39 protein-coding genes (2 of these 39 only partly in view) are annotated in these 57,671 nt (G+C 71.8%); 22 read left to right on the top strand and 17 right to left on the bottom strand.

Annotated elements, in window-relative coordinates; all coding sequences use genetic code 11:
- A protein-coding gene (locus tag ACFPM7_RS15705; protein WP_378248351.1) for a Gfo/Idh/MocA family protein crosses the window boundary here: on the bottom strand, nt 1-135 show its 5' end (the start). Its footprint begins 843 nt before the window's first position; the window shows 135 of its 978 coding nt (coding positions 1-135); its start codon is at nt 133-135; the stop codon falls past the left edge of the window.
- Nucleotides 136-253: 118 nt separating this feature from the next.
- Here ACFPM7_RS15705 and ACFPM7_RS15700 point away from each other — a divergent pair, with 118 nt between their 5' ends.
- Nucleotides 254-892: an alkylmercury lyase family protein gene (locus ACFPM7_RS15700; protein ID WP_378248350.1), complete on the top strand. Its 639-nt coding sequence runs from the start codon at nt 254-256 to the stop codon at nt 890-892.
- On the opposite strand, the gene wecB is transcribed toward ACFPM7_RS15700, so the two are convergent.
- From wecB to ACFPM7_RS15680, 4 genes are read right to left on the bottom strand one after another with little or no spacing between them, the layout of a single operon-like run.
- Nucleotides 773-1,999 carry a non-hydrolyzing UDP-N-acetylglucosamine 2-epimerase gene (gene wecB / locus ACFPM7_RS15695; protein ID WP_378248349.1) on the bottom strand — a complete coding sequence of 409 codons (1,227 nt, stop codon included), beginning with the start codon at nt 1,997-1,999 and terminating at the stop codon, nt 773-775. The two genes, ACFPM7_RS15700 and wecB, sit on opposite strands and share 120 nt — an antisense overlap.
- A complete protein-coding gene (locus ACFPM7_RS15690) occupies nt 1,999-3,228 on the bottom strand; it encodes a CapA family protein (protein ID WP_378248348.1) in 1,230 nt (409 codons plus the stop codon). The genes wecB and ACFPM7_RS15690 overlap by 1 nt, the downstream gene beginning before the upstream one ends.
- A 37-nt stretch (nt 3,229-3,265) precedes the next feature.
- Nucleotides 3,266-4,624: an ankyrin repeat domain-containing protein gene (locus ACFPM7_RS15685; protein WP_378248347.1), complete on the bottom strand. Its 1,359-nt coding sequence runs from the start codon at nt 4,622-4,624 to the stop codon at nt 3,266-3,268.
- Nucleotides 4,625-4,633: 9 nt separating this feature from the next.
- Nucleotides 4,634-6,235 carry a VOC family protein gene (locus ACFPM7_RS15680; RefSeq protein ID WP_378248346.1) on the bottom strand — a complete coding sequence of 534 codons (1,602 nt, stop codon included), beginning with the start codon at nt 6,233-6,235 and terminating at the stop codon, nt 4,634-4,636.
- A gap of 201 nt (nt 6,236-6,436) precedes the next feature.
- On the opposite strand from ACFPM7_RS15680, the gene ACFPM7_RS15675 reads away from it, so the two are divergent.
- Entirely contained in the window at nt 6,437-9,295 is a 2,859-nt protein-coding gene (locus ACFPM7_RS15675) for a condensation domain-containing protein (RefSeq protein WP_378248345.1), read from the top strand.
- On the opposite strand, the gene ACFPM7_RS15670 is transcribed toward ACFPM7_RS15675, so the two are convergent.
- Genes ACFPM7_RS15670 through ACFPM7_RS15660 form a run of 3 tightly spaced genes read right to left on the bottom strand, consistent with a single transcriptional unit; the run spans nt 9,220 to nt 11,896 of the window.
- Nucleotides 9,220-10,329: a glycosyltransferase family 9 protein gene (locus ACFPM7_RS15670; RefSeq protein WP_378248344.1), complete on the bottom strand. Its 1,110-nt coding sequence runs from the start codon at nt 10,327-10,329 to the stop codon at nt 9,220-9,222. The two genes, ACFPM7_RS15675 and ACFPM7_RS15670, sit on opposite strands and share 76 nt — an antisense overlap.
- Nucleotides 10,326-11,150: a class I SAM-dependent methyltransferase gene (locus ACFPM7_RS15665; protein WP_378248343.1), complete on the bottom strand. Its 825-nt coding sequence runs from the start codon at nt 11,148-11,150 to the stop codon at nt 10,326-10,328. Before ACFPM7_RS15665 ends, ACFPM7_RS15670 begins: the two co-directional genes overlap by 4 nt.
- On the bottom strand, nt 11,147-11,896 hold the full coding sequence (locus ACFPM7_RS15660) for a glycosyltransferase family 32 protein (protein WP_378248342.1): 750 nt from the start codon (nt 11,894-11,896) through the stop codon (nt 11,147-11,149). Before ACFPM7_RS15660 ends, ACFPM7_RS15665 begins: the two co-directional genes overlap by 4 nt.
- A 128-nt stretch (nt 11,897-12,024) precedes the next feature.
- Between ACFPM7_RS15660 and ACFPM7_RS15655 the strand changes: the two genes are divergently transcribed.
- A complete protein-coding gene (locus ACFPM7_RS15655) occupies nt 12,025-12,438 on the top strand; it encodes a DUF5990 family protein (protein ID WP_378248341.1) in 414 nt (137 codons plus the stop codon).
- 13 nt (nt 12,439-12,451) lie between these two features.
- Complete coding sequence (locus ACFPM7_RS15650) at nt 12,452-12,706, top strand: phosphopantetheine-binding protein (protein WP_378248340.1); 255 nt, start codon at nt 12,452-12,454, stop codon at nt 12,704-12,706.
- Nucleotides 12,707-12,719: 13 nt separating this feature from the next.
- Here ACFPM7_RS15650 and ACFPM7_RS15645 read toward each other — a convergent pair whose 3' ends face one another.
- Together ACFPM7_RS15645 and ACFPM7_RS15640 are read right to left on the bottom strand one after the other, a co-directional pair.
- Nucleotides 12,720-13,922: a lipase family protein gene (locus tag ACFPM7_RS15645; RefSeq protein WP_378248339.1), complete on the bottom strand. Its 1,203-nt coding sequence runs from the start codon at nt 13,920-13,922 to the stop codon at nt 12,720-12,722.
- Nucleotides 13,912-15,219, bottom strand: a complete 1,308-nt coding sequence (locus tag ACFPM7_RS15640) for a GNAT family N-acetyltransferase (RefSeq protein WP_378248338.1) — start codon at nt 15,217-15,219, stop codon at nt 13,912-13,914. Before ACFPM7_RS15640 ends, ACFPM7_RS15645 begins: the two co-directional genes overlap by 11 nt.
- Before the next feature lie 185 nt (nt 15,220-15,404).
- Here ACFPM7_RS15640 and ACFPM7_RS15635 point away from each other — a divergent pair, with 185 nt between their 5' ends.
- A complete protein-coding gene (locus ACFPM7_RS15635) occupies nt 15,405-16,043 on the top strand; it encodes an aspartyl/asparaginyl beta-hydroxylase domain-containing protein (protein WP_378248337.1) in 639 nt (212 codons plus the stop codon).
- On the opposite strand, the gene ACFPM7_RS15630 is transcribed toward ACFPM7_RS15635, so the two are convergent.
- Nucleotides 16,040-16,414 carry an ArsR/SmtB family transcription factor gene (locus ACFPM7_RS15630; protein WP_378248336.1) on the bottom strand — a complete coding sequence of 125 codons (375 nt, stop codon included), beginning with the start codon at nt 16,412-16,414 and terminating at the stop codon, nt 16,040-16,042. The two genes, ACFPM7_RS15635 and ACFPM7_RS15630, sit on opposite strands and share 4 nt — an antisense overlap.
- A gap of 336 nt (nt 16,415-16,750) precedes the next feature.
- Between ACFPM7_RS15630 and ACFPM7_RS15625 the strand changes: the two genes are divergently transcribed.
- The 6 genes from ACFPM7_RS15625 to ACFPM7_RS15600 all read left to right on the top strand — a co-directional run bounded on the left by ACFPM7_RS15625 (nt 16,751) and on the right by ACFPM7_RS15600 (nt 29,379).
- On the top strand, nt 16,751-16,912 hold the full coding sequence (locus tag ACFPM7_RS15625) for a hypothetical protein (protein ID WP_378248335.1): 162 nt from the start codon (nt 16,751-16,753) through the stop codon (nt 16,910-16,912).
- A 7-nt stretch (nt 16,913-16,919) separates the two neighbouring features.
- Complete coding sequence (locus tag ACFPM7_RS15620) at nt 16,920-19,196, top strand: peptidase domain-containing ABC transporter (RefSeq protein WP_378248334.1); 2,277 nt, start codon at nt 16,920-16,922, stop codon at nt 19,194-19,196.
- A gap of 5 nt (nt 19,197-19,201) precedes the next feature.
- Nucleotides 19,202-19,330 (top strand): hypothetical protein, encoded by a 129-nt coding sequence (locus tag ACFPM7_RS15615; protein WP_378248333.1) that lies wholly within the window; start codon nt 19,202-19,204, stop codon nt 19,328-19,330.
- A 141-nt stretch (nt 19,331-19,471) separates the two neighbouring features.
- Nucleotides 19,472-22,621 carry a non-ribosomal peptide synthetase gene (locus tag ACFPM7_RS15610; RefSeq protein WP_378248332.1) on the top strand — a complete coding sequence of 1,050 codons (3,150 nt, stop codon included), beginning with the start codon at nt 19,472-19,474 and terminating at the stop codon, nt 22,619-22,621.
- Complete coding sequence (locus tag ACFPM7_RS15605) at nt 22,618-28,083, top strand: type I polyketide synthase (RefSeq protein WP_378248331.1); 5,466 nt, start codon at nt 22,618-22,620, stop codon at nt 28,081-28,083. The genes ACFPM7_RS15610 and ACFPM7_RS15605 overlap by 4 nt, the downstream gene beginning before the upstream one ends.
- Before the next feature lie 114 nt (nt 28,084-28,197).
- Nucleotides 28,198-29,379 (top strand): DegT/DnrJ/EryC1/StrS aminotransferase family protein, encoded by a 1,182-nt coding sequence (locus tag ACFPM7_RS15600; RefSeq protein ID WP_378248330.1) that lies wholly within the window; start codon nt 28,198-28,200, stop codon nt 29,377-29,379.
- 1 nt (nt 29,380) lies between these two features.
- Here ACFPM7_RS15600 and ACFPM7_RS15595 read toward each other — a convergent pair whose 3' ends face one another.
- Nucleotides 29,381-31,006 (bottom strand): carbamoyltransferase C-terminal domain-containing protein, encoded by a 1,626-nt coding sequence (locus ACFPM7_RS15595; protein WP_378248329.1) that lies wholly within the window; start codon nt 31,004-31,006, stop codon nt 29,381-29,383.
- 98 nt (nt 31,007-31,104) lie between these two features.
- Nucleotides 31,105-32,754 carry a hypothetical protein gene (locus ACFPM7_RS15590; protein WP_378248328.1) on the bottom strand — a complete coding sequence of 550 codons (1,650 nt, stop codon included), beginning with the start codon at nt 32,752-32,754 and terminating at the stop codon, nt 31,105-31,107.
- A gap of 164 nt (nt 32,755-32,918) precedes the next feature.
- Here ACFPM7_RS15590 and ACFPM7_RS15585 point away from each other — a divergent pair, with 164 nt between their 5' ends.
- From ACFPM7_RS15585 to ACFPM7_RS15575, 3 genes are read left to right on the top strand one after another with little or no spacing between them, the layout of a single operon-like run.
- Nucleotides 32,919-35,504 (top strand): AMP-binding protein, encoded by a 2,586-nt coding sequence (locus tag ACFPM7_RS15585; RefSeq protein ID WP_378248327.1) that lies wholly within the window; start codon nt 32,919-32,921, stop codon nt 35,502-35,504.
- Nucleotides 35,501-36,529: a TauD/TfdA family dioxygenase gene (locus ACFPM7_RS15580; protein WP_378248326.1), complete on the top strand. Its 1,029-nt coding sequence runs from the start codon at nt 35,501-35,503 to the stop codon at nt 36,527-36,529. The genes ACFPM7_RS15585 and ACFPM7_RS15580 overlap by 4 nt, the downstream gene beginning before the upstream one ends.
- Nucleotides 36,526-37,839 (top strand): condensation domain-containing protein, encoded by a 1,314-nt coding sequence (locus tag ACFPM7_RS15575; protein ID WP_378248325.1) that lies wholly within the window; start codon nt 36,526-36,528, stop codon nt 37,837-37,839. Before ACFPM7_RS15580 ends, ACFPM7_RS15575 begins: the two co-directional genes overlap by 4 nt.
- A gap of 12 nt (nt 37,840-37,851) precedes the next feature.
- Here ACFPM7_RS15575 and ACFPM7_RS15570 read toward each other — a convergent pair whose 3' ends face one another.
- Together ACFPM7_RS15570 and ACFPM7_RS15565 are read right to left on the bottom strand one after the other, a co-directional pair.
- The gene (locus ACFPM7_RS15570) at nt 37,852-38,781 is read right to left on the bottom strand and encodes an aspartyl/asparaginyl beta-hydroxylase domain-containing protein (RefSeq protein WP_378248324.1); all 930 of its coding nucleotides are present in this window, start codon (nt 38,779-38,781) and stop codon (nt 37,852-37,854) included.
- Nucleotides 38,781-39,911, bottom strand: a complete 1,131-nt coding sequence (locus tag ACFPM7_RS15565; protein ID WP_378248323.1) for a DegT/DnrJ/EryC1/StrS family aminotransferase — start codon at nt 39,909-39,911, stop codon at nt 38,781-38,783. The genes ACFPM7_RS15570 and ACFPM7_RS15565 overlap by 1 nt, the downstream gene beginning before the upstream one ends.
- A gap of 72 nt (nt 39,912-39,983) precedes the next feature.
- Here ACFPM7_RS15565 and ACFPM7_RS15560 point away from each other — a divergent pair, with 72 nt between their 5' ends.
- The 3 genes from ACFPM7_RS15560 to ACFPM7_RS15550 are packed head-to-tail and all read left to right on the top strand — an operon-like array spanning nt 39,984 to nt 43,278.
- Complete coding sequence (locus ACFPM7_RS15560) at nt 39,984-41,462, top strand: PfkB family carbohydrate kinase (protein WP_378248322.1); 1,479 nt, start codon at nt 39,984-39,986, stop codon at nt 41,460-41,462.
- A 6-nt stretch (nt 41,463-41,468) separates the two neighbouring features.
- Nucleotides 41,469-41,747, top strand: a complete 279-nt coding sequence (locus ACFPM7_RS15555) for an acyl carrier protein (RefSeq protein WP_378248321.1) — start codon at nt 41,469-41,471, stop codon at nt 41,745-41,747.
- Nucleotides 41,748-41,790: 43 nt separating this feature from the next.
- Complete coding sequence (locus ACFPM7_RS15550; RefSeq protein ID WP_465251839.1) at nt 41,791-43,278, top strand: CUAEP/CCAEP-tail radical SAM (seleno)protein; 1,488 nt, start codon at nt 41,791-41,793, stop codon at nt 43,276-43,278.
- 73 nt (nt 43,279-43,351) lie between these two features.
- Here ACFPM7_RS15550 and ACFPM7_RS15545 read toward each other — a convergent pair whose 3' ends face one another.
- Both ACFPM7_RS15545 and ACFPM7_RS15540 read right to left on the bottom strand, forming a co-directional pair.
- Nucleotides 43,352-43,909, bottom strand: coding sequence for an ankyrin repeat domain-containing protein (locus ACFPM7_RS15545; RefSeq protein ID WP_378248320.1), 558 nt, complete (start codon nt 43,907-43,909; stop codon nt 43,352-43,354).
- Nucleotides 43,906-45,435, bottom strand: a complete 1,530-nt coding sequence (locus ACFPM7_RS15540) for a VOC family protein (protein ID WP_378248319.1) — start codon at nt 45,433-45,435, stop codon at nt 43,906-43,908. Before ACFPM7_RS15540 ends, ACFPM7_RS15545 begins: the two co-directional genes overlap by 4 nt.
- Nucleotides 45,436-45,521: 86 nt before the next feature.
- Here ACFPM7_RS15540 and ACFPM7_RS15535 point away from each other — a divergent pair, with 86 nt between their 5' ends.
- The 5 genes from ACFPM7_RS15535 to ACFPM7_RS15515 form a co-directional block, all read left to right on the top strand.
- Complete coding sequence (locus ACFPM7_RS15535; protein ID WP_378248318.1) at nt 45,522-48,656, top strand: amino acid adenylation domain-containing protein; 3,135 nt, start codon at nt 45,522-45,524, stop codon at nt 48,654-48,656.
- 44 nt (nt 48,657-48,700) lie between these two features.
- Nucleotides 48,701-49,957, top strand: coding sequence for an NAD(P)-binding domain-containing protein (locus tag ACFPM7_RS15530; protein ID WP_378248317.1), 1,257 nt, complete (start codon nt 48,701-48,703; stop codon nt 49,955-49,957).
- Nucleotides 49,958-49,996: 39 nt separating this feature from the next.
- A complete protein-coding gene (locus ACFPM7_RS15525) occupies nt 49,997-50,368 on the top strand; it encodes an ArsR/SmtB family transcription factor (RefSeq protein WP_378248316.1) in 372 nt (123 codons plus the stop codon).
- Between the two features lie 123 nt (nt 50,369-50,491).
- Complete coding sequence (locus ACFPM7_RS15520; protein WP_378248315.1) at nt 50,492-56,626, top strand: amino acid adenylation domain-containing protein; 6,135 nt, start codon at nt 50,492-50,494, stop codon at nt 56,624-56,626.
- A protein-coding gene (locus tag ACFPM7_RS15515) for an amino acid adenylation domain-containing protein (protein ID WP_378248314.1) crosses the window boundary here: on the top strand, nt 56,623-57,671 show its 5' end (the start). It continues 7,015 nt past the right edge of the window; 1,049 of the gene's 8,064 nt are visible here — the first part of the coding sequence; the start codon lies at nt 56,623-56,625; the stop codon falls past the right edge of the window. The genes ACFPM7_RS15520 and ACFPM7_RS15515 overlap by 4 nt, the downstream gene beginning before the upstream one ends.

The raw sequence follows: 57,671 nt of genomic DNA, 5'->3' as shown, positions 1-57,671 counted from the left end.
CGTCCCGGGGTCGGGTGTCTCGGCTCGCCCGGGGATGAGGTCGTACAGCAGGACCTCGTCCACCGCGTCGAGGGAGGCGAGATGGCGTGCGTGCATGGAGCCGATGCGTCCGACTCCCGCGACACCGATGCGCATGTGGTCTCCGTTCGTTCGCTTGTCCTCGGAACCACCGCTGGCAGCGGTAGTCCGGCGTCTTCAATGCTTGTTGAGCCGCAGAAGCGGGTCGTACGCTTCAGGCGAGCAGGGGAGGGGTATGGAGCACAGCGCCGAAGTGCTGGCCATGGGCGGCACGTCCGACCGGCAGGCCCGCTTGTCCGCCCCTGAGCGGAGGCTGCACCAGCGGGTTCTGCGGAGGTTCCTCGAAACGGGGATTCCGCCGACGGCGGCCTGGTTCGGCGAGGCCGCCCTGGCGTGTGGCCTGGACGGAGCAGCCGCCGCGGAGACCCTCGCACAGGCGGACCTGGTGCACTTCGCGGGTGAGCGGGTTTCGGTGTCCTACCCGTTCTCGGGAGTGCCCACCAGCCACGTCGTGAAGATCGACGGCTGCCGCGCCGTGCACGCGATGTGCGCGGTCGACGCCCTGGGCATGGTGCCGATGGTGGGAGCGGCGGGTCAGATCGACTCCGTCGACGCCCATACCGGGGAACCGGTGCGGGTGACCTGTGCGGATGGCCGCTGGACGTTCCTCCCGGACGCGGCCGTGATGCTGGTGGCCGCGACGGGCAGCGGCACCAGTTCGAGCTGCACGTGCCCGTACATCAACTTCCATGTGTCAAAGGCCTCCGCCGACGCGTTCCTCGCCGTCAATCCGAACCTCACCGGCGCCGTCCTCGGCCAAGTCGAGGCCGTCGCCCTCGGCGAACGGCTCTTCGGGCCGCTGCTGCGGGCCTGAGCGCTCCAGTGAACGCAGGATCGCCGCGACCACACGAGGCGCCGCGCGGCCGTCCCCGAACGGATTGCCGGGCGGCAGAACGGGCCGCTCGGCGAGCAGGCGCCGCCCTGCGGCCGTGATGGCTGTCGACTCGGTGCCGACGAGCCAGGCGCGTCCCGCTTCGACGGCTTCGGGACGTTCCGTGCGGTCGCGGAGAACCAGGACCGGCACCCTGAAGGAAGGCGCCTCCTCCTGCAGTCCGCCGGAGTCTGTCAGCACCAGCGCGCTCACCCGCAGTGCGCGCAGCAGGTCCGGGTAGTTGAGCGGCTCGGTCAGCGTCACCCGTTCCCGACCGCTCAGCTCGACGCGGGCCTGCGCGGCGACCGACGGGTTGGGGTGGGTCGGCAGGAGCACATGGACATCGGGGTGCTCAGCGGTCAAGGCCGCGATGGACTGGAAGATCCGCTTCAAGGGCTCTCCCCAGTTCTCGCGGCGATGGGCGGTGACCAGCATCAGGCGATGACCGAGTGCCGCGATCGTCCGTTCCGCGGCCGCGAGTTCAGGGTCACTCGCGGGGAGGTCACGCGCCGTCAGGTGGGCGACGGCGTCGACGACAGTGTTGCCGGTGACGGCGATGTCGCCACCCGGGACACCTTCTGCGCCCAGGGCGTCAGCCGCCCTCGCCGTGGGCGCCAGGTGCAGGGTGGCCAAGCGGGCGATGATCCTGCGGTTGGCCTCCTCGGGAAACGGGGACCGCATCGATCCACTGCGGAGCCCGGCTTCGAGGTGGACGAGGGGAACGCCGCGCCAGTGCGAAGCGAGGGCACCTGCCAGTGCCGTCGTCGTGTCCCCTTGGACGAGGACGGCGGCCGGACGACGTCGGGCGATCAGGGCGTCCAGGCCGGGAAGCATGCCCGCCACCAAGTCGGCCTGCCCGCCGACGCGGTGCAGCGACAACGACTCTGCCGGGCGCAGGTCAAAGGCGGCCAAGGCGTCGAGGGCGGTCCGGCCGTGTTGCCCGCTGTGGACGACCACAGCCCGGATGGCGGGTGGCGACGCCAGCACGACAGGAGCCACCTTGACCGCCTCGGCCCGGGTGCCGACGAGGACCAGGACCTCGGGCGTCATCAGCTCGGCCGCGGCGACGGTATGGGAACGCGCAGGTGATCGGTGATGACGGCGGCGTCGGCGCGGTCGGTCATCCCAGCGAGGGTGTCGAGGCGGTAGTGGTCGCAGCGTTGACCGGGGGAGAGGACCAGGGGGATCACCTCGACATCGTGCACTCGAAGGTGGTCTCCGGCGCAGACGACCCCGACGCGCACCGCCACGCTCAACCGCGTGTGCGGGGTGAGGACGGGCGTGATCAGGTTGCCCGCGGAGTAGACGATCACCCCGGCGCCGTGGTTCGCGCGCCGCTTGCGCACCTCGACGGGCTGGATGACGTGCGGGTGGTGACCCCAGACGATGTCGGCGCCTGCGTCGACAAGCCGACGGGCCAACCCGATCTGTCGTTCGGTCGGGTACCACTCGAACTCCAGCCCCCAGTGCAGGCTCACCACCACGAGACCGCTTCCCGCCGACCGCGCCTCCCGGATCGCGGCTTCCAGGCGGTCGCCCGCGGCGCCGACGTCGCGCTCGTTCAGACCCGCGACGTTGACCATCGCCCGGTCCTGCGCTGGTCCGTGCAGCCCGTTCGTCCCGAAGGTGAACGGCACGACCCCGACCCGGTGCCTCCCCACCGCGGCGACCACGAAGTCCGCGGCGTGGTCGGCTGTCGTCCACGTACCGGCCGCGGTCACCCCGCGCCGACGCAAGGTTTCGACAGTTCGCCGGACCCCCTCGACGCCGAGATCCCACGCGTGGTTGTTGGCGGTGGCCATCACCAGGGAGCCCTCGCTTGCCCGCAGGTACTCCAGGTGCACGGCGAGTTCGGCGTCGGTCATGGCCAGCCGCGGTGCGCCGCCGAGCAACCCGCCACCGTCACCGGCGGCCGCCGCGTCGCCCACCGGTCCTTCCAGGTTCGCGAACAGCGCGTCGGCGCCCAGGGCGCTGGTGACCTCCGGGGCCAGTTCCACCTTCGGCATGGTCTCGCAGAACGGGCGCAAGGGCATGATGTCGCCGAGGAACACCATGGTCGCGGTGGCGTGTTCGGCGCTCCCGCCGACGGGGTGGCGGCCGACGGACAGCGCGTCCGCCAAAAGCCTGCGCGCCCCGCGTCTTCCAGTCAGCGGGTTCTCGCGCTTGTAGGCCCAGAACGCCTGGTCCAGCAAGCCCATTGTCGCGGAGTCGCCGGTGTAGCCGCCGAGCAAGCGCCAGGCGCCGAGCCGGAACGCGGCGAAGACGGGCGGTCGTCCCACGCGCACGTACCAGGGTTCGCAGTTGGCCATGCGGGCGCTAACCGGCGCTCGTCAGCTGGTCCAGGATCTGTCGTGAGTCCGGGTGGGCGTCGGCGTGGTGCTTGGCCCACTGCAGTGGCGTCGACCCGTGCTGTCCATCCCTGATGGACAGATCGGCGCCGCGGTCCAGCAGCAGGCCCACGGTGTCCTTGTGGCCGGCGCTCACCGCGAAGTGCAGGGCGGTCAGGCCGGGGGCGGGGCGGGCGTCGATGTCGGCGCCGTGGTCGAGCAGCCACCGCACGGCGTCTGTCGCGCCGACATGGGCGGCGTAGACGAACGCCTCGCCCAGCACGGAGGCGTCGTCGTCCTCGGGGGGCGGGCCGATCGTCCACCCGACGTCGGCGGGTTCGGGTCGGGATCGCCGGGAGTCGGTGGTGAGAGCGCCGTCCTCCCAGAAGTCCTCCAGCAGGTCGACGCGGTTGCTGCCCGCCGCGACCCACAGCGACAACGGGACGACCTGCTCCTGGGCGAGGCGCGTGGCGGCCTGCGCCTGGCCGTGGTGGATGGCCGCCTCCAGCGGGGTGATGCCCCACTCGACGGTGTTGGTGACATCGGCCCCGGCGTCGAGAAGGGTCGAGAGCATGTCCATCCGGTTGAACCCGGCGGCGAGGTTGACCGCGCGGTCCAGATCGGCGCCCGCGGCGATGAGCTCCCGCACGACGGCCATGTCGCCTGCGAAGAAGCCCAGCCCGTGCGGCTGCACGGCGGTCTCCAGCACGGTGCCGCCGTCGGCGTCGCGGTGGGTCACCAGATCGGGGTACTTGGCCAGGAGTTCGCGGACGGCGAAGGCGTCGGCGGCTTCCATCTTCATGACGAGGTCCCCGCGGTAGCCGGTCTCCTCGCACCAGCGGGCGCGATCCGCGCTGCGGGCCTTGAGCCGCTCGACGGTTTCGGTCATCTCGCGCCAGGTCAGGCAGCCGCCTTCGCGGGCGACGACTACCCGCGCGTCGTGCTCAGTGGCCTTCGCGGCCAACGCCGCAGTGTCCGCCTCGTCCGCCAGGCGGGGGACGTGTCCGCGGAAGCGCCGGGCGGCTCCCTCGTCGCCGTTCCTCAGTTCCGCGAGGTAGCTGCGGGCTCGCTCCTCGTAGAGCGCCAGGTCGGTCCCGAGCCGGGACACCGGACGGGGTTTGGGCTGCTCGGCGGCGGCGTTCAGCAGCGCGGACCACCCCTCGTACCCGAACTCCTGGGCGATCACTGTGCGGGCGTGGTCAAGGTCGAAGCCCTCGGCGGGGGTACCCGCCCGGGCGAGCGCGGTGGCGTCCCCGGAGCGGGCGCCGTCGGCCAGGTCCTCGGCTTCGCGGCTGAGCGCTTCGGCGGTGGGGGGATCGGGGAGGTCGAAGTGCCGAACGCGCTGCATGGGGTCCTCCTAGGACGTTCTGTCGGTGGCCGGAGTGGAGCCCGCGTGGTCAAGAGGCCGTGGTGGCCGTCGTCCTGAGTCGAGCACCCGTTCGGCGCCGGTTTCGCTCAGTCCTCGGCTGTCGATCAGGTGTCGGCGGAACCGGGGCCTGGCCTGGTCCGTTGTCATACCGAGGGCTGCCAGGTCGTCCCCGATGGTATTCCTCTTCGCGGGGTACTGCGCGGGCGTGGCGGTCGGCGAGTTCGCGAGGAAGTTGTCCAGGATCACCATCTCGGCCGACAGGTACAGGGACAGGATGCCCGGGTTCTCCGAGAAGCGGCTGTAGTAGCTGATGCCGCAGAGGTGGAACAGCTCGTCGGAGACATCCTCGGGCCAGTGGGCGTGATCGGTGCTCTCGGCGTCGTAGGGCAATGTGCATCGGCGCGCGAGCGGCCGCAGCGATGCGATCGGGTAGCCCAGGGAGCGCGCGAGCAGTTGGAAGAGGATGAGCGTGTCGTAGAAGTTCCCGCTGACGAATGCGGGCCTGCCGCCGTGGTCCGGGACGACGCGGGAGAGCAGTGCTCGTGCGCGCCGGGTGGGGACGCGGTTGCGACCGAGTTGGGGCAGGGGGCGGGCGTGGCCGTCCCAGTCGTGGGTCCCGGGGTCCGCGGGCACCCCGGCCTCCCGTACGGCCTGGATCGCCGCGCGGTTGACGAACAGCAGGTGGGTGCCCGCGGTGGGGAAGCCGAAGTCGGTGGTCATCGACCAGCCGCAGTTCATCGACGCCGTCGGTGAGACGTCGGCCAGTTCGGCGAACACCTCTGGGTTGAGCACGAAGCAGTCGATGTCGATCCAGCCGAAGCTGTGTTCGTTGACCTCGAACAGCAGCTGCCAAGCGGCGATGTCGTCGGTGCGCTCGTCGATGTGGTGGAAGGGCCGGTCCAGGTTCTCGGCGATCCAGGCGCGCTCGGCGTCGTCGAGCGCCGAGCCGATCAGGACGAGGTTGATCTCCGGCGGCACGTGCGATTCCGCGGCGGCGGCCCAGTGCAGCAACCCGCCGGTGAAGAACATGTAGAAGACTTCGCTTTTGGTGGTGAGGCGGTCGTAGAAGGCGCGGAACGCGCGTTCACGAGGGCGGGCGCGGAGGGCCGCGGCCGTCTCGTGCGCGGCGGCACGCGCTCGTACGAGGCCGTCCGCGAGCACACCGCCGATCGCGCCGCGCAGGCCGGTGCGCCCGTCACAGCCGGGCTCGGCGAGCCCTACCGCCGCGCTTTCCCCGACGCACACCAGGTTGCCCGCGCAGTCGACGAACTCGAAGAAGCGGGCCCCGAACGCGGGGACCAGGTCGCCGGGGGGCCGCCTGCCGTCGTCAGCCAGCCGTGCGTGCAGGGCGTCGATGTCGCCGACGAGGAACGCGGCTGCCCAGGGACCCTGCAACGGGACCTCCGGGGGTGCTCGGTCGGCGCGGTTGGGCTGCCCCGTTCGCTCCTGCAGCAGCAGCGTCACCCCGTAGCCGCGCACGAGCGCCACCCGTCCGCCTGGTGTGTCCAGCGTGACCTGCGGTTCGAGGCCGACGACGTCCCGGTAGTAGTCGACGGCCTCGTCGAGGTCGTGGACCACGAGACAGGGCACTCCGGTTGCCGGCTCCACGCGACCGAGGCCTTCCCATCCGTTGAACCGAATACGACGCCGTCCCGGAGACTGCCACCGATGGGTGCGGCGGGCAATACCCGGATCGGGGCCCGCTCCACCGTGCCCAACCTCGACCCCGGAGAACGCGGCGGAACTCGCTTATGATCCCGATGCCCTGACCGAACCCTCCCGGGAGCCGCGATGTCGGACCTGACCCCGCTCTCGTCGGATCAGGAACGGCTGTGGCTTCGCAGGTACCTCTTCCCGGAATGGGGCAACGAGAGCCCGGCCGTGGTGTGGTTGGGTCCGATGGCCCCCGCGGCGGTGCGGGCCGCGTGTTCGGCGCTCGTGCGCAGGCACCCCGCGCTGCGCACCGTGTACCCGAGAACCGACGGCGTCCCCGCCCAGCGCGTCCTGCCCGCGACGCGGTTCGCCGTTTCGCTGATCGATCTTTCCGGTCTCGCGGAGCCGCGACGCCGGGCGGCGTTGGGCCGCGTTGTCGCCGCCGAGGCCCAGCGGCCGTTCGACCTCGACAACGGTCCGGTGCTGCGGGTCGAACTCGTGCGGCTGTCCGAGCGGGAGCACGTGCTGGTGTCCGGGGTGCACCACATCGCCGTGGACCCTTGGTCGATCATGCTGCTCGGAGAGGACCTGATGGCCCTCGCCGGGACGGCGTCGACCGGGCAGCCCGATCGGCTGGCACCGGTGTCCACCACCTACCTCGACTACGTCGCCTGGCTACAGCGACGCCGCACAGGGCCAGCGGCCGAGGCCGACCAGCGGTTCTGGGCGCGGCGGCTCGCGGGTGTCACCGCCGTCGAGCTACCGCTGGACCGTCCGAGACCGGCACGGCTCACCACAGAGGTGCTGGTGCATGCCGTCGACCTGCCCGCGGAGGTCAGCGACCTGCTGCGGGAAACGGCGCGCGCCGCGGGGGTGACCACCTTCGTGGCATTGTTGGCGTGCTTCACCGCGCTGGTCCGGCGCTGGAGCGGAGCTGAAGAGTTCGTGGTGATGACCGTGCCGTCGGGACGTGTCCGAACCGAGTTCGGGGCCGTCGTCGGCTTGTTCACCGGCGACGTCGCGGTGTGCTGCGACGCTTCCGGCGATCCGACCGTCGGCGAACTCCTCACCCGGGTCCGCGACGCCGTGCTGGACACCTTCGATCATCCCGAACCCGCCTTCAACGAGATGGCGGCCGGGCTCGACCCCGAGCGGACGCTCACCCCGCACCCGCTGCGGCAACTGGGGCTCGTGCTGCACAACAGGCGGCCCCCCGAGGTGGACCTCGCACGCGTCGACCTGCCCAACCCGGCGATCTCCAGGGGCAACGCCACCGCGGACATCTGGCTCGACGTGTTCGACAGCGGGGCGGGGCCGATGCGGATGCGCCTGGAGATGGCCGAAGAGCTGTTCGAGGTGCGCGCGGGCAGGCTCACCGCCGAGCGCCTGATCACCCTGACCGGCTCGGCCATGGCCGACACCAAGCAGCGGATCTCGGCGCTGCCGTTCATCGGACCCGGGGAAGCCGAGCTGATCGCCGAGTGGGGCCGCGCATGCGGCACCCGGACGCAGCCGGTCAGGTCGCTGCTGGACCGGGGAGCTGAGCTCGCACCCCGGAGCGCGGCGCTGCGGTGCGGCGACAGGGTGGTCACCCACGCCCAGCTGCGTCAGCGAGTGCGCGCCGTCGCCGCGCGGCTGGTGGATCGCGGTGTCGGTCCGGGGACCGTCGTCTCGGTGGACGGCGACGACCAGGTCGCGGTACTCGTCGCGGCGTTGGCCGCGCTCTGCGCGGGGGGCGGGGTCGCCGTCGGTGAAGCCGCAGGCGCTCCACGAGGTGCCCGCCTGAGGTTCGCCAGGCATTCGCGGCGCGCACACCACATCGCTGTGCGCCACCGCAGCGGCGGCATCACCCACACCGCGCTGGCGCTCGTGGCGCAGAGCGCGTCCCGCGCCCTGTTCAGCGGCGGTCCGCGCAGGCTCACCCTGGCACCCGGCGATGGCCTCGACGTCGTCGCGGTGCTGGCCACGCTCGCGGCCGGGGGCACCTACGAGCCGGACGGGCGTCCTGAACCGGGCATGGTGTGGTTGGCCGACCACCACACCCCCAGCGCCGACATCGCCGCCGCCCGCGACGCGGGCGCCGCGGTGTGGGTCCGGTTCCGCGCCGCGGGACTGCCCGGCTGGACGGCCGCCGCTCCGGTGCCCGCGACCGACGAGCGGGGCACGCTGCCTCTGGGACGTCCCCTGGGTGTGGCCGAACTCCGCGTCGTCGACGACCGCGGGGGGCCGGTTCCGATCGGTGTGGCGGGGGATCTGCTCTTCGCCGGTTCCGCTGGCTCCAGTCGCCCGGGATGGCGTACCGGCGACCGCGTGCTGTTCGACAGCGACGGCATGCTCTGGCCCGCTCCCGATTCCCGGTTCCCCGCGGTGGGCGGGCGCTGGGTCGATCTCGACGCGGTCGAGCGCGCGCTGCTCACCCACCCCGAGGTTGCCGGTGCGGCGGCCGCGGTACGACGGTGCCGTACCCGCGCGGGCGTCGCCGTGACCCACCTGCTCTGCTGGGTGCGGCCCGCCGACTCGGCTGCCCTGAGCGAGCGGGCGACGCGCGAGATCGCCGCGCTGGTGGCCGCGACCACCGCGGTCCCGCACACGATCGTGGAGGCAGCCGACCTGTCCAGCGTGCACGCGGACGCTTTGCCGGTGCCCGAACTCGGGGACCGGCGATCCGGCGGCCTGCCCGCGCCGCGCACCCGCACCGAGACCGCGGTGGCGCAGCTGTACCAGGAGATCCTCGGGGCGGTCGAGGTCGGCCGCGCGGACAGCTTCTTCGTGCTCGGCGGCACGTCCATGCAGGTGTGCCGACTGGCCGCGCGCCTCACCGACCGGTTCGGCGTCGACCTGCCGCTGCACGACCTCTTCCTGCGGCCCCGGGTGGCGCAGGTGGCCGCCGCCGTGGACGCGGAACTGGCGGCGGCGGGCGGTCAACGTTCTGGAAGCGACCTGCGCACAGCGTCGACCACTGTCGCAACCGCGATGTCGGACAGACAACGGGGATAAGGGCCGTCCTCCGCCACGTACGGGTAGTGGCACCGGTGGGCGCAGGGCATCGTGACCGGCCCCTCGCCGCGGGGCATGTTCCTGACCATCTGGCACTCGTACCGCAGGTTGATCCCCGTCTGCCGCGGATACGCCCGCGCCCACATGAACTCGGTCATCGTGGGCCCGTAGAGCACCACGCTCGGCGTGCGGACGGCCGCCGCGATGTGCGCGGGAGCCGAGTCGTTGCCGACCAGGACGTCGGCGGCCGCCACCACGTCGGCCAGGTGGTTGAGCGATCCGCCGCACTCGGTGCGCACCCGCGCGCCCGGCAGGTCGGACCGGATGCGCGCGGTCAGGCCTGCCAGCTCGTCCTCCTCGTCGGCGCTGCCGATCAAGATCAGGTCGAGGTCGGCGGCCTTGGCCAACTCGACGCACAGCAGGGCGTAGGAAGCCGCAGGCCACCGGCGGTTCCAGTGCTTGGCGCCCCCCGGGTGCACCGCGACCTGAGGGCGCTCGGCCGGAGCGGACGGTTCGGGCTGCCGCGGCAGCGGCGGAACGACCTCGGACGGCCGCAGGGCGGGCAGACCGATCGCCCGGGCGAGGCCGCTGGCGTACTCGTACAGGTCGGGCAGGCCGAACAGGGGGCGAGCGATGCGCACCGGCACGGTCAGCCAGGGGTCGGTCGTCTCGCCCCGGGGGAAACCCAACCGGGACGGGATGCCGCAACGGGCGGCGACCCGGCTGTCGAGCCCGTGGCTGTCGGGGTCCAGCACGCACAGGTCGAACGACTCCGCGCGCAGGTCGGCCGTGAACTCCGCCCAACCCGGCCCGCCGGCGTCGTGGCCGGGTGGGCAGCGCAGCACGCGGGTGGCGTAGCTGTGGGCCGCGAAGTAGCCCGCGTGCCGCTGGGCGATGTGCTCTCCCACGACCAGGACCACGTCGGCGGCGGGGAAGGCGCGCCGGAGCAGGGCGAGGAAGATGTTGCGCTGGATCAGGTCGCCGAGTCCCGGCTCGCGCAGGTGCGCGAACACGCAGACGCGCTCGGGCGTCATGGCCGTCCCCGTTTGGTCAGCCGGAGGCACGCCACGGTGAGGCCGGGTGGCCAGCTGATCCAGCCGTGTCCGCTGATCAGACAGGAAAGCCGGTACAAGGTGGGGTGCCGCCACGGCAGGAGTCTGCGGTCGACCGAGGCGGCGTATGCCGTGGTGAGGGTTCCGGGCCTGCCCGCCTCTCGGTGGGCGTCGAGTGGGCTGTCGGAGTCGAACAGCCCGTCGAGCGCGGAGATCATGGCGATGTGCTCGGGGTCGTCATCGGGTGGCGCGGTCGGGAGGTCGAACGTCAGCAGCAGGAGACCGCCGGGTCTCAGCACGCGGTGCAGTTCCCGGACGATGTCGCCGCGCCGGTCTGTGTGCTCCAGCACGGACACGCAGTAGACCGCGTCGAACGACGCGGGCTCGTATGGCAGGTCCCGCAGGTCCGCGGCGGCGAAGGTGACCGGCGCGGCGCAGCGCTGGTTGACCCGGTCGAACACCTCGGCCAGGTCCGTGTCGTGGTCGCAGCAGTGGACCTCGGCGCGCATCCGGTCGGCGACCAGGAAGGGGAGGAAGGTCGCCCCCGAACCGGCGTCGAGCACGGTGAACCGGCGATCGCCGAAGTGGTCCGACAGGCCGCCGAGGGTGAACGGGTACTCCCAGCGCCTGCTCCATTGACGCAGCGGGTCAGCCACCCAGCGGCGCCGGTACCCGCGCAGGGCGTCGCGGTTCGCGGCGAGGAAGGCGTCGGAGAACTCGGCGATCCGGGCGAAGTCCGGTGATCGGCCCAGCTGCTCGTAGGCGTCGATCGTCGGAATCCCCGAGGGGAGCGCGGTGATCACGGCCGCTTCCCGAGTGCGGACGCGACCTTGCCCCGCACCGATTGCGCCGACCGGGCCACCGTGCAGCACACCTGACTGAACAGGCGCAGCCGCAGCGGTACACCGCGCATTCCTTTGTGGTGGATCGCGTACATGTCCTCCAAGCCCGGCAGCGGCCTCTTCTGGGCGTCGACCTGATAGTGCCCGTCCGCCTCCAGCACGTGCCCAGGCGTGATCAGCACGGAGGGCAGGTCCCGGTAGCCGCCGTCGACCACGCAGTCCTGCAGCATCTCCGAGCCCGTGCTGCGGCTCACGTAGTAGACCTGGCTCCAGTCCAGCATTCCGCGCAGGCCGAAGGCCGGCCGGTTCTTGCGCTCTCGCATCGCGGCGAAGACCGACGACCACAGTGGATGCTCGGGCGCACTGCCCACGATGGCGTTGCCGATGCACGCCCGATCGCAGAAGACCAGCTCGCGCTCGGCGATCAGATCGTCCAGCGGGCGGATGAACTCGATGTCCATGTCGACGTAGAACCCGCCGAAGGTGTGAAGCAGGAAGTACCGGATCGCGTCGCAGCGCTGGATGCGGTACGGATAACCGTCGTAGACGGGAAGGAAGTCCGGGTAGCGCTCGCGGAGGAAGTCCCGTGCTGTCGCCTCCGTCCAGAACCGGTGCTCCCAGTGCGGATGCATCGCCACGGCGGCGGCTCGGTAACGGCGGTAGGCCTCCGGTGCCGCCGACTCGTCCGGGAAGTAGAGCTGGTGCATCACCTTGGGGATTGGCCTCATCCTGCCGACCTCCAGATCCGGGAACGGCGGGCAGTGGACCGCTCAGCCTGCCAGACAAGGAAAGGCGCCGCTATACTCCCGCGGACGGGTTCGGGCGGGAGGATGCGATGAGCGCTCAGACGAGTGCGTCTGGCCGCACCAAGCGGTCGGTGCGGGTCGAGGTCACCCTCGCCGAGCCCCGCGAGTGCGGCGGTACCCTCGAATTCGGGCTCCAGACCGCCAAGGACGAACTGGACTTCGGCGTCCCGGCGGGCGACGGGGCCATCCGGTACACCGCGGAGATCGGAGTGGGCACTCGCGAGGACGGCACCGCGACGTACTCCGGCACCGCCGTCAACGGGCCGTCCAGAGCGCGTTTCGTGTACCTCAGCCACCGCGCGCCGGGGGCGGGTGCCGACTGGACGCGTCGGTGCAAGATCCCGCTGCCGGAGCGCCTCGAACAGGGCACCACCCTGCTCGCGGCCACCGTCGAAGACACCGGTGCCACGTGGGCGAAGTTCGACGGGTGGACCCAGACGTGAGCGGGAGCCCCCGGTGAACGACCCCGCTGATCTGGCCCGGCGCGCCGAACTGGAAGCCGTGATCGCCGATGTGTGGTCGGAGGTGCTCGGCCGGCCGGTCGCCACGACCGACGACTTCTTCGCCATCGGTGGCAATTCCCTGCACGCGGTGCAGATCGTGAGCCGGACCGAGGAGATCACCGGGGAGCCGCTGTCGGTGCGGGCTGTCCTCGAGGGGCGGACCGTCGCGGCGATGGCCGAGGCGGTCGCGCGAGCCGTGGGCGGCTGACCGGTCGCGGGAGTCACGGGCACGCCGGTGGAGGTGGGGGAGTGCCCGCCAGGCGGGCGTTGATGTAGTCGACGATCTGCGGCAGGGCGTTGCTCGTGGTGTTCGCGTGCCCCTTTCCCGGCACGAACTTCGCCGTCACGGACACACCGATCGCGCAGTAGTCCGCCAGGAGTTCGCGGGTTCCGGACACGGGAACCGTGTCGTCGGCCTCGCCGTGCACCAGCAGCACGGGAACGGAGGTCTTCTGCTTGCCCGGTTCGTTCTCCGCCAGCCGTTCGCGGAACACCGCGGAGTTCAGGATGGCGCCCACGCCGAAGTCCGTGCCGCGCTTGCCCGCGTACTCGGTGAGCACGATGTCGCTGCACAGGCCCTTGACCTTGGCCAGCGCGGCTTTGCCCTCCGCGCCGAGGTCGGCCTGCAGGGCGGCGGCTTCGGGATAGGCCGTGGCGATGCCGTTGATGGCCATCAACGTGTAGCCGAAGTAGGGGCTGCCGTCCAGGTGCGTCATCAAGCCCGTCAGGTCCGCGGGAGGGGCGACCGCGACCGCGCCGTCCAGGCCGACGTCGGGGGCGTAGGTCGGCGCGAGCTCGGCGGCGAACAAGGCCGCCCCGCCGCCCTGGGACTCGCCGAAGGCGACGCTCGCGGAGACCTCCAACCCGGTGAGCTCTGTCGCCGCCCGGATCGAGTCAAGCACGTTGCGTCCTGCCGAGTGACCGACGATGTAGGGGTGCTCGCCCGGAGGCCCGAGCCCTTCGTAGTCCGAGGCGACGAAGACGCCGCCGCTGCGGATGACCGACGCGGCCACGGACCTGGCCATCCCGGGCTGGTCGAAGTCCCATTTCGACGGCGCGCACTGGTCGCCGAGGCCCGCGGTCCCATGGGCCCACGCGACGATCGGACGTGGTCCGTTCGCCTCCTGCGCGGGCCAGAACACCAGACCCGATGTCGCGACCAGCGTGTCGTCGACGGTGGTCGACCAGTACAGGATGTCGTAGCCGTAGCTGTTCTGGAGGCCGCTGATCGGCCGCGCCCAGATGAGCTCGCCTGGCTTGGCGTCCGCGGGTGTCGCGGGCGGTACGAAGAACGCGTCGTCGTGGGGGCCGGGGACGGCGGAGACCGACGTCGTCGGGCTCGGCTTCGGGCCGGTGCCTGCCGAGCAGCCGCTCACCGCCGCCACCATTGCCGCGGCCAGCGCGAACGCGCGCCTAGCTGACACCCTGGTCTCCTGTCGTCGCAGGGCTCAGCACCGCCACCATCCGTGGACGTTGCAGCGCCTTCGCCCAGTCCAACGCCGTCGCGTCGAACCGGTTGTCCCGTAGCTCCACGTCGACGCCGGATGCCAGCGCCACTCGCGCCAGATCCGGGTCGTCGCGCTCCACAGCGGTGTGCAGGATCGATTTGCCCGACCGGGGCCGTTGGCGGTCGCGGACCGTCGAGTCGGCGAGCAGGCCGCGGACGGCGTCCTGCCAGCCCAGATCCCACGCGCTGAGCACGTCGAGGGGCGCCCCGTTGTCGACCAGCCAGCGCGCCGAGGCCTGCTGAGCCGTGGCGGCGGCGAATTCCACGGTCGTCATCCCGTTGGGCAGCCGGTCACCGAGGCGGTCGCGGAACCGGGCGAGCGTGGCCAGCTCGCCCGCGCCGATCGCTTCGGCCAGCGTGACGCGGTCGGCGGTGTGCTCGGTCGCCAGGGCGTCGCCGGAGAGCCACCACGTCTTGCCTCGACCGATCGAACGGAAGCCCAGCATGCGATAGAGCGCGGGCGGGTTGCCTTCGGCGTTGAGGACGACGTACCGCGCGCCGAGGTCGGCGACGAAGCGGCACAGCGCGCGGAAGCGCGCGGCGCCGATCCCTTGGCTGCGGGCCTCCGGGAGGATGATCAGGTCGTGCAGGCCCGCAACACCCCAGGGGCCCGTGGTCGCGGTGACGGCGATCTGCCCGACCGGCCCACCGTCGCCCCACAGGGCCAGGTGCCACACCCGCCGCGGTTCGACCGCGCCCATCGCGTCGCGGATCGCCGCGGTCTCGCCGTCGAAGGCGGTCAGGCCGCACACCGACCAGTCCCGCAGCCGCTCGACCGGTGAGACAGCCTCTGCCGATTGGCCGTCTATGGCGACTCCGCGCAGGTCGAGAGCCATCCACTGCGGCAGGCCGCCGGGCCTGAACCCGCGCGCCCCCACCCACCCGCCGACCTGGGTCTGCTCGTCAGCGCTGGTCAGCCAGCAGCCCACGCGCTCGACACCCAGGCCACGCGCTGAGCGCACCGCCTCGTCCACCTGCGCCCGGAGCCGGTCGCCGTGCACGTCGAGGACGACGATGTGAAGTTCGGGGCGTGGCTTGGGAAGGTGGGCCAAGAACAGGTCGCCGTCCACCCCGCAGTCGCCGTCGCTGGCCGCTGCCAGCCTACGCGTCCAGTCCACGTGGTTGAGCACGCACGCGTGCCGCAGCTCGTCGGCGGACGCGTCGCGGGTGAGGAAGTCCGCCCTGGTGCCCGGCGAGGGTGGCTCGTCTCCCATTCGACCCCCGCAGGTATCGCCGACCGGAACGGGCGCGGCAAACGCTACCGCAACCACATCCGATAAACCAGATCCGTGCGACCATGACGCCGCTGCCTCACCTGGGGGGACTCGTGATCTTTCAACTGGCTCACCGCCTCAACTCGCGGATCCTCGCCACCGCGGGTGGGGACGGCAGACCTGTCGTGTTCGACATCGACCGGATTTGCCCGGCTTTGCGAGCGGTGGACGCGGCTTTCGAGGACATCAGGGAGGAAGCGCGCGCCGTGCTGGCCGACCGCGAGTCGGTGCCGGTCTACCACGACGTGGACCCCGAACAGCACTGCATTTCGGCGGTCACGCCGCACGATTGGCGGGTCTACTACCTGTGGATCATGGGGCTTCGCGCGGAACCCAACGCGACACGCTGCCCGCGGACCACCGCCGCGCTCGAACGGGTGCCCGGGTTGTTCCAGGCCCACTTCTCCGTCCTCGACCCAGGAAAGTCCATCCCGGCGCACCGGGGGCCCTACGCGGGCTACCTCCGCTACCACCTCGCGGTCGAGGTGCCCAGCGCCGATCCGCCCCACCTGCGCATCGCTGATCACGTCCACACCTGGAAAGAGGGCGAGAGCGTGCTCTTCGACGACAGCCACGAGCACGAGGTCGTCAACACGGCCGCGGAAAGGCGCGTCGTGCTCATCGTGGACGTGGCACGGCCGATGCCGGTGACGCAGCGGATCGCCCACCGGGTCGCGACGCGGATCGCTCGCGAGGTCTACGGCAAGAGCGTGCTGCGCAGAGCCGAGGAGCGGGCGGCCACGCTCGGACCCGCCGGGCCTTAGCAGGACGCGGACGACCCCGGCTCGATGATCCGGCAGGTGCTGATGCCGCCCGCGTTGTCCTCCAGGAACTCGCGCGCCATGTCGATGAACAGCACGGCGCGTCGGTCGGCGACGCGGTAGATGCGCCGCGCGCCCTCCCACTCCGAGACCAAGAGCCCGCACCACGTGAGGCAGCGCAGGTGCTCGGAGGCGCGCGACTGCGGGATGCCGGTCAGTTCGAGGAGTTCCGACTGCGACAGCTCGCCGTGTTCGAGGACCAGTTCGAGCATCTGCAACCGTCTTGCGTCGCCGAGGGTGCGGAAGATGCGGGCGAGCAGTTCGTGTTCGGTCAGCTCGGCACCCGGTGCTGCGATTGTGGGCGATCGCGCCATTGGTGGGTCTCCTCGATGGTCGGCCGGTCGGGTGACCATCATGGAAGAGGCGCGCCGGCAGCCGGTTCGACCGGTCCAGTTTAACCCAAGCTCACGCTTTGGGGAGTGGCGGGTTGCCCGGCACGCTCTGCGGAAGCGCGAGTATCTTCGCAGGTCAGGTGCTCCATCGGCGGTGGCGGAGGGGATGGTTCACGCGCCGCACGCGTCCACGGACGGGCACGCGGCAGTTGGCGTACGCGCTCTTGACATCCGGTCCACCGGATTGTTCAGTATGAGGGCGACGGGCGGTTGTGGTGCCGCAGGGCCGACGTTCCCGACCGTTCCGAAGGGTTCGCCATGCCTGATCGCGCAGTTCCCACCCCCGCGGCGGACGAGGACGAGCTGTTCCCCCGCCCGGTGCGGCCAAGGGTCTTCGCCCTGCTGTGGGTTCTCCTGCTGGTTTTGAGCACGGTCCTCGCCATCGTGGTGGTGCTGTACGTCAGCGCGAACGGGCGTTGATGCGCTGATGGCTGACACAGGAGTGCGCTGGTGGCGTCGGATGTTCATCCGGCTGGCGCAGTTCCTCCGCCGCGGCAGGGTGCCGGTGCGGATGCAGCTCAACGCGGTCGAGTGCGGCGCGGCGTGCCTGGCGATGGTGCTGTCCTTCCACGGCAGGAAGACGACCGTCGCCGAGTGCAGGGCGGTCTGCGAAGGCGGGCGGGACGGGGTCAGCGCGGCGATGATCGTCAGCGCCGCCCGCGTCTTCGGCCTGTCCGCCCGTGGTTTCCGCCCGGACGCCGCGGCGCTGGCCCACGTCGCCCTTCCCGCCGTGGTGCACTGGGAGGCGGACCACTTCGTGGTGGTCGAGCGGATCGGCCAGCGCTACGCCGACATCGTCGACCCGGCGTGGGGACGCAGGCGCGTGCCCCGGGAGGAGTTCGACCGCAACGTCACGGCGGCCGTGCTGGACCTGCGGCCCGCCGAGGGGTTCAGCACCGAGAGCCCCAGGCACAAGTCCGCCCTGCGGCTGCTGGCGGGCATGCTGCTGGAGCAGAAGGGGATCCGCGGTGTCATCGCGCAGGTCCTGGTCGCCACCGTCGTGCTGCAAGCCTTGGGGCTCGCGCTGCCGCTGGCCGCGAAACTCGTGGTCGACCTGTTCTTCCGCGGCGACGATTACCTGCTCCTCCTGCTCGGCATCGGAGTGGGCGTCGTGGTTCTCGCCTACGTGGTCACCGCGTACCTGCGCTCCATCGTGCTGCTCTACTTGCGTGGCAGGCTCGACTGGAAGGTCTTGACCGCCTTCAGCGACCACTTGTTCGGCCTGCCGCTGCGGTTCTTCCACCAACGCAGCAGCGGCGACATCGTCACCCGGCTCGGCAGCGTCGCCGCGCTGCGGGACATGCTCGCCAACCAGACGGTGGGTTCGCTGCTGGACGCTGCGATGGTGGTGGCCTACCTGGTCGTGATGTTCCTGTTCGACGCCACGATCACGATGATCGTCGTGGGCGTGCTCCTGGTCCAGGTCGTGCTCTACTTCAGCAGCGGCGGCCGTGCGCGGGACATGATGGCCCAGTTCGTCGGCGCCCAGGTCGAGCTCAACCAGTACCTGGTGCAGAGCCTGTCCGGGGTGTCGACGATCAAGGCCACCGGGTCCGAAGAGCACATCGTGCGCGGGCTGTCCGAGCGGATCTTCCGCTGGACGGGCGCCACGCTGCGGCGGGGGCACCTCGTCGGCGGGGTCGACACGCTCGCCGCCGGGCTGAGGCTGGTGGCTCCGCTGGTCGTGCTCTGGGTCGGCGCGTTGCGGGTGCAGGACGGGCTGCTCGGCCTCGGAACGCTGCTCGGCCTGACTTGGCTGGCGTCGGCGATCCTCGCGCCGGTCTCGGCGCTGCTGGCCAACGCCCAGCGCCTGCAGAGCGCGAGCGTGCAGTTGGAGCGGCTCACCGACGTCATCACGGCGAAGCCCGAGCCCCTCGGTTCACGCAAGCCGGAAGCACCGAGCCCCGCGGGTGCCGGGATCGAGCTGCGGGACGTCTGCTTCCGTTACGACGCTGGGGCACCGCTGGTGGTCGACGGCGTCTCGGCGGCCATCGAGCCAGGTCAGCGCGTGGCCATCGTCGGTCACAGCGGGGCGGGGAAGACGACCCTCGCCTGGCTGATGCTGGGCCTGTACCAGCCCACCGGGGGCGAGATCCGCTACGACGGCGTCCCGTTGCGAGAACTCGACGCGCGGCAGCTGCGCAGGCGTTTCGGGGTGGTGCTGCAGGAGCCGTTCACCATGCGCGCCAGCCTGCGGGAGAACATCACCGTCGCCCACCCCGATGCCACCGAGGACGACCTGCTCCGCGCTTGCAAGCTGGCCGCTGTCCATGACGAGGTCATGACGTTGCCGCTGGGATACGACACGCGGTTGGCCGAGCGCGGCATCGGGTTGTCCGGGGGGCAGTTGCAACGCCTCGCGCTCGCCCGCGCCCTGGTGGGGCGGCCGTCCGTGCTCATCCTCGACGAGGCGACCAGCCACCTCGACGCCGAGACCGAACAGCGCATCACCGCCAATCTACGCGATGTCGCCTGCACGCAGGTCGTGATCGCGCACAGGCTCAGCACGATCCGCCACGCCGACCAGATCCTCGTCCTCAACAACGGGCGGTTGGTCGAGGTGGGACAGCACCGCGAGCTGATCGAGCGCGATGGGCGCTATGCGGCCCTCGTGGCGGCGCAACTGGGAGGCGTCGATTTCGCCCTCGGCGACTGCGGGCCCGGTCCAGCAGGCCTGGGCGCTGGTGAGAGCGAGGGGAGGTGAGCGACATGGAGAACCACGGTGCACCGGTCGAGTTGACCGACGAGCAGCTGGCCGCCGTCTTCGGCGGCCAGGAGGATCAGGCGCGCGAGGTGTGCGCCGAGGAGGCGATGATGGCGAGCGAGTTCGCCCTCTAGATCGGCTCCGCTAGTCGGCTCGGCGTGCCTCTGGCACGCCGAGCCCCGGTTCTTGTCGGCCGTCGCGAACCGTCGATACGATCGAACCGGTTTACCGGATGTGTCGGCCGCGTTCGCGGAACACCGAGGTAGGTGAGCGCTGTGGCTGTCGACGACGAGGTCCAGCCGCTCACCCCGGCCCAGCGGCGCATGTACTTCCTGCACCAGCTGGACCCTCTCGACCCTGCGTACAACACCGCCATGGCGATCGACGTCCGCGGTCCGCTCGCCGTCGCCCAGGTCCGCCAGGCGATCCAGGCGGTGACGCGACGGCACCCAGCGCTCCTCACCCGGTTCGTCGCCGAGCCCGCCTGCTCAGGATGGCCGGCCCCAGTGCGGATCACCGACCGGGGTTCGGTCGATCTGGCGCGACTGGTCGACCTCACGGGAGTGCCCCACGCCGACCGCAAGCTTCGCGAGCTTCTCAGTGAGGCGCAGCGTCGCCCTCTTGATCTGGAAGCCGGGCCGGTCGCGGTCTGGACGCTGTTCCGGCTTGGACCGAGCAGGCATGTGCTGCACCTCGTCGTCCATCACATCGTGTTCGACCTCGCCAGCGTCGCGGTCCTGACGCGGGACCTGGAGCGGCTTTGCGGCCGAGGCGCGGCAGGGCGACCGGCCGACCTGCCTGCGCTGAACCCGCCTCCGGCGGATCCGCCACCGGAGCGCGTCGCCGCCGACGTTGCCTACTGGGTCGAACGACTCGCCGACGCGCCCCCGCAGCGGCCGCTCTGGGACGACGGCACCGCCGCCACCCCAGCGGCCGTCACCGCCGTGGAGCACCTGCCCCATGCCGTCGCGACCCGCTTGGCCGCTGTGGCGGCAGCGCGGGGGTGCACGCCGTTCCTGATCGTCGCGGCCGCCCTGGCCGTGGCCGTGACCCAGTACACCGGGCAGGACGACATCGTCATCGGCACACCTGTCGCCCTTGACGACGTCCTCGTCCGCGACCGGATCGACCTGCGCGTGAACCTGCTGCCGCTGAGACTCGCCGTATGCCGGAACGAGACCTTCGCCGAGCTGCTCGGACGGGCGCGCTCAGCCGCGCTGGACGCCATGGAACACCGCCACGCGCCGTTCGAGCGCGTTGTAGACGCTCTGCGGCTTCCCCGAGACCGCGCCGCAACGCCCCTGTTCCGCGTCCTCTTGGCCCACCAACCCGGTCAGCGGCCACCGCTGCTGCCCAGCGTTGAGACCACCGCGCTGCCGACGGACGCTCCAGCCGCGAAGTACCACCTCTCGGTCACCGCGACGGACACACCAACGGGCATGGAGCTGGCAGTCGAGGCAGACGCGCGCGAGACGCGCGACACCACGGTGGCGGCTTTCGCCCAGCACGTGGTCGCCCTGCTCGTCCGCGCCTGCGCCGACCCGGAGGCGCGCGTCGCGGACCTCATCCGGCCGGAACGGCCCCGCCGCACCGCGGAACGTCCGGCCCGGCGGCCGCCCGGTCGGGAGCGGTGCGGCCTGCACACCCTGGTCGAGCGGGCTGCCGGTGCCGTGCCTGACGCGGTGGCCGTGCGGGCCGCGGGCGGGGATCTCACCTACCGGCACCTGGACCGGCGGGCCAACCGGATCGCCCGTCACCTGGCCGCCCACGGCGCGGGGCCCGGCCGGATCGTCGCGGTGCGGCCGGAGCGGGACGTGCACCTGATCCCGCTGCTACTGGGCGTGCTCAAGTCCGGTGCCGCCTACCTGCCGCTGGACGTGTCCACCCCTCCGGCGCGCCAGCGGGCCATGCTCGCGGACGCCGAGCCGACCATTCTGGTCGCCAGCGGTGACGGTCTCGGGTTCTCGGGAACACTGCTCCGACCCGACGATTCCGCCATCGACGACCTGCCCGCCACCCCCTTCCGCAAGCCGCCCCACGCCGCCGAACTGGCCTACGTCCTCTACACATCGGGGTCGTCCGGCGCGCCGAAAGGGGTGGCGATCGAGCACGGCAGCGCGGTCGAGTTCATCCGCTGGGCGATCAAGGCGTTCAGCCAGGACGAACTCGCCACGACGCTCGCCACCACCTCGCTGGCCTTCGACCTGTCCGTCTTCGAGATCTTCGCCCCGCTCGCCGCGGGCGCGACCGTCCTCCTCACCGCGACGGCGCCGGACTTCGGCCCCCTGGTGGCACGGGGACGAGCGACGCTGCTCAACACCGTGCCCTCGGTGCTGGCCGCCATGCTCGACGGCGGGCTGCTGCCGCACGGGCTGCGCGCGGTCAACCTCGCGGGCGAACCGCTGTCGGAAGACCTCGTCGCGCGTGTGGCAGCGGTCAGGCCGAACGCGGTGATCCGCAACCTCTACGGGCCATCGGAAGCGACGACGTACGCCACCGCCGCCGTGGTCGCGCCGGGCAGGACGCCGGGGATCGGCACCTCGGTCGCCGACGCCCGGATCCGGCTCACCGACCGCACCGGCGCGCCGGTGCCCCCTGCCGCGACCGGTGAGATCCGCATCGGCGGCGGGGCACTCGCCCGCGGCTACCTCCACAGGCCGGGACTCACCGCGGCGGCCTTCGTCCCCGACGACCTCGGCCTGGAATCGGGCAGGCGGCTGTACCGGACCGGGGACCTCGCCCGGCCCGACCACGCCGACGGGCTGCGCTTCGTCGGGCGCGTCGACCACCAGGTCAAGATCCGCGGCGTGCGGGTCGAGCCGGAGGAGGTCGAGGCGCACCTGCGCGCCCACCCCGCCGTGCGCGACGCCGCGGTCGTCGCCACCCGGACCACGCCGCCGCGTCTGGTGGCCTTCGTCTGCGGCTTCACCGACCGCGTCGCGACTCCCGAGGAACTCGCCGCACACTTGCGCACGCGGCTCCTCGGACCGATGGTGCCCGAGCGCTGGTCGACGCTGGCCGCGCTGCCGAGGACGAGCAACGGCAAGGTCGACCGCAACGCGCTGAGCCGCAGGGCATCCGAGGCCGCTCCGGCGGCACCGGGCCCGGCGCCGCCGAGGACGCAGCTGGAGCGGACCATCGCGCGAATCTGGTGCGCGGTGCTGCGGCAGCCGTCGGTCGGCGTGCACGACGGGTTCTTCGACGTGGGCGGAAACTCCCTGGTGATGCTGGCCCTGCTGCACAGGCTGCGCGAGGAGGTCGACCCGCACCTGCGCCTGGTCGACGTCTTCCGCTTCCCGACCGTGGCGGCGCTGGCCGCGCACCTCAGCCATCCGACCGCCGCCGACACCGCCGTCGCCCAGGCCACGGCCGCAGGGCTGCGCCGACGTGCTGCGGCGTCTGGTCGGCTAGGACGCAAACGATGACCGGCGCGGGTCCTTCCGGTATCGCGGTTGTCGGCATGGCCGGGCGCTTCCCCGGCGCGGCGTCGGTCGACGAGTTCTGGGCGAACCTCGTCGCGGGCGCGGAGTCGATCAGCAGGGTCGACCGTGACCCGGCAGAACCCGCGCACGTCCCCGCCGAGGGGTTGCTGGACGGGCAAGACCGCTTCGACGCCGAGTTCTTCGGCTACAGCCCCCGTGAAGCCGAGACGATGGACCCCCAACACCGCGTCTGCCTCGAAGCGGTGTGGTCGGCGTTCGACTCGGCCGGGTTCGACCCCGCCGCCGCGCCCGGCCCGGTCGGCGTGTTCCTCAGCGCCAGCATCAGCTCCTACCTGATCCGCAACCTGCTGCCGGACCGGAACCGGCTCGCGCTGCTCGGCGGCTTCCCGGTGCTGATCCACAACGACAAGGACTTCCTGCCCACGACCGTCTCGCACAAGCTGGGCCTCACCGGCCCGAGCCTGGCTGTGGGCACCGCGTGCTCGTCGTCGCTGGTCGCCGTCCACCTCGCGTGCCAGAGCCTGCTCGCCTTCGAGTCCGACACCGCGGTCGCCGGCGGCGTGTCGCTGCAAGTTCCCCAAGGCCGAGGCCATGTGCACCGGGCGGACGGCATCTACTCCGCCGACGGGCACTGCCGGGCTTTCGGGGAAGGTGCGGACGGCACCGTCGGCGGCAGCGGCGTCGGCGTCGTCGTGCTGCGGCGGCTGGAGGACGCGCTGCGCGACGGCGACCCGGTGCACGCCGTGATCCTCGGCAGCGCGGTCAACAACGACGGTTCGGCGAAGGCGGGGTACACCGCCCCCGGGGTTGACGGCCAGGCCGCTGTCGTCGCAGAGGCGCTCGCCGTGGCCGGGTGCTCGGCGGCCGAGGTCGGCTACGTCGAAGCCCACGGCACCGGGACACCGCTCGGTGACGCCATCGAGGTCGAAGCCCTCACCCGGGCCTACGCGGGGGTGCGGCCTGCCCAGTGCGCCATCGGCTCGGTGAAGACCAACATCGGGCACCTCGATGCCGCTGCGGGCGTCGCGGGTCTCATCAAGGCCGTGCTCGCCGTCGAGCACGGCGTCGTTCCGGCCAGCCTGCACTGTGATCCGCCCAACCCCGCGATCGACTTCGTCAAGACGCCGTTCCGCCCCGCCCGGAGCACCCGCCCATGGGGCCTCGGCGGCGTCCGCACCGCCGGGGTCAGCGCGTTCGGGATCGGCGGCACCAACGCCCACGTCGTCATCCGGTCGGCTCCGGACCGGCCGATGCCCAGCCGTGCCCGCCGCTGGCTGCCGGTGCTCGTGTCCGGACGTGACGCCGACACCGCTGATGCCTTCCGCCACTCCCTCGCCCGGCACCTGCGCGCGGACGCCGATCTGAGCGCCGTCGCGGCCACCACGGCCGGGCAGCGTGCCCTGCCCGCGCGGGCGGCGGTGGTCGCCGAAACCTCAGAGGAAGCCGCCGACCTCGTGGCGGCGGCGGTGACGCGGACGGCCGAGCAGCGGCCCGTTGTCTTCGCTTTTCCCGGTCAAGGCGCGTGGTCGGCGCGAGCTGCCGCCGCTCTGTACGTCGAAGAGCCCACCTGGCGCGGCCACGTCGACACCTGCCTGCACCTGCTCGACAGCGCCGGTCGCGGCTCGCCGCGCTCGGTGTTCGACGCCTCGATCGACGTGGACACCGGCGATCCCGCAGTCGGACAGGTGGCGCTGTTCATCGTCGAGTTCGCGACCGCCGCGACCCTGTGCGACTGGGGTGTCGAGCCCGTCGCCGTGGTCGGGCACAGCCTCGGCGAGTACGCGGCCGCCGTCGTCGCGGGCGCTCTGTCGCTGACGGACGCGCTGGCGATGACGGCAGCGCGGGGTGAGCTGTTCGCGGAGCTGCCCGCGGGCGCGATGCTGGCGGTGGCGGGCCAGGTCCGCGACGGCCTGCCCGACGGGCTCGACCTGTCCGCCGTCAACAGCGAGGACCAGCACGTCATCGCCGGAGACCCGACAAAGGTCGCGTCCTACGCCACCGACCTCGTCGCACGGGGCGTCTGGTGCAGGCCCCTGCCTGCCACGAAGGCGTACCACTCAGCTGCCGTGGACGCGATCACCGCGCGTTTCGACGTCCCCGCGGTCGGTCCCCCCGCGCTGACCGTGCCATTCGCCTCCACCGTCCTCGGGGGATGGGCAAGCGCGCACGACCTGGGCGCCGAGTACTGGGTTCGACACCTCCGCGCGACCGTGCGCTTCGCCGACGCGCTCTCCACGATCCTCTCCCGGCACCCGGACGCCGTCGTCCTGGAGCTCGGCTTCGGCGACGTGCTCACCAGCCTCGTCCGTCGGACCGGGCACTCGCGCACCCACCGCGCGGCCGCGGCCCTGCCGGTCAGTCGACCCGCTCGCGGTCTGCTCCACACCGTCGCCGACCTGTGGGCGGAAGGACACGATGTCGACTGGTCCGCAGTGGTGAGCGCGCGCCGTACCCGCCTGCCGGATCGACCTCTGCGCCGGGACCGCTTCTGGGTCGATCCACCCGGTGCGCCGGTCGAGGACGAGCGCACGTTGGCCGCCCTCACCTCGGGCATCCCGATGACCGAACCGCCGCCGCTCCCGGACGACCTCCGTTTCCGCTCCGCGATGGACCGCCTGTGCGCGGCCGGCGCCCTGCGCTTCCTCGAAGAGGCCGGGGTGGACACCGCACCGGGCGCCCGCCACACCGTCGCCGGGTTGGCCGCCGACATCGACGTGCTACCGCCCCTGCGCAGGATGCTGGACTTCCTCCTGGACACCCTCGCCGAGGACGGCATCGCTCGCCGTTCAGGTGGTGAACTGGAGTTCCGGCCCGGTCGTCGTCCTCGGCTTGAGGAGGTCGCCGCCGAACTGCTGGAGGACTACCCAGGGAAAGCGGAACTCGTCGAGTTGGTGCGGCGATGCGTCGAGGGCTACCGGCGTGCCCTGTCCGAGCCGGGCAGCGCGCTCGCCCTGCTGTACCCAGGCGGAAGGGCGAATGCCGCCGCGGGCGTGACCGTCGGGTTGGACGCCGTCGGCGCGCGGATCGCCGAGCTGGGGAAGATCGCCCGCAGGCTCGCCGACCGGGCAGGCAGGCCGCTGCGGGTGCTGGAGGTCGGCGCGGGCGAGGGGAGGCTGACCGAAGCGCTCGCCCCCGGCCTGGTCGCGTTGGGCGCGGACTACCTCGCCACCGACATCAGCCGGGCGTTCACCGTTCGACTCGACTCCGCGGCCGCCGAGCGCGGCGTCCCGCTGCGGACCGCTGTCCTCGACATCACCGCCGACCCGGCCCCGCAAGGCATCGAGCCTGGGTCCTTCGACCTCGTCGTGGCATTGGACGTCGTGCACGCCACCCCGGACGTGCGCGCCACCCTTCGCAGGCTCCTTCCCCTGCTCAACCGGACAGGAGTGCTCGGCGTCATCGAGACCGCCGCACGCGACCGGTGGCTATCGATGGTCTGGGGTCTGACGGAAGGTTGGTGGACCTTCCGCGACGACCGTCAGCGCACTCCGCTGCTCGACGCGGGCCGCTGGCGCCGGGTCGCGGCCGAAGTCGACGCCGCCGAGCACACGGTGCTCCCGGCCGCCGCGGACGCCTGCCTCGTGCTGCTGCGACGCCGACCACCGGCGGACACCCTCGACGACCTGGTCAGGCGGCTGCCCCGGAAGGAACCCGACGTCGCTGACTGGGCCTATGTGCCGACGTGGCGGCGTCTGCCGCCGGTTTCCGCGCCGAGCACGCCACCGGGCCGCTGCGTCGTCTTCGCCGCGGGAAGCGCGGGCGACGCCGTGGCCGCCGAACTCCGCGCCCGCGGGGCGCACGTCACCGTCGTCCGTCCCCGCGGCGAGGTCGATGTCGCCCCCGACGAGATCGCGATCGATCCCCGCGAGCCGACCGCCCACGCGGAGCTGCTCCAGCGGATCGGGCCGGTCGACGCCGTCGTCCACCTGTGGGCGGCCGACATCGAGCGCGCTGGTCCACTCGATCCCCACAGCGCGTCCGCCGCCCAGGCGCACGGCCTGCACAGCGTCCTGGGTCTCGTCCGCGCCCTCGGCGCCGCCAAGGCGGACGCTCGTCCCCGACGCCTGCTCGTGGTCACCGCGGAGTCCGCGGACGTCCTCGGCGGCGAACTCGACCGGCCCGAGCACGCCACCCTCCACGCCGCCGTGCGGGTCATCCCCCGCGAGTACCCCTGGTTGCTCTGCTCCGCCATCGACCTTCCCGCGGCACTGCCCTCGTTCGCGGCGGTCGTGGTCGCCGAAGCCCTCGCGGACCCGGCCGATTCCGTGGTGGCCTACCGGGGCGATCACCGGTGGGCGCCGGGATTCGAGCAAACGAGGTTGCCCGAAGCGACGACCCACGACGGCGGGGTCTACCTGGTGTGCGGAGGTCTCGGCGGGATCGGCCTCGCGCTGGCCGAGCACCTCGCGGCACTCCCCGCCACCGTGATCGTGACCACGCGGCGCCCCGTCGAATCGGTCGGCGGCGACCTGGCGGACCGGCTCGCCAGGGCATCGTCCGGAGGCGGCCGCATCATCGTTGAGCGGGCCGACATCACCGACCGCGATCGGATGCGCGACCTCGTGCGCGACGCGGTCGGCCGCTGGGGTCCGCTCGCGGGCGTGGTCCACGCCGCGGGTGTCCACGACGACGCCGGCATGATCCAACGCCGGTCGGCGGAAGACACCGACGCCGTGATCGCGGCCAAGGTCATCGGCACGACCGCCCTCGTCGACGCGCTCGCCGGACACCGGCCGCGATTCGTGCTCCTGTGCTCCTCGATCGGCACCGCCCTGCCCAATCTGAAGTTCGGGGAGGTCGGGTACCTGGCCGCCCACGAGTTCAGCAACGCTTTCGCCGCCCACGCCGCCGCCCGGACGGACTTGCCTGTGGTCGCCGTCGGCTGGACCGACTGGCTCGACAGCGGGATGTGGGCCCGTGCCCGGCGCAGCCTCGTCGACCGGGCGTCGGGTCACCACGCCGACGTGCTCGGCGCCGACCTCCTCCGCGGGCTGACCGACACCGAAGGCGTCGAGGTCTTCGACCGGGTCACCTCGGCGCCCCCCGGCCCGCATGTCCTCATCTCGACCCAACGCCTGCCGGGACTGCTCGCCGTGCACGACGCCTACGCGGGGGCGGCACACCACGCGGTCTCAGGCGACCTGCTCGCCCGACCGTCCCACCGCGACCGCGCACCCCGCGGGGTCGCGCCGCTGCGATCCGACGGTGAGCGGGTGGTGGCCGCGATCTGGCGCGACCTGCTGGGCGTCGCAGAGATCGGCCCCGACGACGACTTCTTCGCTCTCGGCGGGGACTCGCTGCTGGCCCTGCGCTTCCTCACCCTCCTGCGCGAGCGGACCGGCGCGGACCACCCCATCGCCCGGCTGTTCGAGGCGCCCACGGTCGCTGACATCGCGCGATCGATCGCCGCGCGGGGCGGGACGCCCACCGACCTCCTGCTCTGATCGCGCACAAGGAGCCCCATGAGCCAACTCGCCGTACTCGGAGGCACGTCCGTCCGCCGGGGCAAGCCGTGGCCACCATGGCCACGCTACGACGAAGGCACCGAGCGTGCGCTGGTGCAGGCTCTGCGCTCCCGCCGGTGGGCGGTCAGCTGGCCCGCGGACGGCACGAAGTCCAGAGAGCGGCAGTTCGCCGAGGAGTACGCCCGCTACCACGACGTGCCGTACTGCGTGAGCGTCGACCACGGCTCCAGCGCGCTCGTCGTGGCGCTGGAAGCCCTCGACATCGGCCCGGGTGACGAAGTCGTCGTCCCCAACCTGACGTGGGTCGCACCGGTCACGGCCGTGCTCCGCGTCGGCGCGCTGCCGGTGCTGGCCGACGTGGACCCGCGGTCCGGCTGCCTGACTCCGGAGACCGCCGCGGCGGCCATGTCCGAGCGCACCAAGGCGATCATCGTCGTGCACCTGGCGTGCACGGTGGCCGACCTCGACGGCCTGTGTGCCATGGCGGAGGGCGCCGGGGTGCCGTTGATCGAGGACGCCGCCCAAGCCCACGGTGCCCAGTGGCGCGGGCGCAAGGTCGGTACCTTCGGGCGGATCGGCGCCTTCAGCTTCCAGGTGGGCAAGGTCCTGGCAGGCGGCGAGGGCGGGGCGGTCATCACCTCGGACCCGGAGATCCACCTGCGGGCGCAGTTGCTGCGCGCGGACTCCCGCCGCTACGCCGACGGCCCCGTCCCGGTCGCGGCGATGGAACTGCGGCCCGATCCGCTGGTGATGGGCACCAACTACTGCATGTCGGAGCTGACCGCGGGCGTTCTCCTCGATCGCCTGCCGCACCTCGACGACGAGAACGCCCATCGGGCGAAGATGGCCGATGAGCTGTCCGCGGGCTTGGCCGCGCTCGATGGCGTGGGGGTGGTGCCGGTGCCGGACGCGGTGGACCTCCGCTCCGTCTACGAGTTCGGCGTCCGGTTCGAGCCGGACACGTTCGGCGGTGTTCCGGTTGAGCGGGTCGCCGAGGCCGTCTCCGCCGAGCTGGAGATGGCGGTGTGGGCGCCGAGCACACCCCTTCACCGCAGCCACATGGTGCGCCCGGAGACCAAGCGCCGCTTCGCGGCGGTGTGGACGGAGTCGGGCCGCAGGCGCGCCGTCGGGCGCGACTACCCCGGTGCCGAGCGGTACCGGGAGACGACCGTGCTCTTCTACCATCGCGCGCTGCTGGGCGACGAGCACGACATGGCCGACATCGTCGCGGCGGTGGGCAAGGTGCTGACCCGCCGCCGCGACCTGATCGGATAGATCAGGGACGGCCCGCCTTCCGGACGACGACGCCGGGGAAGGCCAAGGCGTCCAGTCCGGTGGTGAGGAGGGTGTTCAGCGCGTCGGCGGGGGTTTCGTCGATGGGCGTCCCGCGGGTGTTGAGGCTGGTGTTGACCACCAGCGGGACGCCCGTTCGGGCGGCGAACCGGGTCAGCAAGGTGTGGAAGGACCCGTTGTCCTCCGCGGTGACCGTCTGGATCCGGGACGTGCCGTCCACGTGGGTGATGGCGGGGACGTCCGGCCGCAGGACCGGGCAGGCGCGCAGCATGAACGGGCTGTCGGCCAGCCCGAACCACTCGGCGGCGTGCTCGTTGAGCACGGCCGGGGCGAACGGGCGGAAGTGCTCGCGGAACTTCACGCGCGAGTTGAGGTGGTCCCGCACGGTGGGGCTGCGCGGGTCGGCCACGATGCTGCGGTGCCCCAGCGCGCGCGGCCCGACCTCCGCCGCGCCGTCGAACCACCCCACCGTCGCGCCGTCGGCGACCAGGTCGGCCGCCACCCCGGCGTGGTCGCCGGTCACGGTCACCAGCAGCGAGGGATCGGCGTCGACCGCCGAGCGCACCGCCGCGGCAACGGCCTGCTCGGTGTAGGTGCGTCTGCCGTACATGAGGTCGGCGGGGGAGTGCTGGACGCGGGGCTTGCGGAGCACGTGGTGCCAGTACCAGAGCGCGGCGCCGATGGCGGTGCCGTCGTCCCCGCACGCGGGATGCAGGTGCAGGCGTTCGAAGCCCGAACGCGTGAAGCACAGCTGGTTCGCGACCGCGTTCAGTGCTGTGCCGCCGCTCAGGCACAGGTTCGGGCGGATCCCGCTCGCGCGGCACACCTCCTCCAGGTCGGAGAACACCGCGGCGAGCTGGTGCTCCAACCCGAGTTGCACGTAGTAGGCCAGGGTCGCGTTGAGCGGCTTCCCGGCGACTTCGACGGTGGTCGGTGCGGTCGAGGCGAACGCGAGAAGGTCCTGGAAGGTCGTCATCCCTTTCCAGTCGACGGCCGCTCCGCCGTCGACCTGGCCGAAGGGCGCCAGACCCATGACCTTGCCCGCCCCGACGATGCTCGACCCGAACAGGTGCTCGGCGGCGTAGGTGTAGGCGATGTTCGCGGTGAACCAGCTGTCGTAGCCGCGGTCGAGCGGGATCAGCATGCCGCCCTCGCCGAGGAACGCGCGGCATCCCAGCGGATCGATGGCCACCGCGACGGCTGAGTCGAAGGGCGAGGTGTAGTAGGCGGCCGCGGCGTGGATCAGGTGGTGGTCGGGGTTGACGGTGCAGGGGATGTCGCGGCCCCGCAGCCGCACCCGGTCGTTGCGCTGGTTGACCCAGAACTCCAGCCACGTGTCCTTGAGGTCGGAACCGTGCAATGCCCGGATGTCGGGGGAGTCCATGTTGTGGAGGTTGCAGAGCAGCACGTGGTCGACGTCGGCGACGGTGATGCCCGCTTGGTCCAGCAGCTCGTCCAGGTCGGCTTCGCGCAGGCCGGGGTGCTTCTTGAACCGCGAGTACCGCTCGGTGCAGACGAACCCGGCGATCTCACCTTCGCGCAGCACCACGGCGGCGCCGTCGTGGTTGAAGTTGATCGACAGCAGCACCGCGGGAGCTCGCCCGTTCATCGTTCGGATGCTAGCGACCACCACATCCGGGTAAAAGGATGTGGTGGTGGTTCACCTGTTCGGCGCGCGATCGGGCGGTTGTGGTCGAAGCGAGACCACTACCCGCCCATCAGCAGGTGATTGCTGCGCTCGTCGCCGGTCTTGAACTCCGAGACCATGTCCGGCCGGGTCGTGAAGAGGACGCGCAAACAGTCCACGGCGATCTCCAGCGCGCGTCTCGCCTTCGGTCCCAGGTCGCGCGGTTCGTGGTCCTTGTTGCCGTGCACCACGTCGCTGCGGATGTCGTACAGCCTGGCGAGTTCGCTTCTCAGCGCCGCCCGCTTCTCACGATCCTGCTCCAGCAGCCAGGCGATTGACCCGGTCACCCGCAGGGTGGGCTCACCCTTCCTCGAACCGAACAGGTTCTCCCAGGCGATGATCGCATCAACCAGCACGTCGGCGAGGTCGGTGCGCTCGACCGACGCGCGAAGGGTGCGACGGATGGCGACGTCGATGTGCTTGGTTCGCGCCTTCTCGATCGCCACCGTCATCTCGCCCCACTTGACAGCCGCTTCTGCGGACACCCTCCTGAGGGAGAAGCTCTTCGACCGCGGATCACTCCAGGCCGTGCTCGGACCGTGGGTGAGGGGGTCATCTGTGTACTGCCAGGTGCTGTACAGAGTGATCGGCGTGTCAGGCGTGGTTTCCTGGGACAGCAAGGCCCCGAGGAGCGTGCATTCGACGAGGTGCTTGATCCGCTCCCATTCGCGCATCTCGGCGGTTGGCTCTTCCAGCAACTCCAGCCTGCCTGCTTTGGCGCGGTACGGGATCGTGGCTTCGAGGATCACGTTGCCGCTGAAGTCGATCTCGATCTGTGCTCCGTCAGGCGCTGTGCCGCTCAACTTGTGCTGCAGGTCAGGAGGCGCCAACGCCGAGTCGCGCGCATCGGCTGCGCGGAGAGTGCCCCATCCCAGGTCGATCGGATCCGAATCCAGAAGCAGACCGGTGAAGGCGACTCGGATGGGGATCTCCACCGCCTTGCCTGCGAGGGCCTGGCGCACCCGGTCGAACTGGGTCAACGTCGCCGCGATGTGCTCATCGAGCGTCGGCTCCGAGGGGGAGTTCGCCCTCGCGGCTCGCCACCCGTTGGCGATCAGCAACCCAGGCAGCCCTCGCAGGTCCAGCGAGCTGCCGTGCCCGGAGCTTCGCTCCACGTAGGCTCCCCGTGCCAGGACGTCTTCGTCGTCTCCCGGGAAGAGGGCTCCGAGCACCCGGTCTTGGACGGCGAGTGACGCGAACCTCTCCAGGCCGGGATGGAAATTAACCGCCAGCAGTGACATGTCCTGCCTCCACATGGAGTCGGACGGCAGCAGGCACAGAGCGTGGAGATCTCGAACAAGGGCGGCCATGGCGCTGCGCGGCGAGTCCCAGTTGCCCCGGTCGAAGCTCTTTCCGGTGGCGATTCCTCGGATGGCGTTGACCACGGTGGTGCCCTCGTGGTCGTCGTACCCGCCCAAGATCCGCTCGAGGTTTCGCCTGCGCCAGTAGGGCTCGTCGTGCGAGCCGGACACGTGAAGAACGATGTGCAGCTGCTTGAGCGCGTCGTCTTGGGCGGGATCGCCGAGTTCGTCGTCATCGCCTGCCAGCCACTCAGAGAGGCGCTGATCCGAGATCCCGAGCACGTAGCAGAGGAGGTCCTGTCCGAGCGCTTCGACGAGCAGCGGCTTGACCACGCGCGGGAACGGGTCTTCGGCGGGCGGCGGACTCACCGCCGGAGGTTGCCCCGCGGCGTCCCCGTCGCCGCGGAGGTGGGAAGGACGGGGCCGATCGGGCTTGACGCTGTCGCAACAGGCAAACCTGTCCTATCGTGTGGATGCCCGCCGATCACGATGGATGACGGCGTTCGCGTCCGGCCACGGACAGGGGGCTTCCCATGGGTGCGGTGGATTCGTCGGCGGCGTTCTTGATGGCTGCCGACCAGCGGGAACTCTGGGATCGGGTCAACGCTGCCGAGAGCCGAACACCGGTAGAGCCGATCGGGGCCGCTCTCGTCGCGCGGTTCGCCGACCGCGCTGAGCAGACCGCGGTGGTCGCGGCGGGGGCGAGCCTGACCTACCGGGAACTGGCCGAGCGCGCGGGGGCCGTGGCCGACCTGCTGGCAGGCGACCCGACCCCGGTGGCGATCTGCGTGGAGCCGGGGTGGGAACAGGTCGTCGCGGTCGCCGGTGCGCTTGTGGCCGCGGTTCCTTTCGTCGCGGTGTCCCCGTCACTGTCCCAGCCTGCCAGATGGGGGCGGCTCGGTACCGCGGGCGCCCGTCGGGTGCTGACCCAGTCGTGGCTGGTCCAGCGCATGGACTGGCCCGACGGAGTCTCCGCGACAAGCGTCGATGGCCTTGAGCAGGCCGTCGGGTGCCACGTCTCGCCCCCCATGCCCGAGTTGTCCTCGGTCGGGTGCTGGATCGCCGATGGCGCGGACGCGCCGCTGATGCCCCTGACAGTCGCCGCGCTGAGCGGGCCGCTCACCGATGTCGCGGAGCGCTTCGAGGTCGGCGCGCAGGACAGGCTGCTGGCCGTCACCCCCGTCGACGACCCGATCGGGCTGTCCGGGCTGCTGCTCGCCCTCAGCCGCGGGGGCACCCTCGTCATCCCGGAGGACATCGACCTGCGGACCCCGTCGGTCTGGGTCGACCTGATCCGTCGCGAGCGCGTCACCGTCTGGCACTCCACCCCCGCGCTCGCGGCGTTGCTCGTCGAACACGTCGAGCAACGCGGCGATGACCTTCCCGAAACCGTGCGCCTCGCCTTGTTGGGAGGCGAACCGCTCTCGGTGGCGCTGGCCCGGGGTCTGCGCGTGCTCGGTGACGGCCCCAGGGTGGTCAACCTCCTCGCGGGCGGCTTGGCGGGCCTGTGGGCGGCCTGCCACGAGGTGGCCGCCGACATCGACCGCCGCGGACACGTCCCTGCTGGCGCGCCACTGGCGGGCACGCGGGTCTACGTGCTCAACGACGCCCTCGTCCTGTGCCCCGTGTGGGTGACGGGCAGGGTCCACGTCGGCGGCGCGCTCCCCAGCGATATCGGGCAGAGCGGCGTGCGGGCGCCGGTCATGCCGGGCACTGGGGAGCGGGTCCACCGAACCGACCTGCTCGGGCGGTTGCTCCCCGACGGCCAGATCGAAGTGGTCGGTGAGGACGCGACCGCGGTGACCATCGCGGGCCACCCGGTCAACCTCCGCGACATCGAAGCGGCGCTGAGCGCCAATGACGCCCTGCGCTCGGCCGCCGTCGTGCAGGCAGGCGACAGCACCGTCGCCTATGTCAAGCCCGCGGGCGGCGGCGTCACGAGCGCGGACGTCCTCGACCACCTGCGCAGGCGCATGTCGCCGTACCTGCTGCCCGAGCGCGTCGAGTTGGTCGGCGCCTTCCCGCTCACCTCGGGGGGCCGCGTCGACCGTGTCGCCCTCGCCGCGTCCGCCGCTCCACCGACCGCCGCCGCGCCCGCGCCCTCCGGGGCGACCGCGCCCGATGTCGTGCGGCGCGCCTGTGAACTCGCGGCGGCCATCCTCGGCGTGCCCGAGGTCGAGGAGAACGCCAACCTGCTCAACCTGGGCGCCAACTCCGTGCAGATCGTGCGCCTGGCCGTGCAGGCAGAGCAGGAGCTCGGCATCCACGCCGACGTCGAGGAACTGCTCCGCTTCCCTTCCGTCGCCGTTCTCGTGAGCTTCGCCTCGACCGAGACCGCCGAACCGCCGCCGGGCACCGCGGCCGGGTCCGTGGTGACCGAGCTGATCCTCGACCCCGTCGAGCGCGCCGCGTTCACCGAGCGCCAGCCGGGCCTCCGGCGCGCGCTTGCGGGCAGACCCTCCACAGCACTGCCCGCGCTCGACGGCGCGACACGTGCCGCTCTGCGCCGTCGGTCCACCCACCGCGCCTTCACCGGCGGGCCCGTGCCGTTCGAGGCGCTCGCAGCGGTTCTCGGCGTCCTCGCGCGGCTCGACGACGCCGAGGCCACCCCCAAGTACGCCTATCCGTCGGCAGGCACGCTGTACCCGGTGCAGGCCTACCTCACCGTCACGCGCGGGGGCGTCACCGGTCTGGCGGCGGGCTCGTACTACTACCACCCGGTCGATCACCGCCTGGTGTCCGTCGTCGACGGCGCCGCGGTGGACGACGTCGCCCACGCCTGGCTCAACCGGGAACCCTTCCGGTCCTCAGCCTTCTCCCTCTACCTCGTCGCGGCACTCGACGCGATCGCACCCATGTACGGCGCCCGCGCCCGTGATTACTGCCTGATCGAAGCCGGAGCCATGACGCAGCTGCTCATGACGGCCGCGAGCACGGCAGGGCTCGGCCTGTGCCCCGTCGGCGAACTGGACCACACCAAGATCTCCTCCCCGCTGCTCCTCAACGACAGTCACGCCGTCATGCACACCCTGCTCGGCGGCATCCCCGCCGACGACGAGGACGGCACCGAGGCGGAGATGCTCCGCCGCGTCGCCGACCTGCGGAGTCCACCGGAATGAGCGAGCCCCGCCCTGGCTTCCTCGGCGTCCGCAGGCAGGCGGTGGTGCCGGACACCCGCACGTGGGTGCGGACCGAGACGGGCGACGGCACGCTGCCGCTGCGCGTCCACCGCCGCGCGGACACCACTCTCGCCACGTGGGCGGCGGCGAGCAGAGACACCGTCGACGAGTGGCTCGGTGAACACGGCGCCGTGCTCTTCACCGGCTTCGAGGTGACGCTGGACCGCCTGCCCGCGGTCACCGAGGCGCTCGCGGGCACGCCCTTGCCCTATCGCGAACGGTCGACACCGCGAACCCAGCTTGCCGACGGCGTGTACACCTCCACCGAGTACCCGGCAGACCAGACGATCCCCCTGCACAACGAGAACTCCTACCAGCAGACCTATCCCGCCAGGCTGGTCTTCTGCTGCCTGCGCGCGCCGGAGACCGGGGGAAAGACTCCGCTGGCCGACTGCAGACGCGTACTGCGCCGCCTACCGCACGCCGTGGTCGCGAAGTTCCGCGACCTCGGCGTGCGTTACGTCCGCAACTTCCACGACAGCCTCGGCCTGCCGTGGACGGAAGCCTTCCAAACCGACGACCGCGCCGCAGTCGAGCAGTACTGCGCCGAGCACGGAATCCGGGCTGGATGGCGGCCCGACGGCGGTCTGCGCACCGAGCAGGATCGACCCGCCCTCACCCGCCACCCCGTGACCGGCGATGAAGTGTGGTTCAACCACGCCGCGTTCTTCCACGTCACGTCCCTGCCCCCCGACGTCGCCCGAGGGCTGACCGATCGGTTCGCCCCCGAGGATCTGCCCACCAACACCTGCTACGGGGATGGCACGCCCATCGAGGACGACACCCTCGCCATGATCCGCGCCGCCTACGACGCCGAGAAGCACACCGCACCGTGGACGCAGGGCGATCTCCTCCTTGTGGACAACGTTCTCGTCGCCCACGGCCGGGAGCCGTTCACCGGACAGCGCTCCATCGCCGTGTCCATGGCGGGGGCGCTCTCGCACACCGATGCGGGGCACGGGTGAGCGCGGCCGCCAGCGCGGTACGCCGTCGCCTGCTGCGTGGGCACGAGGCGGGGCTGTGGACCGACCCGGAGGTCCGTGCCCTGCGCATCACCGGCGCCGTGGACCACCAGCGCCTACGCGCGGCCATCCACGAGGTCACCGCCGCGCTGCCTGCGCTGCGATTCGGCTACACGGCCCTGCCCCACCTGATGGAGCCGCAGCCCGTGGAGCGCCCTGCCACGGTCGCGCACCACGACCTGGCAGATGAGCGCGACCCGCAGCAGGCTTGCGTCGGCCTCCTCGACATCGACAGGCGCAAGGCGACCGATCCGGTCCGCGACGCCCTCGTCCGCTTCCACATCGCCCGACTCGCCGAACAAGAGTGGGTGCTCGGTCTGGTCGCTGATCCCCTGGCCCTCGACCTGCGCTCGGTCTACCAGGTCCTCGGCGCCGTGGTGCAGGCATATCTGGGCAGGTTCCGTCCGGACGAGCACCCCGAGGCCGCCCACGCCGTGGCGTCGACGGTCCCCGGGACGCCTCGGTGGCGCTGGTGGGAGAGACGCCTCTCCACCTGGACGGGCCGAGAGCCGCTCTCCGCCGTGGTGCGCACCTCCACCAGCGCCGCGAACGCGCAGCGCACCGCGATCCTCCCGCTCGACGGGCGTACTTGGGCTCGGCTCACCTCACTGACCGACGACGCGGGCAACGCGGGCACGCTGTCGATCGTCGCGTTGCTGATGATGTGGCTGCGGGCCCAACAGGGCGCAGGCGGTCCGGCGGTGTTCGGCGGCACCCTCGACCTCCGCGACCTGCTCGGCCTGGGCGCCGCGGTCGGACCGCTGACCGAGCGCATCGTCTACGAGGTCGACCAGACCGATGTGGACCAGCTCTCCTTCCCGGGCGTCGTGCGGCGAGTGCACGCCGGGATGCTCGACGCCGTCGTGCACCACACCGCATACGACGATCTCATCGCGATCGCCGACGCCTGCTCGGCGCCAAGCCCGGACCAGTACGCCGACATCGTCGTGCACTACTGCCGGACCCCGCCCGCGAGCGGCCATACCCGAGACGACCCCGGACTGCGCCGCTACGGGCTGTCGATCGAGCTGTTCGCCGAATCCGACCTCGCCAGTCCTCGGCGACCGGAGGACGTGCGCCCAGCCGGCGCGGCGGCGGTGGAGCTGCGCGTCGCCGAGCACGGGACCGGAATGGCGCTGCTGGTCGACCACGACGCCGCCAGGGTGTCGCCCGCGGTGGTCGACGGCCTCCTCAGCGACTTGGGCAGCATGATCCCCCGGTTCGGCGCCACTCCAGCCGTCCCGCCGAGCTGACATGGCCATCGGTCACGTTTCGTGGACGGCGACGCCGTCCTTCTCCAGATGGAGGCGGCCGGTGCGCAGCTGTGCCGCCGAGGAGCCCGTCTGGGCCATGTAGCGGCGGATCAGGGCCGACTGCCCCGCGTTGGGCCGCAGCACGACCCCGTGGTCATCGGTCTCGACCCGGTCGATGCCCCGCTCCGCGAGGTAGGCCGCCACCTGGTCGGCCGCCGAACGCCTGCTCGCCAGCACGAACGCGCGATCGGCCTCATCGAGACCGGGGTTGAGCACGTCCATCAGCAGGATGAGCCTCGGTTCGTCGCCGTCGTGGCGCACCTCGTGCTCGAACGAGTCGTCGAACACCAGGCACCGCCCTTCCTGCCAGCGCAACTCCCGCCGCCCCACCCGCAGCACCGGACCGGGCGGGACTCGGATGCCCAGGTGGACCCGCAGCTGGGCGTTGGTCCGACCGCAGTGCGGCCGGACCCGGCTCCCCGGCGCCAGCCAGGACAGGGTGATCACGCCGAGCCCGAAGGTCGTCGCCTCCGGGATCTGCTCGACGACCTGCGCGATGAAGGGGAACCTGGCACACGCCTCGTCTTGTCGCCTGCCGCCCTCGTACAGCACGACCTGGTCCCAGCGCCCAGCGTCCAGCAACGGCTCCTCCACGGGCGCGAAACCGCCGTCGCGTCGGGCGAGCACCGCGTCGACCTCCGCCCGGATCTGGGCGAAGTTGCTCTCCAGATGGGCGACGAACCAGAACTCGTCCGCGGAGTGCACCGGCTGCGTGCTTCCGGAGGCGACGTACTCCACCGGGCGCTGCAGCGGGTCGGACCACACCCCTTGCGCCACCGCGAGCGCCACCACCTGCTCGGCGAGATCCGTGCGACCGATCCGGACGAACTCGTCGATGAGGTGGAGGTAGCGCCTGCGCACCTCCGCGCCGAACGCGGTCATCACACCCCACCCAGAACGGAACGGACACCGTCCACCACAGCGCCCACCTCATCGTCATCGAGGCCCTGGTGCAGCGGGAGGCACAGTGTTCGGTCAGCGGCGCTCTCGGCGCCGGGCAGGGAGGACACCGAGCCGTACACGGGCATTCGGTGCAGCGGCAGGTAGCGGAACGTGGTGTAGATGCCCAGTTCGAACAGTCGGGCGGCCAGCGCGTCGCGCCGCTCCGGAGCGAGTTGCAGCCAATAGAGGTAGTGCGAGGAGCGGTGACCGTCCGGAAGCGGCGGCGGGCACAGCACTCCATCGAGGTCCGCGAACTCGTGGTCGTAGCGCTTGGCGATCTCCGAACGCCGTGCCAGGAACTCCGGCAGCCTGCTCAGCTGCACCTGCGCGATCGCGGCGAGGACGTCGTTGCCGAACGAGCGCCTGCCGAAGGCGCGCACGTCGAACTCCCACCAGCGCCCGCCCGCCGCGGCGCTCGCCATGCCGCTCTCCTGGCTCATGCCGATGTTCACCCGGGTGGTGATCGCGGCGCGGAGAGCGGGATCGGGGACGTGCATCATCCCGCCGTCGCCGCCGACGACGATCTTCATGGGGTCGAAGCTCCACACGCCGATGTCGCCGAACGTGCCGCACGCCGTGCCACCCACCGCGGAAGCGACCGAGCACGCGGCGTCCTCGACCAGGGCGACGCCCCGTTCGCGGCAGAACGCGGCGATCTCGGCGATGCCGCCGGGGGAGCCGCCGTAGTGCAGCACCAGGACCGCGCGGGTCCGCGGACCGGTGCGCCGTTCGACGTCGTCGACCGCGGGGTTGAGCGAGCGGGGGTCGACGTCGCAGAAGACCGGCGTCGCGCCGCGGGCGGCGATCGCGTTGGCGGCGCCGACGAAACTGACCGCGGGCAGCACCACTTCGTCTCCCGGGCCCACGCCGAGCGCCTCCATCGCCAGGAAGAGCCCTTCGGTGCACGAGGTGACGGAGACCAGGTGCTCCGGGGCCACGCCGATGTGGGACCCGAACGCGTCGATGAACGCCTTGGTGCGCGGTCCGCGGCCCACCCAGCCGGAGGCGAACACCTCGCCAACGGCGGCCAACTCCGCCTCGCCGAGCGTCGGCTGGAACACGTTGATCATGGGCGTGCCTCCCATTGAGGTTTATACACACTCAGGGCCGCATCCAACAGGTTTGCCTGTAAAGTCCGGCCGGTGGAGGTCGACCTGTCCGCGCTGCTCCAGCGGCTGCCCGGCCGGGAGGCCTGCGTCATCGGGGACGTCATCCTCGACCGCTACGAACGCGGCCGGTCCCACCGGTTGTGCCGGGAGGCGCCGGTTCCCGCCGTGGAACTGACCGCCACCGACGACTGTCCAGGAGGCGCCGGCAACACGGCGGTCAACATCACCGCACTCGGCGGCAGGGCGACCCTGATCTCGGCGGTCGGCCATGACGTGGACGGCCGGACCTTGACGGCGGCTCTCGAAGCACACGGGGTCACGGCCAGACTGACCCGGTCCGCGGAGCGGACCACGCCGTTCCGGCGACGGATCGTCGTCGGCGACCGCATGCTGCTGCGCGTCGACGGCGGCACCACCGCGGCCTTGCCGACAGCACAGATCCACTGGACCGAGATGGAACTGCGCGCTCTGCCCGAGACCGCGAGGGCGCTGGTGGTCAGCGACTACGGCTGCGGAGTGGTGACACCGCGAACCCGGTCGGTGCTGGTCGGCATGCGCGAGCGCTTCGAGCTGGTGGTCGTCGACACCAAGACCCCGGCCGCGTTCGCGGCGCTGCGGCCGGACGCGGTCACCCCCGACTACGCCGAAGCGGTGGCTCTCCTGGGCCTTCCCGTGCTCAACGGCGACGCGGACCGCGCGGCACAGGTGACCGAACGGGGCTCGGACCTGCTCGCCGCCACCGGCGCCCGCTCGGTCCTGGTGACCCTCGGCGCGGCAGGGGTGGTGCTGTTCGAACCGGGCAGACCCGCGTTCCGCGCCCGTCCGCCGGACCGTTCCGACCAAACCGTCGTCGGCACCGGGGACGCCTTCGCCGCGGCGCTCACCCTCGCGCTGTCCGCGGGCGCCGACCCGGTCGCCGCCGCCGAACTCGCCACCGCCGCCGCCGCGGGCTCGGCCGTCGGCGCCGCGAAGCGGGTGGAGACGGCCGTGGTCGACCCCGACGCGCTTCGACGCCAGTGGCTCGGCACCGCCAAGGTGCTGCACCCCGACGACCTGCGGCGGTGGGGGAGCGACCGCCGAGCCGAAGGCAGGCGCGTGGTCTTCACCAACGGCTGCTTCGACTTGGTGCACGAAGGTCACATCACCCTGCTCAGCCAGGCCAAGGCGCTCGGTGACGTGCTGGTCGTCGCCGTCAACGACGACGAGAGCGTCCGCGCGCTCAAGGGTGAGGACCGGCCGGTCATCGACCTCGCGGGACGGCTGCGGCTGCTGTCGGCGCTGAGCTGCGTCGACCACGTCGTGGCGTTCGGCGGACCGAGCCCGGCCCCGCTGATCCGCGCGATGCGCCCGGACGTGTTCGTCAAGGGCGGGGACTACACGGCGCGGACGCTGCCGGAAGCTCCGCTGCTCGCCGAGCTCGGCGTCGAAGTGCGGCTGTTGGGGCACTTGCCCGGCCGCTCGACGACCCAGATCATCGACCAGGTCAGATCCAGCGCCACCGACTCCCGGTGAGGTGCCATGCCCGCCACGTACGAGGGCCACGAGCCGTACGACACCCTGCTGCGGATCATCGCGCACCACACCGGCCGGCAGGTCGACGAGCTGCGACCGGAGACCCCCGTCCGGGAGCTGGCCATCGACTCCATCACCGCCGCCGAGATCGTCTCCCAGGCAGAGGAGGCGGTCGGCGCGACGATCAGCCTCCACCGCGTCCTTGACGACTGGTCCGCCTTGACCGTCGACGGACTGGTCCGCGGTCTGGCCGAAGGAGTGGACGGGCACGGCCGCGACGATTGACACCCGTCGCGGCGAATGCTCTGCTGGACCGGTGACGCGGACCGTGTCGACAACCGATCGGTCGACTCCTGCCCCCGAGGACGCCGCTGCCGCGGACGGCACGCAGGCGGCTTGCGCCGTCCTGCTCATCTCCACCTACGACCTGGGGCACCAGCCCTTCGGGCTCGCCTCACCCGCCAGCTGGCTCCGCGCCGCCGGATGCGAGGTCACCACCCTGGACCTCGCCATCGACACCCTCGATCCGGACGCGGTCGGCGAAGCCGACCTGATCGCCCTCTACCTGCCCATGCACACCGCGACCAGGCTCGGCATGTCCGTGTTGGATCGCCTGCGCGAGCTGGGCGTCCGCGCCCACCTGTGCGCCTACGGGCTCTACGCACCGGCCAACGAGACGCTGCTGCGGGCCAAGGGCGTGCAGACCGTCCTCGGCGGCGAGTTCGAGGAGCAGCTGGTCACCCTCGCCAGGCGTGTGCGGACCTCGGAGCGGCCCGACGACTCTGCGACCGCGGACAAGCGGGACCTCCCGCTGATCACGCTGGACCGCCTGTCCTTCCGGGTGCCCGATCGTCAGGGACTGCCCACACTGGACCGTTACGGCGCCATGACCTTCCCCGGCTCCGACGACCGGGTCGTCGCCTACACCGAAGCCACGAGAGGCTGCAAGCACCTGTGCAGGCACTGCCCGGTGGTGCCGGTGTACAAGGGAAAGTTCCGCGTCGTCCAGCGAGAGGTCGTGCTCGGCGACATCGAGCACCAGATCCGGGCAGGCGCACAGCACATCACCTTCGGCGACCCGGACTTCTTCAACGGCCCCGCCCACGCGATGGCCCTTGTCCGCGAACTGCACCAGCGGCACCCGACGATCACCTACGACGTGGTCATCAAGATCCAGCACCTGGTCGATCACGACGACCTGCTGCCGGAACTCGCGCGCACCGGGTGCGTGCTGGTCACCAGCGCGGTGGAGGCGTTCGACGAGCACACTCTGGAGGTCTTCGACAAGCGGCACACCCGCGAGGACTTCGCCAGGGCGGTCGCTCTGCTGAGGGCCTCGGGCATCGCGTTCGCACCGACGTTCGTGGCGTTCACCCCGTGGACGACCAGGGAGTCCTACATCGACTTCCTCACGTCCATCCACGAGTTCGGCCTGGTCGGCAACGTGCCGCCGGTGCAGTACGCGATCCGCCTCCTGGTCCCGAGGGAGTCCAGGCTCCTGGAGTGGCCGGGCATGCTCGACTTCCTCGGCGAGTTCGACGACGAGGCGCTCAGCCACCCGTGGGTGCACCCCGACCCGCTCGTCGACCGGCTCCAGGAGGAGGTCTTCGCCCTCGTCGACGAGCACGGCGCGACGGCGTCGCGAGCCGAGGTGTTCGCCATGATCTGCGCTAGGACCGCGGAGCTGGTGGGTCAGCCGCTGGCGCAACGGCTGCTGTCGCTCGACCCCGCGGACGAGGTGGAGCAGATCCCGCAGCCTTCCGAACCGTGGTTCTGCTGCGCCGAACCGGGCCGCAACCAGTGGGACATCGTCTGATGCGACCGGCGTCTGATGCGACCGGCGTCTGATGCGACCGGCGTCTGACGTGACCGGCGACGACAGCGGCGGGTCAGGGGAGTAGGGCGAAGTCGTCAGGCGGCCCGAACTTCAGCTCGTCGCGGCAGAACGCGTCCCATTCGGGAGTGCCGCCGGGGAAGACGACGTCCTCGCCGGGCCAGATCGATCGGGTGACGGTGCGGTCGTCGTGGACGAACACCACGGCGTCGTCGTCCATCGGCTCGCCTGACGGTTCTTCCGACCACCCGGCGAACCGGCGGAGGTCGGACACCACGTACGCCTTGCAGTACGGCCGCCAGACGTGGCGCTCGGCCGAGGCGGGATCCGCGGCTTCCTCGGCCTCCCGCAGCACCGCGGCCGCTTCCCGGTGCCCGGCGGCAAGGGCGATCTCGTAGGCCGTGCGCAGTTCACGGCCGGTGGCCGTCGGGTCGGCTCCCGCCGCGAGCAGCAGGCGGACGGAGCGGACGTCGCCGGCCCCGCCCGCGTGGTCGAGGGGGCTCCAGTCCTCGGTGTCCCGGGCGTTCGGGTCCGCACCCGCGTCGAGGGCGGCGGACACGGCGTCGGGACCGCGGCGAGCCGCGGCGGTCAGCGCGAGCGCGTCACCGGTCATGCTGTCGTTCCCCTTCCAGAACCGACGGCGAGCACACGATCGGCGGTCTCCTGGGCGAGCCCGCGATCCTCGACCAGGTGTGCGCGCACCAGGCTCGCCGACCTCGCGGGGTCCAGACCCAGGTGGGCCAGTTCCGTCTCCAAGGCTCGCACGCGTCCACCGTAGGAGGAGGGGAGGAGGTCGACGATCGGAGCCATCATGGCGTGTTCGGCCGCGAGGTACATGCCGCGCAGCCGGGGCGAGTGGAACCACCGCTGGTAGTAGCTCACCCCGCCCACGTGCACGACTTCGTCGGATAGGTCCTGCTGCCAGACGGGGGCCTCGGGGTTGATCGTGTGCTGTGTCCGGTGCGCCAGCGGTCTGACCCGTTCGGTGCGGTATCCACCCGCGTACGCGCCGACCTGGAAGGCGACGAGCGTGTCGAAGAAGGGGGCCTCACCGGGTGGCAGCGGTTTGCCGTCGTCGCCGGGGGGAAGCACCTTCAACAGGACCTCGCGCTGCCGCGCGCTCGGCACGCGGCAGTAGTCCCGGGGGTGCAGCAGCGAGATCGTGGCGCCTTCCCAGTCGTAGTTCGCCGGACTGAGGTAGGAGTCCTTGGCGCGCAGGTCCGCCACGGCGTCGGCGTTGATGAAGGCGAAGTGCGTGCACGCGATCGGTTCACCGGAGTCGGTCTCGTAGGTCCAGATGCCGTTCATGGCGACGTCGGGTGCCAGGGTCGCCATGTCGCGGAAGAGGTCCGGGTTGAGCACGAAGCAGTCGATGTCGAGATAGCCGAAGCCGCGGCGGTTGCAGTCGAAGAGGAAGTCCCAGGTGGTGTTGTCGTCGACGCCGAGCTCGATGTTGTGCAACGGCCGCGAGGTGTTGTCCCGCAGCCACGCCTGCTCCTCCGCGGGAAGGGCCGATCCGATGAACACCAGGTTGACGTCATCGGGGACCAGCCGTTCGGCGTTGCGCACCCAGTGCAGCAAGCCTTGCGTGAAGAACATGAAGAACGGGGGCCGGTCGGGATCCAGACCGTCGATGAACGCCCGTATGCGCCGCAGCTCGGGGACTTCCTCACGGCGACGCAGCCGGTGCTTGACCTCTCGGGTCAGTCGCGAGGGCACGGCTTTCGACGCCGCCGAGCGCACTCGCGCGCCGAGCCCCACGGGGGCGCCTGCGAAGGCCAGGACGTTGCCCCATTCGTCGCGCACCTCCAAGGTCTTGTCGGACACGGCGGTGATGCCCAGACCGACCTGGATTCGCGCGCCTCGGGCGCGCATGGACTCGGCGACCGCCTCGATGTCGTCGACGAAGAACAGCGCGTCCCAGTGCAGGCCGCCCAGCCGCCGGTGCGAGAACTCCGCCACTCCGCCGGGTGCCAGTTGGAGGAGCACCTGACCGTGGCGCCCGCTCAGCAGCGCGGATGTGGGCGGCTCTCCGAAGCGGTCGGCCGTGGCGAAGCCGAGCACGTCGCGGTAGTGCGCGACGGCGCGCTCGACGTCGTCCACCAGCAGGCACGGGACGCCGCGTGCGGGGCGCAACACGCGCGCAATGATATCCTGATTCCCGGATATGCCGCTAGCGTCGGCCCAGTCGTCCGGAGGCTGGTTTGCCCGTCACCATGCACGAGATGTTCTGGCGGCAGGTCGCCGACCACCCCGATCGAGTGGCCGTGGTCGACAGCGCCCAGCATCTGACCTATCGGGCGTTGGGCCGGCGCGCGCGGGCGTGGACGTGGCGATTACAGAAGGCCGGGGTCGGGCACGGCGACCTCGTGGGTGTCCACCTGGACCGGTCGGCGGACCTGGTCGCGGCGATGCTCGGGGTGCTCACCGCGGGCGCCGCGTACGTGCCTCTCGACCCGGCCTATCCGCGCGAGCGCCTCGACTACATGGTCGCCGACGCCGGCATGGCGGTCCTCGTCACGGCGGATCCCACGCTCGCCGGACCGCGCGGCGCGGACGTGCCGGTCATCGCCCCCGGTGACATCCCACGGGAACAGCCTCATCCGACGCGCGTGGCTCCGATGCACGCGGACCACCTCGCCTACGTCCTCTACACCTCGGGGTCGACCGGCGCGCCCAAAGGCGTCGGCATCACCCACGCCAACGCCGTCGACCTCCTGCGGTGGTCCGCGACGATGTTCGGCGTCGAGTTGGACCGGGTGCTCGCGTCGACCTCCGTCTGCTTCGACTGCTCCATCCTGGAGATCTTCGGTCCGCTCAGCACCGGCGGGACGACCGTCGTCGGCTCGGGTCCCGAGGCCGTCGCCGACGGCTCCCACGCCGCCGCGGTCCGCTTGATCCACACTGTTCCCTCGGTGGTCGCCGACCTGCTGCGCACCGGAAGACTGCCGAGCTCGGTCACCACCGCGATCGTCGGCGGAGAAGCGCTCCTGCCCGCCGTGGTCGAGCGGATCTACTCCGGCAGCGCCATCCAACGTCTGGTGAACCTCTACGGCCCGACCGAGTACACCAGCTACGCCACCGCCGCGGTGGTCCCGCGCTCGCCGGACGACCACGCCGTCCCGCCCATCGGGCGTCCTGTCGCCAACACCGACATCCACATCATCACCGAGCACGGCCTCCTCGCGGGCAGCGGCACGGGGGAGTTGGCCATCGCGGGGGCGGGCCTGGCCCGCGGCTACCTGGGAAAGCCCGCCCTCACGGCGGAACGGTTCGTGCCCGAACCAGCGGGCGGCGAACCGGGCAGACGCATGTACCGGACCGGGGACCTCGGGCACCGCGACGCCGATGGCCTGCTGTTCTTCCTCGGCCGCGTCGACGACCAGATCAAGCACCGGGGCGTGCGCATCGAGCCCGCCGAGATCGAGCAGGCGCTGATGGCCGTGCCAGGCGTCGCCGAAGCCGCGGTCGTGCAGGCCGACGTGCTGGGCAGGTCCGTGCTCGGCGCCTTCGTCGCGCCGGATCGGCCCGGAGGGCTCGACGGCGTCGACCTGCGCGCGCACCTGCGCGCGAGCCTGCCGTCCCCGCTCGTGCCCGAAGTCGTCACCGAACTCGACCGGCTGCCCAGGACGCCGAACGGCAAGCTCGACCGGGCGAACCTGCCCGCCGTGCGGCTCCCCGCGGCGGCGCCGTGCGCCTCAGCGGTCGACGCCACATCATCGTGGGTGCCCGTCCTGGCGCGGATGTGGGCGGAGGCGATCGGGGTCGCCGAGGTGGACCCGTCCGCCGACATCTTCGACATCGGCGGACATTCGCTGGCCGCCCTGCGGGTGCGCGGTGGGATCACGGCGCTGCTCGGAGAGGAGCCGCCCGCGCGCCTGCTGTTCACGACCCCCACCGTCAACGCCCTCGCCCAGGAACTCGACCGCTGCTACGGTCCCCCTCCTCCCGCAGGCTCCCCCCGCTCGGTTCCCCTGCCCCAGCCGACCGAACCGGGACCGCTGTCCCCGACCCAACGCGCGGTACTCGACTGGACCGTCGAGCGGCCCGACGCCGCGGACCTGCTGCTCCCGCTCGTCGTGCGTGTCCGCGGGCCCATCGGGCTGCGCGCGCTCGGCAACGCTCTGCTGGACCTGCAGCGCAGGCACCACATCCTGCGCACCGTGGTCGAGAACGAGCCCGCCGCACCGCCGCGGTTCGTCCGGCTGCCGCGCGCGGCGGCACAAGCGCGGCTCCTCGACCTGTCCGGGCTCCCCGCGGCCCTCGCCGAATCGACCGCGCGCCAGGTCGCCGAAGAGGTCTCCACCGCCCCCATGCGGCTCTCCGCAGGGCCGCCGATACGGGCGACCTTGATCCGTCTCGGCCGACAGGACCTCGTCCTCGCACTCGCGATCCACCGCATCGCGGCCGACGCCTGGTCCGTCGAGCTGGTCAGCCACGAGATCCTGCGCGCTTACGGAGCCGCGATCACCGGCGAGCCCGCCGTCTTGCCCGAACCGGTGCACTACTCCGACTGGGCGGCCGAGCAGCGCCGCGCGCTGGCGAGCGAGTCCGGCCGCGCCCAACTGGACCGGTGGACGACCCGGCTCGCGGGCGTGACCCCCTTGGCGTTGACCGCCGGCGCGCGGATCCCCGGTCCCGCCGAACCCACCCGCGCCTTCGCCGCCGTGCCCGCCGAGACGCTCACCCTGGTCGACGCCCTCGCCCGCGCCGAGCGCGCCACCCCCTTCATGGTCTACGCCGCCGCGTACGCCGTGCTGCTGCGGGTTCTGACCGGGCAGAGCGACCTGGTCATCGGCTGCCCGACCGCCGGACGCGACCACCCCGGACTGACCGAGGTGATCGGGCCTTGCGCGGAGTCCTTCCCCCTGCGCTGCGACCTCGCGGCGGTCTCCACCTTCCGCGGACTCGTCGGGCAGGTGCGGGATCGGGCCGTCGAGGCGTTCGGGGACGCGGACGTCCCCTTCGCGGTCCTCGCCGACCGGCTCGGCGCCGCAGCCGGTCGTCACCCCGCCTACCAGGCGGCCATCGTGCTGCAACAGGGCCAGTCGCTGCTCAACCCCAACCACCGCGAGGACGTCTTCGGGGCGGCCGCGGTCGGCGGGGTGGACATCGGGCCGTTCCTCGACCAACCGCCCGGAACGGCCCTCGACGTCGAGTTGATGCTGTTCCCTCGCGACCGCGACGTCGAGGTGGTCCTCGACTGCAGGCCCGATGCCGTGGCCCCGGCCAGGGTCGCCTCCCTGGCCGAGGGCTTCGCCGAACTCCTCGGACACCTCTGCGGTGCGCCCGACGGCGGGCTGACCTCGGTCGGAGCAGCGGGAGACGAGCTCGGAGGGGCATTCAACAGGAAAACCTGATAAGGGCCTTGTGTCGCCGTTCGGGCACGTGGTCCAGTACATCCATGGCGGCCACGATCGGCGTCATCGGGCTGGGCAAGCTCGGCCTCCCGGTGGCGGTGACCCTCGCGATGCGGGGGCACAAGGTGTTGGGCTACGACAAGAACCCGGATCGGATGAGCGTGTCCGCGCTCTCGCCCCACGAGCGCGGCATCGACGGCTCCACCGCGCTGGCCGACGCCGCCGACGCATCGCTGCCCCTGCGGTTCGCACCCCTGAAAGACCTCCTCGTCGAGGTGGACTGCGTCTTCGTCCTGGTCGAGACACCGCACCAGCCCGCGTACGAGGGCACCACCCCGCTGCCCGAGTCCCGCGCGGACTTCAGCTACGACGCGCTGACCAGCGTCCTGGTCGACATCGCCCGCCACGCGCCGCGCCCGATGGAGATCGGCGTGATGTCCACGGTGCTGCCCGGCACCGTCCGGGCCAGGGTGCTCCCCCTCGTCGGGGGGCACGACATCGTCTACTGCCCGCAGTTCGTCGCGATGGGGACGGTCGCCGCGGACCTGTGCGCGCCCGAGTTCACCCTGATGGGCTGCGAGGGCACTCCGGCGCCGACCGTGGAATCCGTCCTAAGGGGACTCGGCGGCGCGGCGCCCGTGCTCGTGATGGACTACGAGAGCGCCGAACTGGCCAAGATGGTCTACAACACCTACATCAGCGCCAAGGTCACCATCGCCAACACCGTGCAGCGCATGGCGCACGAGGTCGGGGCGGACGCCGCGGCCGTCTACCAGGTCATCGCGGCCGCCGACCGCAGGATCCTCGGCCCGGCCTACGTCGGCCCCGGCATGGGCGACGGCGGTCCCTGCCACCCCCGCGACAACATCGCCTTGTCCTGGCTGGCCCGCGGGGTCGGTGACGGTTCCGACCTCTTCACCGCCGTCATGCGGTCTCGCCAGGCCTACGTCGAGTGGCTGGGCGACCTCTTCGTCGACCTCGCAGGCGGCAGGCCGCTGGTCCTGCTCGGGACCGCGTTCAAGCCCGGTACCGACATCGAGGCAGGCAGTTCCTCCGTACTCATGGCCACCCAGCTCCGGCTGGCGGGCAGGCAGGTGAGGGTCGTCCCCGGTCCAGCGGACCTCGGGCCGCTGGAAGCGGAGCCTGCGGCGTACTTCATCGGCAATCCGGAGAAGGAGTTCGTCGACCACGACTTCCCCCCGGGGTCGGTGGTGGTGGACCCCTGGCACCGTGTCGCGGACCGTCCGGACGTGGCGGTGCACCGGGTCGGCGAGGGACCCCGTCAAGTTGCCCGCCGATGAGACCTGTTGTATCAGGTTTGCCTGTTCTACCATCCGCACATGGACCCGGTAGTCGCCGAAGGCGATGGCACGTCCGGCACGGCACTGATGGACGATTCCGTGCCGCTCGCCCGGTTCTTCAAGGTCCTGTCCGATCCGACCAGGGTCGCGATCCTGCGCCTGCTCTTGGAGCGCGAACGCAGCGTCGGCGAGATCGTCGAGATCCTCCAGGTGCCGCAGAGCCGCGTCTCCAACCACATGGCCTGCCTGCGGTGGTGCCACTTCGTCGAGGTCGAGCGCGAATCGCGGCGGGCCATCTACCGGATCGCGGACCCGAGGCTGGCCGACGTGCTCGCGGCGGCAGGCGTGGTCGCCGACGACCTCCGCGAATGCCTGCTGTCCTGCAACCGAATCGGACCGGCCTGGATCTGATAGCGCCTGTGCCCCTGCGTCGCGGAGGAGATCAGAGTGGAGGAGACAGCGCCTGCGGGTTTCCGCGCTTCCCCCCGCCAGCGCCGGCTGTGGGAGAGGCGAACTCCTGCTGAGCCGCCCGCCGTGGTGCAACTGGCAGCGGCTGTCGACCCGTCCACGTCCGCGTCCGCGATCGATGCCGCGATCGCCGTGGTCGTCGGCAGGCACGAGATCCTCCGCACCCGGTTGCTGCCTGCGAGCGCGGCTAGCGTGCCCGTCCAGACGGTCCTCGACCACGTCGACCATCCCGTGGGTGAGGTCGCTTCCGACACCGCGTCCCTCACTGACCTCGCCGCGCGGGAACGCGCGCTCGCGGCGGCCTCCGGCCAGGCCCGGTTCACCCGCGTCGAGGCGAGGGCCGCGCGCACCGCCCTGCTCATCACCGCGCCCGCGACAATCGCCGACTCGGCGTCGCCGCGCATCGTGCTCGGCGAGCTCAACCGCGTTCTCGCAGGCGCCGACCTGCCCGAGCCCGCCATCCAGTACGCCGACTACGCCGCCTGGCACAATGACCTCCTCGACGATCCGGACCGGGCGACGCTGCGCGCGCAGTGGAGCGCCGCCACGGACTCCCGCGCCCTCGCCGCGGCCGCCGACCTGCTCGGCGACATCCCAGGTGAACGTGGGGACGACACCCGGCTTCACGGCAGCAGGCCGCTCGGCGCCGCGGTCTCCGACGCTGTCTCCGGGGTGGCGAGGATGGCGGGCGTCGACGCGTCGGCGGTACTGGTCGCCGCGTGGACCGCCCTGTGCGCGCGGTTGTCCGCCGACGGCGCCCCGGCATGCGCCGTGGTGGTCACCGGACGGCGCTTCGAGGAGTTGCGCGGAGCGCCCGGCCCGTTCGACCGGGAAGCGCCGCTGACCGCCCCCGCACCCGATACGGCGTTCCTCGACGTGGTGACGACCGTCGCCGCCGACATCACCGCGGCGGGCGAACGCCTGGACGACCTCTCGCCCGGCTGGGCGGCCGGGTCCGCCATCGGATTCCGCTGCGGTGACCTGGGGTCTCCGCGGGAGTCGGGTCCGCTCTCGCTGCTGTGGGAGCACGCGGACGCGGACCTGCCACTGGTCGTCGCCGTCACCTGGACACCCCGCGGGTTGCTTGTCGAGTACGCGGGGGACGCCTGCCGAGTCGACTCCGACCACGCGGCGAGGACGGTCGACCGTTACGTCGAGCTCCTGCGCGCGGCGGTCATGTCCCCGGAACAGCCGGTCGACGCCCTGAACCTGCTGCTGCCCGGGGAGCGACCGATCATGGTCGGGGCACGCCCGCCCGGCGCGACCGAGGGCTCCACAGCCCTCGTGGCGAAGTTCGCCGCCCAGGTCGCGGCTACGCCAGGTGCGATCGCCGTCGAGCACGCCGGGCGCACCCTGACCTACGCCGAACTCGACGCGCTCGCCGACGGCATGGCCCGTGCCTACCGCGAGCGCGGGGTGAGCGCGGGAGACCGGGTCGTGCTCCGGCTGGCTCGTTCGCCGGAGTTCCTGGCCTGCGTGCTCGCCGCCATGAAGACCGGCGCGGTATACGTTCCCGTCGACCTTCGCCAACCATGGGCACGGGTCGGGTTCATCGCCGCGGAGACCGAGGCCAAGGTCATCGTGGCCGACGACAGCGCGGCGCCGCCGACGTCGCCCATGCCGATCATCCCCGCTCGGCCCGTCCCCGGTCCGGCGGTCCTGCTCCGGGAACCCGAGCCCGATGAGCCGGTCTACGTCATGTACACGTCCGGGTCGACCGGTGTCCCCGCCGGCGTGGTCGTCACCCACCGCGGGCTCGCCAACTACCTCGACTGGGCCGTCGCCGAGTACGGCGTGGCCGACTGCGACGGCGCGCTGGTCGCCTCGTCGGTCGGCTTCGACCTCACCGTGACGGGCCTGCTCGCGCCGCTCGCGGTGGGCGGGAAGGTGGTGCTCGTCCCCGAGGCCGAAGGCGTGGGCGGGCTCGCTTCCGCGCTCCGGGACGCACACGGGCGGTACCTCCTGAAGATCACCCCCTCCCACCTCGTCGCGCTTCGCGCCCTCCTGAGCGACGAGCAGGTGACCAGGCCCTTGCACACCCTCGTCCTCGGCGGCGAAGCGCTGCACGCGGAGCTGGTCGAACCACTCCGCGGAGCAAGCCCGGACCTATCGATCGTCAACGAGTACGGCCCCACCGAGGCGGTCGTCGGCTGTGTCGCCCACCGCGTCGGCCCCGGAACCCCGTCCGCGGGCCGGATTCCGATCGGCACACCGATCGACGGCGTTCTCGTTGTCGTCCTCGACCCGGCCGGACGGCCGGTGCCCGACGGCGTCGTAGGGGAGCTGCACCTCGGCGGTGACTGCCTCGCCGAGGGCTACTTGTCAAGACCCGAGCTCACCGCGGCGCGGTTCACACCCGATCGTGACCGGCCGGGACAGCGGCTGTACCGCACCGGCGACCGGGTGCGGCGCACCCGCCGCGGCGAACTGGAGTACCTGGGCCGCACCGACGACCAGGTGAAGGTGCGGGGCCACCGGGTCGAACCGGCCGAGATCGAACTGGTCCTCGCCGCGCACCCGAGCATCGAGGCCGCCGTCGTCACCGTGCGGGACGAGCAGATCGCCGCGCACCTCGTCCCGGTCGACGGCGGCGCGCTCCCCGCACCCGCCGACCTGGACGCGCACTGCCGCGCGGCACTGCCCGACTACCTCATCCCGACCCGGTTCGCCGCCATCAGCGAGCTGCCGGTCTCCGCCAACGGCAAGCTCGACCGCGCCGCGCTGCGCCTGGCGGCAGCCGAGACGGCTCCCTACGCCGCGCCCCGCTCCGACACCGAGGAGATCCTGGCCAACGCCATGGCCGCCGTCCTCGGCCGCGAACGGGTCGGCATCGACGACAACTACTTCGTCATCGGCGGCGACTCCATCCGCAGCGTCATGGTCGCCAGCCGCACCGCCGCGCGCGGGGTCGAGGTCAGCGTCGCCGACCTGCACCGCCACCCCACCGTCCGCGAACTCGCCGCCGTCGTCGCCGAGGGCCGAGCGGCATCCGAGGAGCCGCGCACCGCGCCGTTCGAGCTGGTGTCGCGGCAGGACCGCGACCTGATGCCCGCTGACGTCGAAGACGCGTTCCCGCTGAACCTGCTGCAGGAAGGCATGATCTTCCACCGCGCCTTCGCCGCGAAATCGGCGGTCTACCACGCCATCGCGTCGGTGCGGCTCAAAGCCCCGTTCGACCTGGACATCCTGCGCACGGTCATCCACCAGCTCCTGCACCGCCACCCGATGCTGCGGGTCTCCTTCGACCAGACGACCTTCAGCACGCCGCTTCAGCTCGTGCACAGCACGTTCCCCGATCCGCTGTCCTTCGAGGACTTGCGCGGCCTGGCTCCCGACGAGCAGCAGGACCGTGTGCGCGGATGGGTGGAACAGGAGAAGCAGCGCGGGTTCGAGTTGGACGAGCACCCGCTGATCCGCTTCATGGCGCAGCGGCTCGACGACGACACCTTCCAGTTCACCTACGGCTTCCACCACGAGATCGTCGACGGGTGGAGCGAGGCTCTGCTGGTGACCGAGCTGTTCGGCCACTACTTCTCCCTCGTCTACGGGGAGCCGATCGAGCTGCGGCAGCCTACCGCGACGATGCGCGACGCGGTCGCCTTGGAGATCGACGCGCTCGGCCGCGAGGAGAACTACCGGTTCTGGGCGGACTACCTCGACGGCGCGAACCTGATGCGCCTGCCCCGCCCCGACGGACGCCTCGGCGCCGACGACGGTGCGCGGGAGATCGTGCGCATCGCGGTCCCGGTCGGCGCGGAACTGTCGGACGCGGTGAAGAGCCTCGCTGTGGCCAACGCCGTCCCGTTGAAGAGTGTCCTCCTCGCCGCCCACATGGCCGTGATGAACCACTACAACGGCCAACCGGACACCCTCACCTACACGGTCACCAACGGACGCCCGGAGGGCGCCGACGGCAGCACCGCCATCGGGCTCTTCGTCAACAGCCTCGCGCTGCGCGTGCGGATGGACGGCGGTTCGTGGCGGGACCTCATCGCCCAGACGCTCGACAGCGAGCGCGCCTCCCTGCCGTACCGGCGGCTCCCGATGGCCGAGCTGAAGCGGCACCAGGGCAACGAGCCACTCGCCGAGACGCTGTTCTTCTTCACCGACTACCACGTCTTCCACGAGCTCGACCGCTGGCGCCGCCGCGGCGTCGACCACGTCGCCAGCGAGCTCTACGGGGAGTCGACGTTCCCATTCTGCGCGATCTTCCGGCTCAACCGGGAAACCGGCGAGCTGGAGATCAGGCTGGAGTACGACGGGCTCCAGTTCTCCGCGGCGCTCATGGACCAGCTTCGCGACGCTTACAGCCTGGCGCTGCGGGAGATGGTCGCCGACCCCGACGCGGCCTACCACACCCGGTCGTTGCTGCCCGCGGAAGAGCGCGATCGCCTGCTCCGCGAATGGAACCCCCCGGCTTCCCCCGAGGCGAGCGGGACCGTGGTCGACATGATCGACCGGTGGTGCCGGGAGACGCCGTCCGCGACCGCTCTCGAATGCGGCAGCGAGAGCCTTACCTACGGGGAGCTGGCGCTTCGGGCAGCCGAGTGCGCCGCCGTGCTCGCCGCCCGCGGCGCAGGGCCGGAGACCGCGGTGGGAGTGATCGCGGGCCGCGACATCCCGACCGTCGTGGCGATGCTGGCGGTCCTGCGCACCGGAGCGGCGTACGTGCCACTCGACCCCGCCTGGCCCGGTGACCGGCTCAACGCGGTGCTCGTGGAGGCGGCACCTCGTGTCGTGGTCGCGCCCGATGAGCACGCCGACGTGCTCGATGGGGTCGACAAGCTGGTCTTGGGCCCGGACGCGCGTCCGGTGCAGGGCAGCGCCCACGACCAGCGCCCGCCCGCTGTGCTGTCCCCGCAGAACGCGGCCTACGTGCTCTACACCTCCGGCTCGACCGGCACGCCGAAGGGCGTCGTCGTCACCCACGACGCCCTGGCGCGCTCGACCGCGGCCCGATCGCAGTGGTACCCGCAGGACCCGGAGCGGTTCCTCGTCGTCTCCGCGATGACCTTCGACAGCTCGGTCGCGGGGTTGTACTGGACCCTGTGCGCAGGCGGGACCGTCGTGCTCGCACCGGAAGGCAGCCAGGTCGAGCCCCGCCGCCTCGCCGCGTTGGTCGAACGACACCGGGTGACCCACACGCTCGCCGTCCCGTCGCTGCTCACCACGCTGTTCGACGCCGCTGACGAGTCCACACTGGACACCCTCCGCGTGGTGATCGCCGCGGGGGAGGCGGTGACGGCCGAGTTGGTCCGGCAGGCCCGCGAAGCCGTGCCCCGCGCCGAGTTCGTCAACGAGTACGGTCCCACCGAGAACACCGTGTGGAGCACGGCGTGGCAAGCGGCCCGGGACCACGCGGGCGACACCGTCCCCATCGGCCGCCCCGTTCCGGGCGTCCGCGCGTACGTGCTGGACGCGTTCCTGCGCCCTGTGCCCGTGGGCGTCGCCGCGGAGCTGTACCTCGGTGGGCGCGCTCTCGCCCGCGGCTACCTGGGCAACCCGGCGCTGACCGCGAGCTCGTTCGTACCCGACCCGTACGCCGACGAGCCGGGCGCGCGGATGTACCGCACCGGCGACCTGGTCCGGCACACCGCCGCCGGCGAACTGGAGTTCCTCGGGCGCACCGACCAGCAGGTCAAGATCCGCGGGTTCCGGGTGGAGCCCGGCGACGTGGAAGCCGCGCTCGACGCCCACCCGGACGTGCGGCGCTCGGTCGTCGTCGCTCGACCCGACAGCGGCGGCGAGACCGTCCTCGTCGCCTACGTCATCGCCCGCGAGGGCGCCGTGACCGAGCCCGCCGAGCTACAGCGCCACGTGCGCGGCCTGCTGCCGAAGTACATGGTCCCCTCGACCTGCGTCGTGCTCGACACCCTCCCGATGACCGGCACCGGCAAGGTGGACCGGGCATCGCTGCCCGCCCCCGCGGCCCGTCAGGTCACTGCGTCGGCACCGGCCCTGGGAGCCACGGAGCAGACTCTCGCCGCCATCTGGTGCCAAGCGCTCGGAATCGACACCATCGGCCGCGACGACGACTTCTTCGAGCTGGGCGGGGAGTCGCTGCGCGCCATGCACGTCGTGACCCGGACCAACAAGCTCTTCGGCGTGGACCTGCCGGTGCGAGCGCTCTTCGACGCCCCCACCATCGCCGGCTTCGCCGCCGCGGTGGAGCGATCGCTGGCCGCGGCCCCGGTCGCATGAGCGCGCAGCAGGCGACCATCGTCGACGTGCTGCGCGGACGTGCGGCACGGACGCCGGATCGGGACGCCTACGCCTTCCTCCCTGACGGGCGGACGGAGTCGGCGCGCCTGAGCTTCGCCGAGGTCGACCGAAGGGCCAGGGCGATCGCCGTCGCGCTGCTCGACCGCGCCCGCCCGGGAGATCGGGTGCTGATCACCTACCCGGCGCACCAGGGGCGCGAGTTCGTCACCGGCTTCCTCGGCTGCCTCTACGCCGGGATGGTCGCGGTGCCGTGCGACGCCGAGGGCGGCAGGTCCGGCGCCGAGCGGCTGGCGTGGATCGGCCAGGACGCCGCGCCCGCGTTGGTCCTCGGCTCAGCCGATGCCGGGACGGAGAAGGCGGGCGCACCGGTCGTGGACGTGGCCACCGTGCCGGACGACGCCGCCGACTACCAGCACCACCCGGTGCGCGCGGACGATATCGCGCTGCTGCAATACACCTCCGGCTCCACTCGCCGACCTCGCGGTGTGATGGTCAGCCACGGCAACATCATGGCCAACGAGCACGCCATCGCGACCACCTGCGAGCACGACGGCGACTCCACCTTCGTCGGGTGGCTGCCGCTGTTCCACGACATGGGCTTGATCGCCAACGTCCTGCAGCCGCTGTACCTGGGGTCGTTGTCGGTGCTGATGCCGCCGACGGCGTTTCTCGCCGACCCGCTGTGCTGGCCGGAGGCGATCAGCCGCTATCGCGGCGTCACCAGCGGCGGCCCCAACTTCGCCTACGACCTGTGCGCCGCCCGCGCCCGCCCGGACCTCGACCTCGACCTGTCCACCTGGCGGGTGGCGTTCAACGGCGCGGAGGTCGTCCGAGCCGCCACCCTGCGCCGCTTCGTCTCCGCGTTCGGACCCCACGGGTTCACCCCCGAGGCGTTCTTCCCCTGCTACGGCCTCGCCGAGGCGACCCTCATCGTCACCGGCGCGCCGCGCGGCGTCCGGCCGCGGCAGTTGCGCGCCGACCCGGACGCCTTGCGCGGCGGCCGTCTCGCCCAGGCCGCCGACGG

It is taken from the genome of Actinokineospora guangxiensis, from assembly GCF_042657845.1.
GTDB lineage: Bacteria > Actinomycetota > Actinomycetes > Mycobacteriales > Pseudonocardiaceae > Actinokineospora > Actinokineospora guangxiensis.
This window is presented reverse-complemented; position numbering and strand designations above follow the sequence as displayed.

What these genes read in the sequence shown, in the direction of transcription:
- ACFPM7_RS15675 (WP_378248345.1), top strand. Translation starts at nt 6,437, where the DNA reads ATGTCGGACCTGACCCCGCTCTCGTCGGATCAGGAACGGCTGTGGCTT.
- ACFPM7_RS15565 (WP_378248323.1), bottom strand. Translation starts at nt 39,911, where the DNA reads ATGATCAACGTGTTCCAGCCGACGCTCGGCGAGGCGGAGTTGGCCGCC.
- ACFPM7_RS15570 (WP_378248324.1), bottom strand. Translation starts at nt 38,781, where the DNA reads ATGACCGCGTTCGGCGCGGAGGTGCGCAGGCGCTACCTCCACCTCATC.
- ACFPM7_RS15580 (WP_378248326.1), top strand. Translation starts at nt 35,501, where the DNA reads ATGAGCGAGCCCCGCCCTGGCTTCCTCGGCGTCCGCAGGCAGGCGGTG.
- ACFPM7_RS15625 (WP_378248335.1), top strand. Translation starts at nt 16,751, where the DNA reads ATGCCTGATCGCGCAGTTCCCACCCCCGCGGCGGACGAGGACGAGCTG.
- ACFPM7_RS15530 (WP_378248317.1), top strand. Translation starts at nt 48,701, where the DNA reads ATGGCGGCCACGATCGGCGTCATCGGGCTGGGCAAGCTCGGCCTCCCG.
- ACFPM7_RS15525 (WP_378248316.1), top strand. Translation starts at nt 49,997, where the DNA reads ATGGACCCGGTAGTCGCCGAAGGCGATGGCACGTCCGGCACGGCACTG.
- ACFPM7_RS15660 (WP_378248342.1), bottom strand. Translation starts at nt 11,896, where the DNA reads ATGCACCAGCTCTACTTCCCGGACGAGTCGGCGGCACCGGAGGCCTAC.
- ACFPM7_RS15685 (WP_378248347.1), bottom strand. Translation starts at nt 4,624, where the DNA reads ATGCAGCGCGTTCGGCACTTCGACCTCCCCGATCCCCCCACCGCCGAA.
- ACFPM7_RS15620 (WP_378248334.1), top strand. Translation starts at nt 16,920, where the DNA reads ATGGCTGACACAGGAGTGCGCTGGTGGCGTCGGATGTTCATCCGGCTG.
- ACFPM7_RS15615 (WP_378248333.1), top strand. Translation starts at nt 19,202, where the DNA reads ATGGAGAACCACGGTGCACCGGTCGAGTTGACCGACGAGCAGCTGGCC.
- ACFPM7_RS15655 (WP_378248341.1), top strand. Translation starts at nt 12,025, where the DNA reads ATGAGCGCTCAGACGAGTGCGTCTGGCCGCACCAAGCGGTCGGTGCGG.
- ACFPM7_RS15535 (WP_378248318.1), top strand. Translation starts at nt 45,522, where the DNA reads ATGTTCTGGCGGCAGGTCGCCGACCACCCCGATCGAGTGGCCGTGGTC.
- ACFPM7_RS15630 (WP_378248336.1), bottom strand. Translation starts at nt 16,414, where the DNA reads ATGGCGCGATCGCCCACAATCGCAGCACCGGGTGCCGAGCTGACCGAA.
- ACFPM7_RS15640 (WP_378248338.1), bottom strand. Translation starts at nt 15,219, where the DNA reads ATGGGAGACGAGCCACCCTCGCCGGGCACCAGGGCGGACTTCCTCACC.
- ACFPM7_RS15545 (WP_378248320.1), bottom strand. Translation starts at nt 43,909, where the DNA reads ATGACCGGTGACGCGCTCGCGCTGACCGCCGCGGCTCGCCGCGGTCCC.
- ACFPM7_RS15595 (WP_378248329.1), bottom strand. Translation starts at nt 31,006, where the DNA reads ATGAACGGGCGAGCTCCCGCGGTGCTGCTGTCGATCAACTTCAACCAC.
- ACFPM7_RS15605 (WP_378248331.1), top strand. Translation starts at nt 22,618, where the DNA reads ATGACCGGCGCGGGTCCTTCCGGTATCGCGGTTGTCGGCATGGCCGGG.
- ACFPM7_RS15670 (WP_378248344.1), bottom strand. Translation starts at nt 10,329, where the DNA reads ATGACGCCCGAGCGCGTCTGCGTGTTCGCGCACCTGCGCGAGCCGGGA.
- ACFPM7_RS15585 (WP_378248327.1), top strand. Translation starts at nt 32,919, where the DNA reads ATGGGTGCGGTGGATTCGTCGGCGGCGTTCTTGATGGCTGCCGACCAG.
- ACFPM7_RS15555 (WP_378248321.1), top strand. Translation starts at nt 41,469, where the DNA reads ATGCCCGCCACGTACGAGGGCCACGAGCCGTACGACACCCTGCTGCGG.
- ACFPM7_RS15700 (WP_378248350.1), top strand. Translation starts at nt 254, where the DNA reads ATGGAGCACAGCGCCGAAGTGCTGGCCATGGGCGGCACGTCCGACCGG.
- wecB (WP_378248349.1), bottom strand. Translation starts at nt 1,999, where the DNA reads ATGACGCCCGAGGTCCTGGTCCTCGTCGGCACCCGGGCCGAGGCGGTC.